This is a genomic window from Pseudomonas sp. Irchel s3f19 (assembly GCF_900187555.1).
Classification (GTDB): domain Bacteria; phylum Pseudomonadota; class Gammaproteobacteria; order Pseudomonadales; family Pseudomonadaceae; genus Aquipseudomonas; species Aquipseudomonas capeferrum.
Genome location: NZ_FYDW01000006.1, coordinates 112,240 through 167,503, shown reverse-complemented (window position 1 = coordinate 167,503; position 55,264 = coordinate 112,240). Strand labels below are relative to the sequence as shown.

57 protein-coding genes (2 of these 57 running past the window's edge) are annotated in these 55,264 nt (G+C 63.9%); 29 read left to right on the top strand and 28 right to left on the bottom strand.

The genetic code is table 11. The annotated features are described in order from the left end of the window. Positions 1-450: the 5' portion of a CoA transferase subunit B gene (locus CKW22_RS16475; protein ID WP_033698033.1), read on the bottom strand. Its footprint begins 207 nt before the window's first position; only the first 450 of its 657 coding nucleotides appear in the window; its start codon is at positions 448-450; its stop codon lies beyond the left edge, outside the window. Between the two features lie 35 nt (positions 451-485). Next, positions 486-1,184: a CoA transferase subunit A gene (locus CKW22_RS16470; protein WP_033698034.1), complete on the bottom strand. Its 699-nt coding sequence runs from the start codon at positions 1,182-1,184 to the stop codon at positions 486-488. A 140-nt stretch (positions 1,185-1,324) separates the two neighbouring features. Here CKW22_RS16470 and CKW22_RS16465 point away from each other — a divergent pair, with 140 nt between their 5' ends. Next, positions 1,325-2,230 carry a LysR family transcriptional regulator gene (locus tag CKW22_RS16465; RefSeq protein WP_095064428.1) on the top strand — a complete coding sequence of 302 codons (906 nt, stop codon included), beginning with the start codon at positions 1,325-1,327 and terminating at the stop codon, positions 2,228-2,230. Further along, entirely contained in the window at positions 2,218-3,039 is an 822-nt protein-coding gene (locus CKW22_RS16460; protein ID WP_047583225.1) for an aldo/keto reductase, read from the top strand. Before CKW22_RS16465 ends, CKW22_RS16460 begins: the two co-directional genes overlap by 13 nt. 133 nt (positions 3,040-3,172) lie before the next feature. Here CKW22_RS16460 and CKW22_RS16455 read toward each other — a convergent pair whose 3' ends face one another. From CKW22_RS16455 to lexA, 4 genes are read right to left on the bottom strand one after another with little or no spacing between them, the layout of a single operon-like run. Then, the gene (locus CKW22_RS16455) at positions 3,173-6,253 is read right to left on the bottom strand and encodes an error-prone DNA polymerase (RefSeq protein WP_095064427.1); all 3,081 of its coding nucleotides are present in this window, start codon (positions 6,251-6,253) and stop codon (positions 3,173-3,175) included. After that, positions 6,250-7,668, bottom strand: coding sequence for a DNA polymerase Y family protein (locus tag CKW22_RS16450; RefSeq protein ID WP_047583091.1), 1,419 nt, complete (start codon positions 7,666-7,668; stop codon positions 6,250-6,252). Before CKW22_RS16450 ends, CKW22_RS16455 begins: the two co-directional genes overlap by 4 nt. Before the next feature lie 6 nt (positions 7,669-7,674). After that, positions 7,675-8,295, bottom strand: coding sequence for a translesion DNA synthesis-associated protein ImuA (gene imuA, locus CKW22_RS16445; RefSeq protein WP_033698043.1), 621 nt, complete (start codon positions 8,293-8,295; stop codon positions 7,675-7,677). Continuing rightward, positions 8,295-8,912 carry a transcriptional repressor LexA gene (gene lexA, locus CKW22_RS16440; protein ID WP_177447949.1) on the bottom strand — a complete coding sequence of 206 codons (618 nt, stop codon included), beginning with the start codon at positions 8,910-8,912 and terminating at the stop codon, positions 8,295-8,297. Before lexA ends, imuA begins: the two co-directional genes overlap by 1 nt. Before the next feature lie 93 nt (positions 8,913-9,005). Here lexA and CKW22_RS16435 point away from each other — a divergent pair, with 93 nt between their 5' ends. Further along, the gene (locus CKW22_RS16435; protein WP_095064426.1) at positions 9,006-9,662 is read left to right on the top strand and encodes an HAD family phosphatase; all 657 of its coding nucleotides are present in this window, start codon (positions 9,006-9,008) and stop codon (positions 9,660-9,662) included. 121 nt (positions 9,663-9,783) lie between these two features. Further along, positions 9,784-10,695, top strand: a complete 912-nt coding sequence (locus CKW22_RS16430; protein WP_033698047.1) for a LysR substrate-binding domain-containing protein — start codon at positions 9,784-9,786, stop codon at positions 10,693-10,695. A gap of 35 nt (positions 10,696-10,730) precedes the next feature. Here CKW22_RS16430 and CKW22_RS16425 read toward each other — a convergent pair whose 3' ends face one another. Genes CKW22_RS16425 through CKW22_RS16410 form a run of 4 tightly spaced genes read right to left on the bottom strand, consistent with a single transcriptional unit; the run spans position 10,731 to position 14,997 of the window. Continuing rightward, positions 10,731-12,074: an MFS transporter gene (locus CKW22_RS16425; RefSeq protein WP_047583088.1), complete on the bottom strand. Its 1,344-nt coding sequence runs from the start codon at positions 12,072-12,074 to the stop codon at positions 10,731-10,733. Positions 12,075-12,122: 48 nt separating this feature from the next. Then, the gene (locus CKW22_RS16420; RefSeq protein WP_033698050.1) at positions 12,123-12,452 is read right to left on the bottom strand and encodes an NIPSNAP family protein; all 330 of its coding nucleotides are present in this window, start codon (positions 12,450-12,452) and stop codon (positions 12,123-12,125) included. Further along, positions 12,452-14,170: an FAD-dependent oxidoreductase gene (locus CKW22_RS16415; RefSeq protein WP_033698051.1), complete on the bottom strand. Its 1,719-nt coding sequence runs from the start codon at positions 14,168-14,170 to the stop codon at positions 12,452-12,454. The genes CKW22_RS16420 and CKW22_RS16415 overlap by 1 nt, the downstream gene beginning before the upstream one ends. Continuing rightward, complete coding sequence (locus CKW22_RS16410) at positions 14,167-14,997, bottom strand: SDR family NAD(P)-dependent oxidoreductase (RefSeq protein ID WP_033698053.1); 831 nt, start codon at positions 14,995-14,997, stop codon at positions 14,167-14,169. Before CKW22_RS16410 ends, CKW22_RS16415 begins: the two co-directional genes overlap by 4 nt. Before the next feature lie 180 nt (positions 14,998-15,177). On the opposite strand from CKW22_RS16410, the gene CKW22_RS16405 reads away from it, so the two are divergent. Beyond that, a complete protein-coding gene (locus CKW22_RS16405) occupies positions 15,178-16,065 on the top strand; it encodes a helix-turn-helix domain-containing protein (protein WP_033698055.1) in 888 nt (295 codons plus the stop codon). Between the two features lie 15 nt (positions 16,066-16,080). Here the strand turns inward: CKW22_RS16405 and CKW22_RS16400 are convergent, their stop codons facing one another. From CKW22_RS16400 to CKW22_RS16385, 4 genes are all read right to left on the bottom strand, one after another. Continuing rightward, the gene (locus CKW22_RS16400) at positions 16,081-16,854 is read right to left on the bottom strand and encodes an IclR family transcriptional regulator (protein ID WP_033698056.1); all 774 of its coding nucleotides are present in this window, start codon (positions 16,852-16,854) and stop codon (positions 16,081-16,083) included. 69 nt (positions 16,855-16,923) lie between these two features. After that, complete coding sequence (locus CKW22_RS16395; RefSeq protein WP_033698057.1) at positions 16,924-18,381, bottom strand: amidase; 1,458 nt, start codon at positions 18,379-18,381, stop codon at positions 16,924-16,926. After that, a complete protein-coding gene (locus CKW22_RS16390) occupies positions 18,378-19,688 on the bottom strand; it encodes a citrate-proton symporter (RefSeq protein WP_033698060.1) in 1,311 nt (436 codons plus the stop codon). The genes CKW22_RS16395 and CKW22_RS16390 overlap by 4 nt, the downstream gene beginning before the upstream one ends. A 96-nt stretch (positions 19,689-19,784) precedes the next feature. Continuing rightward, positions 19,785-20,960, bottom strand: coding sequence for a M20 aminoacylase family protein (locus CKW22_RS16385; protein WP_033698062.1), 1,176 nt, complete (start codon positions 20,958-20,960; stop codon positions 19,785-19,787). Positions 20,961-21,496: 536 nt separating this feature from the next. Between CKW22_RS16385 and uvrA the strand changes: the two genes are divergently transcribed. The 3 genes from uvrA to CKW22_RS16370 are packed head-to-tail and all read left to right on the top strand — an operon-like array spanning position 21,497 to position 26,853. Beyond that, positions 21,497-24,013, top strand: a complete 2,517-nt coding sequence (gene uvrA, locus CKW22_RS16380) for an excinuclease ABC subunit UvrA (protein WP_095064425.1) — start codon at positions 21,497-21,499, stop codon at positions 24,011-24,013. A 60-nt stretch (positions 24,014-24,073) separates the two neighbouring features. Then, positions 24,074-25,723 (top strand): MFS transporter, encoded by a 1,650-nt coding sequence (locus CKW22_RS16375; RefSeq protein WP_095064424.1) that lies wholly within the window; start codon positions 24,074-24,076, stop codon positions 25,721-25,723. Beyond that, positions 25,720-26,853 (top strand): HlyD family secretion protein, encoded by a 1,134-nt coding sequence (locus CKW22_RS16370; RefSeq protein WP_095064423.1) that lies wholly within the window; start codon positions 25,720-25,722, stop codon positions 26,851-26,853. Before CKW22_RS16375 ends, CKW22_RS16370 begins: the two co-directional genes overlap by 4 nt. A gap of 411 nt (positions 26,854-27,264) precedes the next feature. Here CKW22_RS16370 and CKW22_RS16365 read toward each other — a convergent pair whose 3' ends face one another. Genes CKW22_RS16365 through fdnG form a run of 5 tightly spaced genes read right to left on the bottom strand, consistent with a single transcriptional unit; the run spans position 27,265 to position 33,685 of the window. Beyond that, a complete protein-coding gene (locus tag CKW22_RS16365) occupies positions 27,265-28,140 on the bottom strand; it encodes an AEC family transporter (RefSeq protein WP_033698069.1) in 876 nt (291 codons plus the stop codon). A 56-nt stretch (positions 28,141-28,196) separates the two neighbouring features. Next, on the bottom strand, positions 28,197-29,108 hold the full coding sequence (gene fdhE, locus CKW22_RS16360; RefSeq protein WP_033698070.1) for a formate dehydrogenase accessory protein FdhE: 912 nt from the start codon (positions 29,106-29,108) through the stop codon (positions 28,197-28,199). Continuing rightward, the gene (locus CKW22_RS16355; protein ID WP_033698072.1) at positions 29,105-29,740 is read right to left on the bottom strand and encodes a formate dehydrogenase subunit gamma; all 636 of its coding nucleotides are present in this window, start codon (positions 29,738-29,740) and stop codon (positions 29,105-29,107) included. Before CKW22_RS16355 ends, fdhE begins: the two co-directional genes overlap by 4 nt. Next, positions 29,737-30,621, bottom strand: coding sequence for a formate dehydrogenase subunit beta (gene fdxH / locus CKW22_RS16350; RefSeq protein WP_033698073.1), 885 nt, complete (start codon positions 30,619-30,621; stop codon positions 29,737-29,739). The genes CKW22_RS16355 and fdxH overlap by 4 nt, the downstream gene beginning before the upstream one ends. Positions 30,622-30,634: 13 nt before the next feature. After that, positions 30,635-33,685 carry a formate dehydrogenase-N subunit alpha gene (gene fdnG, locus CKW22_RS16345; protein ID WP_077068421.1) on the bottom strand — a complete coding sequence of 1,017 codons (3,051 nt, stop codon included), beginning with the start codon at positions 33,683-33,685 and terminating at the stop codon, positions 30,635-30,637. Positions 33,686-34,442: 757 nt separating this feature from the next. Here fdnG and CKW22_RS16340 point away from each other — a divergent pair. From CKW22_RS16340 to CKW22_RS16290, 11 genes are all read left to right on the top strand, one after another. Beyond that, entirely contained in the window at positions 34,443-35,732 is a 1,290-nt protein-coding gene (locus CKW22_RS16340) for an MFS transporter (RefSeq protein ID WP_033698075.1), read from the top strand. A gap of 229 nt (positions 35,733-35,961) precedes the next feature. After that, positions 35,962-36,273: a hypothetical protein gene (locus CKW22_RS16335; protein WP_033698082.1), complete on the top strand. Its 312-nt coding sequence runs from the start codon at positions 35,962-35,964 to the stop codon at positions 36,271-36,273. Between the two features lie 48 nt (positions 36,274-36,321). Then, positions 36,322-36,873: a YbhB/YbcL family Raf kinase inhibitor-like protein gene (locus CKW22_RS16330; RefSeq protein ID WP_095064422.1), complete on the top strand. Its 552-nt coding sequence runs from the start codon at positions 36,322-36,324 to the stop codon at positions 36,871-36,873. A gap of 548 nt (positions 36,874-37,421) precedes the next feature. Further along, on the top strand, positions 37,422-38,483 hold the full coding sequence (locus tag CKW22_RS16325; protein WP_095064421.1) for a 3-deoxy-7-phosphoheptulonate synthase: 1,062 nt from the start codon (positions 37,422-37,424) through the stop codon (positions 38,481-38,483). 79 nt (positions 38,484-38,562) lie between these two features. Further along, complete coding sequence (locus CKW22_RS16320) at positions 38,563-38,844, top strand: peptidylprolyl isomerase (protein ID WP_033698087.1); 282 nt, start codon at positions 38,563-38,565, stop codon at positions 38,842-38,844. Between the two features lie 64 nt (positions 38,845-38,908). Beyond that, positions 38,909-40,744, top strand: coding sequence for an extracellular solute-binding protein (locus CKW22_RS16315; protein ID WP_256577306.1), 1,836 nt, complete (start codon positions 38,909-38,911; stop codon positions 40,742-40,744). Next, positions 40,741-41,799: a microcin C ABC transporter permease YejB gene (locus CKW22_RS16310; RefSeq protein WP_033698089.1), complete on the top strand. Its 1,059-nt coding sequence runs from the start codon at positions 40,741-40,743 to the stop codon at positions 41,797-41,799. Before CKW22_RS16315 ends, CKW22_RS16310 begins: the two co-directional genes overlap by 4 nt. Continuing rightward, complete coding sequence (locus tag CKW22_RS16305) at positions 41,799-42,815, top strand: ABC transporter permease (RefSeq protein WP_033698092.1); 1,017 nt, start codon at positions 41,799-41,801, stop codon at positions 42,813-42,815. Before CKW22_RS16310 ends, CKW22_RS16305 begins: the two co-directional genes overlap by 1 nt. A 44-nt stretch (positions 42,816-42,859) precedes the next feature. Continuing rightward, complete coding sequence (gene hbdH / locus CKW22_RS16300) at positions 42,860-43,630, top strand: 3-hydroxybutyrate dehydrogenase (RefSeq protein WP_095064420.1); 771 nt, start codon at positions 42,860-42,862, stop codon at positions 43,628-43,630. 55 nt (positions 43,631-43,685) lie between these two features. After that, complete coding sequence (eco, locus tag CKW22_RS16295) at positions 43,686-44,165, top strand: serine protease inhibitor ecotin (protein WP_095064419.1); 480 nt, start codon at positions 43,686-43,688, stop codon at positions 44,163-44,165. A gap of 59 nt (positions 44,166-44,224) precedes the next feature. Further along, complete coding sequence (locus CKW22_RS16290) at positions 44,225-44,500, top strand: peptidylprolyl isomerase (protein ID WP_016499499.1); 276 nt, start codon at positions 44,225-44,227, stop codon at positions 44,498-44,500. 20 nt (positions 44,501-44,520) lie between these two features. Here the strand turns inward: CKW22_RS16290 and CKW22_RS16285 are convergent, their stop codons facing one another. Beyond that, the gene (locus CKW22_RS16285; protein WP_033698098.1) at positions 44,521-45,144 is read right to left on the bottom strand and encodes a LysE family translocator; all 624 of its coding nucleotides are present in this window, start codon (positions 45,142-45,144) and stop codon (positions 44,521-44,523) included. A gap of 130 nt (positions 45,145-45,274) precedes the next feature. On the opposite strand from CKW22_RS16285, the gene CKW22_RS16280 reads away from it, so the two are divergent. Together CKW22_RS16280 and CKW22_RS16275 are read left to right on the top strand one after the other, a co-directional pair. Further along, positions 45,275-46,087, top strand: a complete 813-nt coding sequence (locus CKW22_RS16280) for an AraC family transcriptional regulator (protein ID WP_033698100.1) — start codon at positions 45,275-45,277, stop codon at positions 46,085-46,087. 65 nt (positions 46,088-46,152) lie between these two features. Next, the gene (locus CKW22_RS16275; RefSeq protein WP_033698102.1) at positions 46,153-46,767 is read left to right on the top strand and encodes a LysE family translocator; all 615 of its coding nucleotides are present in this window, start codon (positions 46,153-46,155) and stop codon (positions 46,765-46,767) included. On the opposite strand, the gene CKW22_RS16270 is transcribed toward CKW22_RS16275, so the two are convergent. Continuing rightward, a complete protein-coding gene (locus CKW22_RS16270) occupies positions 46,715-47,440 on the bottom strand; it encodes a metallophosphoesterase (protein WP_033698105.1) in 726 nt (241 codons plus the stop codon). The genes CKW22_RS16275 and CKW22_RS16270 overlap by 53 nt on opposite strands. Positions 47,441-47,515: 75 nt before the next feature. Between CKW22_RS16270 and CKW22_RS16265 the strand changes: the two genes are divergently transcribed. The 3 genes from CKW22_RS16265 (at position 47,516) to CKW22_RS16255 (ending at position 49,091) form a co-directional block, all read left to right on the top strand. Continuing rightward, positions 47,516-48,031, top strand: a complete 516-nt coding sequence (locus CKW22_RS16265) for a DUF3016 domain-containing protein (protein ID WP_033698107.1) — start codon at positions 47,516-47,518, stop codon at positions 48,029-48,031. A gap of 77 nt (positions 48,032-48,108) precedes the next feature. Continuing rightward, positions 48,109-48,852, top strand: coding sequence for a carbon-nitrogen hydrolase family protein (locus CKW22_RS16260; protein WP_033698108.1), 744 nt, complete (start codon positions 48,109-48,111; stop codon positions 48,850-48,852). A gap of 14 nt (positions 48,853-48,866) precedes the next feature. Then, complete coding sequence (locus CKW22_RS16255) at positions 48,867-49,091, top strand: hypothetical protein (RefSeq protein ID WP_156310068.1); 225 nt, start codon at positions 48,867-48,869, stop codon at positions 49,089-49,091. A 23-nt stretch (positions 49,092-49,114) separates the two neighbouring features. Here CKW22_RS16255 and CKW22_RS16250 read toward each other — a convergent pair whose 3' ends face one another. Next, a complete protein-coding gene (locus CKW22_RS16250; protein ID WP_033698112.1) occupies positions 49,115-49,615 on the bottom strand; it encodes a methylated-DNA--[protein]-cysteine S-methyltransferase in 501 nt (166 codons plus the stop codon). Between the two features lie 77 nt (positions 49,616-49,692). After that, complete coding sequence (locus tag CKW22_RS16245; RefSeq protein ID WP_033698114.1) at positions 49,693-50,493, bottom strand: LPS biosynthesis protein; 801 nt, start codon at positions 50,491-50,493, stop codon at positions 49,693-49,695. Positions 50,494-50,798: 305 nt separating this feature from the next. Here CKW22_RS16245 and CKW22_RS16240 point away from each other — a divergent pair, with 305 nt between their 5' ends. Further along, positions 50,799-51,005, top strand: coding sequence for a hypothetical protein (locus CKW22_RS16240; protein ID WP_033698116.1), 207 nt, complete (start codon positions 50,799-50,801; stop codon positions 51,003-51,005). Positions 51,006-51,066: 61 nt separating this feature from the next. On the opposite strand, the gene CKW22_RS16235 is transcribed toward CKW22_RS16240, so the two are convergent. Next, positions 51,067-51,426, bottom strand: coding sequence for a hypothetical protein (locus CKW22_RS16235; RefSeq protein WP_033700067.1), 360 nt, complete (start codon positions 51,424-51,426; stop codon positions 51,067-51,069). A gap of 193 nt (positions 51,427-51,619) precedes the next feature. On the opposite strand from CKW22_RS16235, the gene CKW22_RS27895 reads away from it, so the two are divergent. From CKW22_RS27895 to CKW22_RS16220, 3 genes are all read left to right on the top strand, one after another. Beyond that, positions 51,620-51,841, top strand: a complete 222-nt coding sequence (locus tag CKW22_RS27895; protein WP_050506062.1) for a hypothetical protein — start codon at positions 51,620-51,622, stop codon at positions 51,839-51,841. A gap of 102 nt (positions 51,842-51,943) precedes the next feature. Further along, entirely contained in the window at positions 51,944-52,405 is a 462-nt protein-coding gene (locus CKW22_RS16225; RefSeq protein WP_047583065.1) for a GNAT family N-acetyltransferase, read from the top strand. Between the two features lie 75 nt (positions 52,406-52,480). Beyond that, complete coding sequence (locus CKW22_RS16220; protein ID WP_050506063.1) at positions 52,481-52,723, top strand: hypothetical protein; 243 nt, start codon at positions 52,481-52,483, stop codon at positions 52,721-52,723. On the opposite strand, the gene CKW22_RS27890 is transcribed toward CKW22_RS16220, so the two are convergent. The 4 genes from CKW22_RS27890 to CKW22_RS16195 all read right to left on the bottom strand — a co-directional run bounded on the left by CKW22_RS27890 (position 52,695) and on the right by CKW22_RS16195 (position 54,742). After that, a complete protein-coding gene (locus CKW22_RS27890) occupies positions 52,695-52,994 on the bottom strand; it encodes a hypothetical protein (protein ID WP_077068425.1) in 300 nt (99 codons plus the stop codon). The two genes, CKW22_RS16220 and CKW22_RS27890, sit on opposite strands and share 29 nt — an antisense overlap. Before the next feature lie 153 nt (positions 52,995-53,147). After that, entirely contained in the window at positions 53,148-53,345 is a 198-nt protein-coding gene (locus tag CKW22_RS16210; protein WP_033698120.1) for a hypothetical protein, read from the bottom strand. 60 nt (positions 53,346-53,405) lie between these two features. Then, positions 53,406-53,702 (bottom strand): hypothetical protein, encoded by a 297-nt coding sequence (locus tag CKW22_RS16205; RefSeq protein ID WP_095064418.1) that lies wholly within the window; start codon positions 53,700-53,702, stop codon positions 53,406-53,408. Positions 53,703-54,271: 569 nt separating this feature from the next. Next, complete coding sequence (locus CKW22_RS16195) at positions 54,272-54,742, bottom strand: DapH/DapD/GlmU-related protein (RefSeq protein WP_095064417.1); 471 nt, start codon at positions 54,740-54,742, stop codon at positions 54,272-54,274. A gap of 372 nt (positions 54,743-55,114) precedes the next feature. Here CKW22_RS16195 and CKW22_RS16190 point away from each other — a divergent pair, with 372 nt between their 5' ends. Continuing rightward, positions 55,115-55,264 carry the 5' portion of a hypothetical protein gene (locus tag CKW22_RS16190; RefSeq protein WP_033698126.1) on the top strand. The gene runs 108 nt beyond the window's last position, so only the first 150 of its 258 coding nucleotides appear in the window; its start codon is at positions 55,115-55,117; its stop codon lies beyond the right edge, outside the window.

Here is a 55,264-nt window from a genome sequence, read left to right as displayed (position 1 = left end):
ACCGTCCTTGGAGGCGTGGGTCATGGTGACGATGATGTTGTCGGCACCGGCCACCAGGTCCATGGCGCCGCCCATGCCCTTGACCAGCTTGCCGGGGATCATCCACGAGGCGATGTTGCCTTGCACATCCACTTCGAAGGCGCCCAGCACGGTGAGGTCGACGTGGCCACCACGGATCATGGCGAACGATTGCGCCGAATCGAAGATCGATGCGCCACGGCGGGCGGTAACGGTCTGCTTGCCGGCGTTGATCATGTCGGCATCGATCGTGCTTTCGGTAGGGAACTCGCCCATGCCGAGCAAGCCGTTTTCCGACTGCAGCATGACATCCATATCGTCGGGTACGTAGTTGGCCACCAGGGTCGGAATGCCAATGCCAAGGTTGACGTAGTAGCCGTCCTTCAGTTCACGGGCGACGCGTTGCGCCATCTGTTCGCGGGTCAGTGCCATGGTCAGGATCTCTTTGTTGTTCTGAAGGATGGCGCTCAGGCCTTGACGGTGCGCTTTTCGATACGCTTTTCGAAGGTACCGACAATCACACGGTCCACGAAAATACCGGGGGTGTGGATCTCGCTGGGCAGCAGCACGCCCGGTTCGACGATCTCTTCCACTTCAACCACGGTGATCTTGCCGGCGGTGGCCGCCAGCGGGTTGAAGTTCTGCGCGGTGTTGCGGTACACCACGTTGCCGTAATGGTCGGCCTTCCAGCCCTTGACGATGGCGAAGTCACCAGTGATGGATTCTTCGAGAATGTAATGGCGGCCTTTGAATTCACGCACTTCCTTGCCATCGGCGACCGGGGTGCCATAGCCGGTGGCAGTGAAGAAGGCCGGGATGCCAGCGCCGCCGGCGCGCATTTTTTCGGCCAGGGTACCTTGTGGGGTGAGTTCGACTTCCAGTTCACCACTGAGCAGTTGGCGTTCGAATTCGGCGTTCTCGCCCACGTAGGAAGCGATCATCTTGCGAATCTGGCGCTCTTCCAGCAGTACACCCAGGCCGAAACCATCGACACCGCAGTTGTTGGAGACCACGGTCAGGCCCTTGACGCCACGGCGCTTGATCTCGTTGATGAGGTTTTCCGGGATGCCGCACAGGCCAAAGCCACCGGCCAGTACCGTCATGTTGTCGGTCAGGCCGTCAAGGGCCTCTTCATAGGTTGCTACGCGCTTGTCCAGTCCGGCCATGTTAATCCGCCTTTTGTAGTTGTTGAACCGACGAGGCTGTCGGTGAGCGTGTGCTGACATCTTCACCGCAGACGACTGATTTGTTAATTTTGTTTTCATCATTGATTGATAACGTTTTCAAAACAAACAGTAGGCCCGTCATGAACGTCAAGCAACTCCGCGCCTTCGTCGCCGTGGCCAAGTACCAAAGCTTCGCCCAAGCCGGCGAGCATCTGCATGTTTCGCAACCGGCATTGAGCCTGACCATCAAGGCCCTTGAGGAAAACCTCGGCGGCGCCTTGCTCAGCCGCACCACCCGCAGTGTCAGCCTGACGGCCGAAGGTGAAGTGCTGCTGCCACTGGCGCGGCGCCTGCTGGCCGACTGGGACGACACCGAAGAACTGCTGCGCCAGCGCTTCACCCTGCAACTGGGTCGGGTTTCAGTGGCGGCGATGCCGGCTTTTGCAGGCAACTTGCTGCCCCGCTCGCTCAAGGTGTTTCGCCAGCGCTACCCGAAGGTCAACGTCACCGTGCACGATGTGATCAACGAACAGGTACTGGAACTGGTGCGCCATCGTCGCGTCGAACTGGGCATCGGCTTCGAACCGGACAACACCGATGGCCTGGCCTTCTACCCGTTGTACATGGACCGCTTCGTCGCCGTGGTACCCGCCGACTCACCGTTGGCGTTGTTGCCCGGGGTCAGTTGGGCACAACTGCTGGCCGAAGATTTCATTGCCTTGCAGCGCCCTTCGGCGGTGCGTCTGCTGATGGAACAGAACGTTGCGGCCAGGCACGGCAAACTGGCAGTGGCGTTCGAAAGCCATCAGCTGTCGACCATTGGGCGCTTGGTTGCCAGTGGCCTGGGCGTCAGCGCAGTACCGGCGCTGTGCATCAACCAGATGCAGGAGCTCGGCGCCCGCTGCCTGCCCTTGGTCGAGCCCTCGGTTGAACGGCGCATCGGTGTCATTGCCCTGAGCGAGCACAAATTGTCCACCGCAGCGCAAGCGCTGCTCGAGGTACTGCTTTCCCATACCCTGATCCCGGAGGTGACATGCGACACGTGAAACTGGCAGGTTCGAGCGTTCCGGCCATTGGCCAGGGCACCTGGTACATGGGTGAAGACCCCGGCCGCCGTGCAGCAGAGGTGTCTGCCCTGCAACAGGGTATCGAGCTTGGCCTGAGCCTGATCGACACTGCTGAAATGTATGCCGAGGGCGGCGCGGAGGAAGTGGTCGGCCAGGCCATCGCCGGGCGTCGGGACCAGGTGTTTCTGGTCAGCAAGGTCTACCCGCACAATGCCAGTACGCGGGGCGTGCCGGCTGCCTGCGAGCGCAGCCTCAAACGCCTGGGTACCGACTGCATCGACCTGTACCTGCTGCATTGGCGTGGCCAGCATCCACTTGAGCAGACCGTCGAGGCGTTCGAGCGCCTGCGCGAACAGGGCAAGATCAAGCGCTGGGGGGTGTCCAACTTCGACGTCGATGACCTGCGCGAGTTGAACAACCCCGATTGCGCCACCAACCAGGTGCTGTACAACCCGACGCAGCGCGGCATCGAGTTCGACCTGCTGCCGTGGAGCCAGAAGCGTGCATTGCCAACCATGGCGTACTGCCCACTGGCTCAGGCCGGGCAGTTGCTGCAGCATCCTGTGCTGCTGGAGATCGCCGAGCGCCATGGCGCGTCAACGGCCCAGGTCAGTCTGGCCTGGGTGACACGTGAAGATGGGGTGATCGCCATTCCCAAGGCGGTAGCGCCAGAACATGTGCGGCTGAATGCGGCGGCGGGTGTGCTGACCTTGAGCAGCGAAGACCTACGGGCAATCGACCGGGCGTTTCCACCGCCGGCCCGCAAACAACGGTTGGCGATGGTCTGACCGACACCGCCCTTGTAGGAGCGGCCTTGCGTCGCGAAAGGGCTGCGCAGCGGCCCCAGGATTTCAGCGTCACCGCATATAATGCCGGGGCCGCTGCGCAGCCCTTTCGCGACGCAAGGCCGCTCCTACACACTCAGTGAAAATCGCGGCTACGAACATTCAGCCCCTGCAGCAAGGGGCTGACATCCTCCAGCCGTCGGGCGATCAGGTGGCGAACGCCATTCTCCTGCTCCAGCCGCCCGCTCACCTTGAGCAATTGCGAGCCCACCAATGCTCGCCGCTGCCGCTCGGCCAAGTCACGCCACACCACCACATTGACCATGCCGTACTCATCCTCCAACGTCACGAACGTCACCCCGCTGGCGGTTTGCGGGCGTTGCCTGCCCACCACCAGCCCGGCCACGGCAATGCTGTCGCCATGCTCGACAGCAGCCAGCTCGCACGAACTGCGACAGCCCAACGCGCGCAAGCGTGGGCGCAGCAGTGTCAACGGGTGTGACCCAAGCGTGGTACCCAAGGTCTGATAATCACTGACAAGGTCTTCACCCACGGTCGGCGCCGGTAGCGCCACCGCGCCCTCTGGCACTGCGTCCACTTCAGCGAACAAGGGCAGTTGCGGTTGCACGGCCGCCACCTGCCAGCGCGCCTGGTGGCGGTCACGCGCCAGGGCCCTCAGTGCCCCGGCGTCCGCCAGGCGGGCGCGGGCACGCTGGTCGAGCCCTGCACGCAGGCACAGATCCTCGACATCGCGCCAGGGCCGTTGCGCCCTCGCCTGCTCCAGGCGCCGAGCATCGGCCTCGGCAAAGCCCCGAATCTGCCGCAACCCCAGGCGAATGGCCAGGGCACTTTCAGCCACGCGCTCGAGCGTGCAATCCCACTCGCTGTGAAACACATCCACCGGCCGCACCTCGATACCTTGGCGCCTGGCCTCCTGCAGCAGTTGGTCGGGGCTGTAGAAACCCATGGGCCAACTGTTGACCAACGCACAGGTAAAAATGGCCGGCTCATGGCACTTGAGCCAACTGCTCGCATAACACAGCAAGGCAAAGCTGGCCGCGTGAGACTCAGGAAAACCATAGCTGCCGAAGCCCTTGATCTGTTCGAAGATGCGCTCGGCAAACGACAGGTCGTAACCATTGCGCAACATGCCCTGTATCAGCCGCTCACGGTGCGGCTCCAGCCCACCGTGGCGCTTCCAGGCAGCCATGCTGCGCCGTAACTGGTCGGCCTCGCCCGGGCTGTAGTCGGCAGCCACCATGGCCAGTTCCATGACCTGTTCCTGAAACAGCGGCACCCCCAGGGTACGCTCGAACACTTCCTGCAACTTCGGCGAGGGGTAGGTGACCGGTTTCTGCTTCAGGCGCCTGCGCAAGTAAGGGTGGACCATGTCGCCCTGGATCGGCCCGGGTCGCACGATGGCCACCTCGATCACCAGGTCGTAGAAGGTGGTGGGTTTGAGCCGAGGCAACATGGCCATTTGCGCCCGTGATTCGATCTGGAACACGCCCATGGTCTCGGCCCGACTGATCATCGCGTAGGTAGCCGGGTCCTCAGCTGGAATGCTCGCCAAGGTCAGCTGCCGGCCACGGTGGCGTTGCAGCAGGTCGAAACAACGGCGCAAGGCGCTGAGCATGCCCAGGGCCAGCACATCGACCTTGAGCAGCCCGACCATGTCCAGGTCGTCCTTGTCCCACTGGATCACCGTGCGGTCTTGCATCGCGGCGTTTTCCACCGGCACCAGTTGGTCCAGCGGTTGCTGCGAGATGACAAAGCCGCCAGGGTGTTGCGACAGGTGCCGGGGAAAGCCGATCAGCTCAGCGGCCAGAATCAGCACCCGCCGCAACGATGGGCTGCTGGCCTCGAAACCCGCTTCGGCCAAGCGCTGTGCATCGGGGATGCGATCGCTCCAGCGGCCGCAGCACTTGGCCAGTGCATCCACCTGATCGGCCGGCAACCCCAGTACCCGCGCCACATCACGCACCGCGCCGGCAGCGTGATAGGTGTTGACCACGGCGGTGAGTGCGGCGCGATGCCGGCCATAGCGACGAAACACGTACTGGATCACTTCTTCGCGGCGGTCGTGCTCGAAGTCCACGTCGATGTCGGGCGGCTCGTTGCGCTCGCGTGACAGAAAACGCTCGAACAGCAGGCGGTGCTGCATGGGGTCGAGTTCGGTAATCCCCAGCACGAAACACACCACCGAGTTGGCTGCCGAACCCCGGCCCTGGCAGAGGATACGCTGGCTGCGGGCGAAGGCGACGATGTCGTGCACGGTCAGGAAGTAGCTTTCGTAAGCCAGCTCTTCGATCAATGCCAGCTCCCGTGCCAGCACTTCGCGCACCTTGTCGCTCGGCCCGGCCGGCCAGCGCAACGGCAAGCCTCGCTCGCACAGTTCGCGCAGCCAGCTTGCGGGGGTATGGCTTTCGGGCACCAGCTCACGCGGGTACTGGTACTTGAGTTCGCTGAGGTCGAAACGGCAGCGTTCGGCAATGGCCAGGGTCTCGGCCAGCAAATCGGCGGGGTACAGCTCCTGCAGCTGCTGCGCGTTGCGCAGGTGACGCTCGCCATTGGCGAACAGGTGGCGCCCGGCCTCGGCTACCTGGCAGTGCTGGCGGATGGCGGTCATGCAATCCTGCAGGGCACGGCGACCGCGTACGTGCATGTGCACGTCGCCGCAGGCCACGGCACGGACACCGACCTTGCCCGCCAGTTCGCGAAGCTTGCCGAGGCGCACCTCGTCGTCACTGCCTCGGTGCAAGTGCACCGCCAGCCAGAGCCGCTCGGCGAACAACGTGTGCAGCCAGTGGCCAGGCGCAGGGTCATCGGGGTCGTCGGCTATCCATAGCGCCAGCAACCCTTGATTGTGCGCGCGCAGGTCATCGCCGAACACCTGATACGCGCCCTTTTCCGCCCGCCGTCGCGCACGGGTAATCAGTGCGCACAGGCTCTGGTAGCCCGCCAGGTTTTCCGCCAGCAGCACCAGCCTGGGGCCATCCTGCAGGCGTATTTCACTGCCGACAATCAGTTGTAGCTGGTGCTCCTTGGCCGCCTGCCAGGCGCGCACGATACCGGCCAGGGTGCACTCATCGGTGATCGCCAAGGCTTGGTAGCCCTGCTCGCGGGCACGCCGGAACAACTCATCGGCACTCGACGCCCCCCGCTGGAAGCTGAAGTTCGACAGGCAATGCAATTCGGCATAGCCGAATGTATTCATGCGAACCAACCTTGCAGCCACAACGGGCCAGGCTGGCTGAGGTCGCGGTAGGCCCAGCCACGCAGGCCTTCGCGGGTTTCGATGCGGTAGTAGTCGCGACGCACGTCGCCACCGTCCCACCAGCCCGATTCGATGCGCTCGGCTTGGCCCAACAAGCGGTGCCCTGCGTCGTCAAGTGCCAAAGGCGTCGGGAGCAGCCAGCCGGGGCGGCTACCTGGCATCAGTTGCAGGCTCGCGCGTGCGCCCTGCTCCACCGCTTGCCAGGCGCATTCGGGGCGATGGTCGGCCTGGGCGCTCAGCCCTTTTACCGCCTCATCGCCCAAGCGCGCACGCAACCGCTCACGCAGCTGCTCCCAAGGCTGCGCCTGCTGCGCGCGGGGGTCGAACAGCGCCTGGTGCTGGGGCACGAAGGGTGGCAAGTCATCGGCGACCAGGCGCAGGTTGCGTACCGGGGCGCGCAGCTGCAGCGGCTCCAGCCGCCCTTTGGCCAACTCGAAGAGCATGCCGGCATCACGCTCGGCTGCCAGCAGGCCCACCTGCAGTTGCGTGTCAGGCCCTTCGGCATGCTCAAGGTGCAGGCAGAAGCGTTGCACGCCGCAATCGCGCCCGGCCAGGAACGCGCCAAGGTCATTGAGCATTCTGCGCAATGGGAACAGCAGCGCCTGGTGCGATTCAACGTCAAAGTTCAGCTCCAGACGCGCTTCGAAGCGGTCAGGCGGCTGGTAGAAAGCCAACCCCAGGTTACGCAGGCCCAGCAACTGGTCCAAGTGCAGCTGTACCTGGGCAGAAAAGCGTTTTGCCAGGGCATCGCGAGGCAAGGCCATGACCTGGCCGAGCTGGCGCAGCCCCATGCGGGCAAAGGCCTCGGCGGCCTCCTGAGGCAGCCCGACACGCTCGATTGGCATGCGTGCCAGCACTGCGCGCGCCTCTTCGGCGCAGGTCACCGCCAAGCCATCGTGGCCATTGGCGAGCATGCGCGCCGCCACCGGGTTGCTGGCCAGCACGATGCGCTGACGCAAGCCCAACTCGCCAAGCTCTTGGCGCAGCCGTGCCTCGAACAAGGGCCAGGGGCCGAACAATTGCAGGCTGGAGCCTACTTCAAGCAGCAGCGCCCTTGGGTAATGCAGGCTCACCTGGGCGCTGAAGCGATAGGCCCAGGCTGCCAGCAGTTGTTGCAACTGTTCGATGCGTTTGCCGTCGGCCTCCACGCAGGTGAAGCCATCGGCCAGGGCACGGGCTGCTGTCAGGGTCTGCCCGGCACGCAGGCCCAATGCCGCAGCAGCGGGGTTGACCGCCTGCAAGACGCGCCGCTGAGTGGGGCCGCCAATCAGCACCAGTGGCGTATCGGGGTCGTTGCGTTCGCGCAGCACCGTGTCCAGCGCCAGCTGTGGCAGCAGAATGCAGGCCCAGAGCATGATGCATCAGCCCTGCCCGGGGCAGGCGATGGGCAGCGCCGGGGGCATGCCACCTCGGCTCTTGAGCACGCGCCATTGTGCTGGCCGGGTGTCGATGGCAATGCGCAAAGCGGCTGGCGACGGGTTGTTTGCCGCCTGCTGCGGGCGGCAGGCGAAGGCCAGCGCCTGGCCGGTTTCGGCGGCCACCTGCAGGCGCCGCAGAGCACGGTCATCGGCGCGTTCTGGCCAGCACAGCACGGCGGCGCAACTGCCCGAGCGCAGGCATTGCTCAGCCGCCCAGAGCGCGTCGACCGGCGCGGCGGCGACCTGGACCAGCCAGCGTAAATCCACCCCCGCTGCCTGCCAGGCCGGGGCAAAGGGAATAAACGGCGGCGCGACCAGCACTACCCGACCGCCTTCAGCGGTCAGGCGTGCCAGCGAAGGCCACAGCAACTTCAGCTCACCGCAACCGGGGCTGGCCAGCAACAGTTCGCTGAGCGCTGCGGCCGGCCAGCCGCCCTCTGCAAGGCGTTGGTCCAGCGCGGCATGGCCGGTGGGCTGCAACCCCAGAGGCCGAGCCTGAACCTGCCGACCGCGCCAGACCTGACGCTGGTCGAGCAGCCTGTCGAGATCGACCACCGCGCCCATCAGTCGCGCCTCAGCAGGCCGCAGAACACGCCTTCGATGAAGAACGCCTGTTCAGGCCCCACATCAATCGGCGCATAGGCCGGGTTGCGTGGCAGCAGCCGGTAACCACCGGCCTGGCGCTGCAAGCGCTTGATGGTCACCTCGCCGTCCAGGCGGGCAACCACGACCTGCCCGTCACGGGCCTCGCCCTGCTGGCGAATGCCGACCAGGTCACCGTCGAAGATGCCGTCGTCGATCATGGAGTCACCGCGCACCTTCAACAGGTAATCGGGTGTGCGCCGGAACAGGCTGGGGTCGATCAGCAATTGCTCGTGGATACCGAGGTCCGGGCCGATCGGCGCACCTGCGGCGACCTGGCCCAACACGGGCACTTCGAGAATTTCCGGGCGGCGCAGGGGCTGGGCCATGCGAATGCCACGCGCCTGGTTTGGCGTGACGTCGATGTAACCGGCCTGGCACAGGGCGGTGATGTGCTTGCGCGCGACGCTGCGCGAGGCAAAGCCGAAGCGCGTGGCGATGTCGGCGAGGCTCGGGGGCTGGCCGTGATCGGTGATGCGCTCACGAATGAATTCGAGAATGGCGCGGCGTTTGGGGGTCATATTGTCCATGGAGCACATTTGTACTCTTTTCCCAGCGCACTGAACAGCCCCCTTCGTCGTCAGCTTTGGTTATGATCGTTGGGCTTGTGTTTTTTCATACCTGGATACCTGATGCTGACTGCCCTGCTGTTCGACCTCGACGGAACCCTTACCGATACCGATACCCTGCACTTGCAGGCTTTCCGCCAGTTGCTGCGTGAGCATGATGGCCGCGAACTTTCCCAGGCCCAGTTCGATGCGCAGGTTAGTGGCCGGGCCAACGGCGAACTGTTCGCCGAGCTGTTTGCCGATGCCAGCCCACAGGAGTGTCTGGCACTGGCAGACCGCAAAGAGGCGTTGTTCCGCTCGCTGGCGCCATCGCTCGAGCCGATGCCAGGGCTGTTGCGCCTGCTGGAGCACGCCCAGGCCTATGGCCTGGGCATGTGCGTGGTCACCAACGCGCCGCGGCTCAATGCCGAGCACATGTTGCAGGCCATGGGGCTGGGGGCACGTTTCGAGCATGTGCTGGTGGCCGAAGAGCTTGAACGTGCCAAGCCGGACCCGCTGCCCTACCTGGCCGGGCTGCAGCGCCTTGGCGCGGTGGCCGGTCAGGCGCTGGCCTTCGAGGACTCGCTGCCTGGGGTCCGGGCTGCCAGCGGGGCGGGTATCTTTACGGTGGGGGTTGCCACGACGCAGACAGCCGAACGGCTGATGGAGGCGGGTGCTGGGTTGGTGATTCGGGACTTTGATGATCCGCGGTTGTGGGCGTTGATTGAATCGATGGGGTGATGGCTTTGGAGCATGCCTTGAGCGCTCTAGCGCCTATGAGATCGAGCGCCGCCCGCGCGGCGCATCGCGAGCTAAGCTCGCTCCTACATTTGTCCCACGCGCCCCTCCTCCAGGCCCCCACATGCTCATCGACGAAGAACTGACCCTGAAAAAGCTGGAAACCTTCCTCGCCTTCATGCGCAGTGGCAACCTCGGCCGGGCCGCCGCCGAACTCGCCACCAGTGCCGTCAGCGTGCACCGCGCCATCCACTCGCTGGAAAACGCCCTGCGTTGCCCCCTGTTCAAGCACGAAGGCCGCCAGCTGATCCCGCTGGAGAGTGCCTACGTGCTGGAAAAAAAAGCCCGTCAGCTGATCCAGGACGCCGAGCAGATGGTCCGCCAGACCCGCGAGGCCGCAGGCTTCTATGCCGAACGCTTCCGCCTTGGCGCCCTGTATTCGCTGACCGTGAAGACCGTGCCAAAACTGGTCATGGGCCTGAAGCTACGCCGCAGCGAGCTCAACATCGACCTGACCCTGGGCTCGAACGTCGACCTGCTGCAACGCCTGAAAAACCACGAACTGGAGGCCATCCTGGTATCGCTCGACGAAAGTGTCAGCGACCCCGCCTGCGAGCAACTGCCGCTTTTCTCCGACGATATCTTCCTCGCCGTCCCCACCGACTCGCCCTTTGCCGAACAAGCCGAGGTGGACCTGGCAGACCTCGCCGACTCCACGTTCATCACCCTGACCCAAGGCTTCGCCACCCACCGTGACGGTGCGCGGGTATTCCAGCAGGCAGGGTTCGAGCCCAAGGTGGCCATGCAGGTGAACGATATCTTCACCCTGCTGAGCATGGTCAGCTCGGGCGTGGGCTTTGCCCTGCTGCCAGGGCGGATCGCAGCGGTGTACGAGAACCGGGTGCGGCTGATTGCCCTGCAGCCGCGCTATCGCCTGCAACAACATATCGGCGTGGTGTTTCTGAAAGCACGGGAGCGGGAACCGAACCTGTTGGCGTTGCTGGCGCAATGCAGGATGTACAGCCGGGAAAACTGAACAAGGCCTGCAGGGCTTTTGCACGCCAGCACAGATTACACCACCTGCCGTGCAGCGCGTCGGCCTGAACCGGCATGGCGCCCTTGCAGCAGCACGGCCAGCGCAGCCAGCACCGCCGGTACAAGCAACGACGCGAACACCTGCGCGAAGCTCCACCCCATTGCCAGCATCTGGGCGCCGGCAAACGCACTGAGAATCGCCCCGAAACGGCCGATGCCACTCATCCAGCTGGCACCGGTCGCGCGCGCTTCGGTCGGGTAGAACGCTGCCGCCAGCGCATTCATGCCCACACTGGCACCATTGAGGCCAAAGCCCACGGCCCAGGCAATCGTGCACAGCCAGGTGAAGTCCCCGGCCACTTGGCCAATGGCGAAGATCACTGCGCCGCTGAACAGGAAGGTCAGCATCAGCACGCGTTGCGGGTTGCAGCGGTCCATGGCCCAGCCCACCGAAATCGCCCCCAGCGGCCCGCCGATCTGGAAGCAGGCGGTGACGATGGCCGCTTCGGCTACCGAGAAGCCACCGCCCTCCTTCACCAGAGTGGGCAACCAGCCGCTGAACAGGTAGACCAGAAACAACGCCAGCACGTAGCCGGTCCAGAGCATGAAGGTGCCGAAGCGATAGCGCGGCGAAAGGATGGTGCCAATTGCCCCACCGCTGCTCGGCGTGCTGGGCGGCAGCACAAAAGTGCTGTCGGCGCTGATGCGCCCCGGCGCCAGGCGGCTGACAATGGCGCGTATGCGTCGCACATCGGCACCTTTGCTGACCAGGAAGGTGACCGATTCGGGCAGCCGCCAGCACAGCAACGGCAAGGTCAGCAGCGGCAGCACGCCCCCCAGCACCAGCACACTGCGCCAGCCCAGGTTCGGGATCATCCAGGCACTGACAAAGCCGCCTGCCGCCGCGCCCAGGGAAAAGCCGCAGAACGCCAGGGTGATCAGCAACGAGCGGCTGCGCGCCGGCGCGTATTCGCTGACCAGGGTGCTGGCATTGGGCATGGCGGCGCCCAAGCCCAGCCCGGTGAGAAAACGCAGGGCCACCAGGGTTTCAAGGTTGGGCGAAAACGCCGAAGCCAGGGTCCAGACGCCAAACAGCAGGACGCTGCCCAGCAAGACCGCCTTGCGCCCGTAGCGATCTGCCAGGGGGCCGGCGATCAAGGCCCCGAGCGCCAGGCCGATGAGGGCGGCGCTCAGCACCGGGCCCAGGCTTTGCGCGTTCAGGCCCCAGTCGCTTTTCAGCTGCGGGGCGATGAAACCGATGATGGCGACGTCCAGCCCGTCCAGGGCGATGATCAGAAACCCCAGAAAGACCACCCACTTCTGGTAACGGCCGATGGGTTGCTGGTCGATCAGTTGGCGCACATCGATAGCGTTGTTCATGGGTATCACCTGTTGTTGTTTTTATGCGGGTGCAGGGCCCCGGTGGCATTAGCGGTGAGCGAGGCTGTGCAGCCGCACCGGCCTGATGATCCGCGTCTCCTGGGCCACCACCAGGTCACGGGTGGCGTGCAGGTAGGCGGCGAAGTCCGGGTCGGCATCGCGGGCGGCGCTGCGCGTTTCGAAGTCATCCAGGCTGTCGTAGCCCCACAGGTGCACCACCTGGTTCAGCGGGCCGATGCTGCTGGTGTAGAAGGCCAGTGGCGCCCCCAGATGGCGCAGCAGAATCGGCATCGCCAACTGGTCGAAGGCCTCGAGAAACGCCGCCATGCCACGTGGGCGGATGGTGTAGATCCGATGGTCGACGATGGCCTTGTCCATCACGCCACCTCCCGTGCATTGGCCGCAGTCGCCAGGCCTTGTTCGACGCCTGCCAGATGGCGCCCGGTGATGTAGCCAAAGGTCATGATCGGCCCCAGGGTGATGCCTGCGCCGGGGTAGTTGCCGCCCATGATGCTGGCGCGGTCGTTGCCAACGGCATACAGCCCCTCGATGGCCCGCTCATCGGTGCCGAGCACTTCGCCGACCACACTGGTGCGGATCCCGTCGAAGGTACCCAAGTCGCCCATGATCACCTTCACGGCAAAGTAAGGCCCCTCGCCCAGCGGCGCCACGCAAGGGTTGGGCGCGTGTTGCGGGTCGGCCAGATAACGATTGAAGCGGGTAGTGCCACGCCCGAACTGGCGGTCCTCACCCTGAACGGCGCCCAGGTTGTACTCACGCACGGTCTGCTCCAGCCCGGCGGCATCGATCCCGGCCTTGCCGGCCAGCTCTGCGAGGCTGCGCCCCTTGAGCAGGTAGCCATTGCGCAACAGCGGCCCCAGCGGCATCGGCGCGGGCTTGGCGAAACCCAGGCCATACTTGGCCAGGGTGCGGCGGTCACAGACCAGCCACATGGCGGTTTCCGGCTGCTCGGCACAGGCTTCGATCAACGCTGCCCCCACATCGTGGTAGGAATTCGATTCGTTGGTGAATCGCTTGCCCGAGCGCAGCACCCCGATCACACCGGGCTTGTAACGATCGAGCAAATGCGGAAAGGCAACGTAGCGCCCTGCCCCCATGGGCACTTTCGATACCGGCATCCAGGCCGCTGCGGCTTGCAGGCGGATATCGACCTTGGCGCCCAATGCTTCGGCCATGCGGGCACCATCACCCGTGTTGCCTTCAGGCACCGGCGAAAAATGCTCACCGCCGCGACGCACATGCGGGTAGGCCTGCTTCAACCGTTGCAGGTCGTGGGAGAACCCGCCACAGGCCAGCACCACACCCCGCCGCGCTTCGATACGCAGCTCGCTGTCGCCTTGCTTGGCCAACACCCCCGTGACCCGGTTGCCTTCAAGCAACAGTTGCCTGGCCGGGGTGCCGGTCAGAATCGGAATATCCAGGTCCAGCGCCGACCTCACCAGTCGCGCCGCCAAGGCATTGCCGCTGGTGACCTGAGTACCGCGCCGGTACAGCGCCAGCTCTTTGAAATGGGTTAGCAAGCGCTTGGCCACATAAGCGAACGACGACAGTGAACGCGTGACATTGAAGAAATGCTTGAGGTCGGCATTCGACGAGTTGAACATCATGCCGATGAAAGTGATGGTCTTGAGCGGTGGCCGCAGGCGTGCCATGTCTGGCCCCAGGCCCCGGATATCGTAGGGCGCCGCCAGTATCGAGCGGCCGACCTCGACGCCACCCTCCACCTGCGGGTGGTAGTCGGGGTACAGGGTGGGGACGAATTTGACGGCTGTCTCGCGCTCGAAGAAGTCCACCATGCGTGGCCCGTGGCGCAGAAACGCCTTGACCGCCGCTTCGTCGAAGCAGTCGCCGGTTTCGTTGCGCAAGTAGGTAAGTGCCGCCGCCTCGCTGTCGTTTACCCCATGTCGGCTGCACGGCACCCACAGCACCCCGCCGGAAAACGCCGTGGTGCCGCCGAAGCAGTCCGCCTTCTCGATCACGATTACATCCAGGCCGTGCTTTTTCGCGGTGATCGCTGTCGCCAGGCCACCGGCCCCCGCCCCCACCACCAGTACATCGCAGTTGCGCGTGTTCATGGGCGAACGCCCTCGAAGCCTGGGCGTGGGATCAATGCCATGGGCATGCTCTCCAGCCCGCCATCGACGGTCAGCTCGGCGCCGTTGATGTAGTCGGCGCGCGGGCTGGCGAGAAACAGGACTGCTTCAGCGATGTCCTGCGGCTCGCCGATCCGCTGGTTGGCGGTCATGGCGCTGCGCTGGCGCTCGATGTGCGGGTCGGCGTAGAACGCGGCCGACAACGGCGTGCGGATCAACCCGGGGCACACCGCATTGCTACGCACCCCGCGCGGGCCCCACTCCACGGCTATTTGCCGCGACAACAGGCTGACACCGGCCTTGGCCGCGCTGTAGGCACCGCTGTTGGGTTGTGGGTAATGAGCGGCGATGGACGCAATATGCACGATCCGCCCCTGGCCACGGGCAAGCATCGAACGGCCGAAGGCCTGGGAACACAGCAGGTAGCCGCTGAGGTTGACCGCCAGTACCTGGTTCCATTGCTCCAGGCTCAGCGTTTCAAGGGCACCGGGGCGCAACACACTGGCGTTGTTGACCAGTACATCGCAGCGACCGTGCAGCGCCTGCACCTGTGCCGCCGCCTGGCTGACGCTGTCGGGGTCGGCGATGTCGCAGCCCAGCGCGCTGACCTCGCCGACGCTGTGCTCGCCCAAGGTCGCCGCGAGCTCGCGGCATTTATCCAGGTCGCGATCCAGCAACACCACATGGGCATGCTGCCCCACCAATGCGGCAGCCAGGGCCGCGCCAATGCCGCCGGCCGCGCCGGTTACCACGCAAACGGCAGAGTCCAGGCCCAGCCAGTGATCAGTCGTCATCTTGTTGTTATGCATGCTGCTCTCCAGAGTGTCGCTTCATCTGGCAAACAGCCTAGGGCCGGCACGTGCCCGGGCAGAATGGACAAAACCTGCAACCCACCCCACATTCCCGACAATTTCGTCCACTGGCCCTTAACCCGGCAAGCCGCTGTGGCACAGTAGCCGGGTATCGATCACAACAATAACTACAAGACCATGAACAAGATCCCCAACTACGCCCTGTACGGCGAAACCGCGCAGCCGGTGTGGCACGAGTCCCTGCATGTGGAGTCGATCTCGCAACGCTCCGGCGCCTACAACTGGGAGATTGCCGCGCACCGTCATGAAGGCCTGCTGCAGTTGCTGTACCTGCAAAGCGGTGCCGGCGAAGTGCTGTTCGACAGCGACCGCGTGCAGGCCCGGGCGCCCTGCGTGGTGTACGTGCCGGCGCAGGTGGTGCATGGTTTTCATTGGGCCGGCGCGGTCGAGGGCCAGGTGATCACGGCGGCGCAGCATCCGCTGGAAAGTATCGCCCAGGTACTGGCACCGAACCTGCTGGCACAGGTGCGCAAACCCCAGGTGATCGCCCTGCCGCAGTGGGACGCCGACGAAGACCCGCTGCTACCGCTGTGCCGCGCACTGCGTGAGGAATACCACAACCGCGCCCGCGAGCATGTGGCGTGCAGTATGTCGCTGTTGCTGACGCTGATGATCCAGGTGTTGCGCCACGAGCCGCAGGCCCGCGCCGGCGAGCAGCGTCTACCGTCGAGGCGCAGCCAGCAACTGACCAGGTTCCGTGAGCTGGTGGACATGCACTACCGCGCGCATTGGTCGCTCGGTGATTACGCCGGTGAGCTCGGGCTGACCTTGACCACGCTGGGGCGGCTGTGCCAGGAGCATCTGGGCATGACGCCGATGAACGTCATCAATGCCCGCCTGGTGTTGGAGGCCAAACGGGCGCTGGGGCATTCGAGCCTCAGTGTGAAAGAGATTGCCCATGAGCTGGGGTTTGTCGATGTCGGCTACTTCAGCCGGTTTTTCCGCAAGCATTCAGGGGTGAGCCCGAGTGGGTTTCGTGAGGCCGCAGGGCGAAAGGGCCCGTAATTTCGCACAGCACCCTCAAGCCTCCAGTGCCTGCTGCACCTGGCCCACTGTCGCCGCCAAGCGCTGCAGATGCAGGCTCAACACCCGCTCTACCGGCGCCTGGTCCTCCGGCCAGTGCAAGGCAATGCTACCCGCCAGCCGCCCTTCAACCCGCACCGGCAACGCGATCGCCCGGATCAGGAACGGCAACCGCACCGGGTACTCCCAGTGCCCCTCGGTGCGCTGACCAAAGCCCTTGTGCGCATCGTCCTCGATATCGCGCAACAGCGTTTCATCACCCAACTGCTGGTGGCTGGCCAGGCGCTGCACTTCGTCGCTGTGCATTTCCCCCAGGCATGCCCGCCCCATTGCCGAGTGAAACAGGCTGGCATGGTGCCCGACGATCTGGCAGTTGTTCGGGTAGCGCTTGCGCAGCACCAGGGGGATGGCGCTTTCCATCACTTCAAGGCGCTCGCCATCGAAGCACGACAGGTCCGCCACCAGCCCGGTGCGCTCGCTCAGTTCCAGCAACCAGGGCGCTGCGTGTTCGACCAGGCGCCGCTTCAAACGCAACTGGCGGTCACCGAACAGGCGCCGGGCGCACAGGCGATAACGCCGATCACTCAAGCCCCGGTAGACCCAGCCCTGCTCCTGCAAGGTGGCCAGCATTCGCGACACCGTGGCCTTGGGTAGGGCCGTCAGGTAATGCAGCTCCTCCAGCCCTAACGCCTGGTGTTCGCCGAGCAAATCGACGATGGCCAGCGCCCGCTCCACCGAGCGCACGCCGCCGCTGTCTGTCGTGGTGCCCATGTGTCTGACCTCCCTGTCTCTGCGTGGATGGTCATGATGCCCAGCAAAAAACGCGCCTGCCCAGGGTGCTCAACGTGATTGCAGGCAATTAGGCGGCTGCCGCTCGACCCAACGGGTCAGTTGTTCATGGGCATACGCCAGCTGCAGCACGGCTTGGTCGGCCTGGGCGGGGCCTATGATCTGCAGGCCCATCGGCAGCCCCGCGGCATTGAAGCCAACCGGTACGCTCATGCTCGGCAAGCCGGCCAACGTCGGGCCGATGACTACCTCCATCCAGCGGTGGTAGGTGTCCATCGCCTGCCCGCCGACCACCTTCGGCCACGCTTGGGCTGCGTCGAAAGGGAACACCTGGGCAGCAGGCAACAGCAGAAAATCGTAACGTTCGAACAGGGTGTTCAACGCCTGGTACCAGGCGCTGCGGTCCAGCGAGGCCTGGTAAACGTCCGCCGCCGTCAGGCGCTGGCCCCCTTCAACCTCCCAGCGCGCCTCGGGTTTGAGCAGTGCGCGCTTCGCGGGGTGGGCATAGGCTGCGCTCAGGCTTCCGTGCACCAGGAAGTGGCGGTGAGTCAGCCAGCATTGCCACAGGCGCGCCATATCGAAGCCTGGCTGGCACGCTTCGACTTCGCAACCCAGCGCGGCGAAGTCCGCCAAGGCCGCTTCGCACAGGCCCATTACCCCGTCATCCATCGGCAGGTAACCGTCATGGCTGCCCAGCCAGCCGACCCGCACGCCCTTGAAATCACGCGGCAGCCCATGGGCGAAGTCGCGCGGGCCGTCGCGCAGTGACAATGGCACCCGCGCGTCATGGCCGGCCTGGACCGACAGTAGCCGCGCCACATCTGTCACCGTGCGCCCCATCGGGCCCTCGGTGGCCAGCTGCTGCATGAACAGCTCCGGTGTCGGCCCATATGGCACCCGCCCTTGCGAAGGGCGCAGGCCAAACACATTGTTGAACGCCGCCGGGTTGCGTAGCGAGCCCATCATGTCGCTGCCATCGGCCACCGGCAGCAAGCGCAGGGCCAGGGCCGCAGCTGCCCCGCCACTGCTGCCACCGGCCACGCGGCTCGGGTCGTAGGCGTTGAGGGTGGTGCCGAACAGCGTGTTGTAGCTTTGCGAGCCGAGGCCGAACTCCGGCACATTGCTCTTGCCGATGATGATCGCCCCGCTGGCGCGCACCCGCGCCACGCTGAGCGCATCCTGCTCGGGCACATGCTCGGCGAACAGCGGCGAGCCCAGCGTGGTACGCAGCCCCGCCGTGGCCGCCAGGTCCTTGACCGCCTGCGGCATGCCATGCATCCAGCCCCGCGACTGCCCGCCCGCCAGCTCGCGGTCGCGCGCGTCGGCCTCGGCCAACAGCACCGCGCCCTCGCGCAGCGACACCAACGCATTGACCTGCGGGTTAAAGCGTTCGATATGGCCCAGGTAGGCCTGCATCACTTCACGGCACGACACTTGGCGGGCATGAATCGCCTGGGACAGCGCCTCGGCATCCAGGGCAACGATCGGGTCGATGGCTAACAGGTTCACGGTTTCACTCCAAGGTTGAAGGCAACAGCCTTGCCAGCACGCGGGGCCTCTTTCAGGCAATAGGTGCCCAGCAGCGTCAGCAGGCACGCGAATAGCACATAGAACGACGGCGCCACCGGCGTGCCGAGCACCTTGCTCAGCCAAGTGACGATCAGCGGGGCGAAGCCGCCGAACACCATCACCGCAACGTTGTAGGCCACCGACACCCCGGTGGAGCGCACCTCGATCGGGAACTGCTCGGCCAGGGCGGTCGGCGCCGGGCCGAAGAAGCCGCCGATGGCAGTGCACAGCAGCAGTTGCATCACCAGCAGGCGCTCGATCGATGGCGCCGCCGCTACCCAGACATACAACGGGTAGACCATCACGAAGAACGCCAAGGTAAAGGCCATCAGCACCGGCCGCCGGCCCAGGCGGTCCGATAACGCACCCGCCAGGGGGATCACCACGGTCATCAGGCCCACGGCCAGCATCTGCACCAGCAACACCTGGTCCAGCGGCAGGCCCAGGTTCTTGTGGGCGAAGGTTGGCATGTTCACCAGCACGACATAGAACGACACCGTCGCCCCACAGGCCAAGCCCATCGACACCAACAGGCTGCGGCGGTGCTCACGCAGTACCTGCCACAAACTCGGCGCCTGGCCCTTGGCCTGCTTGCGGGCTTCGAGGAACTCCTCGGGCTCTTCCATGTGCTTACGAATCCACAGTCCCACCGGGCCGATCAGCAAGCCGATCACGAACGGGATCCGCCAGCCCCAGCTGTCCAATGCCTCGGGCGTGCACAGGTGGGTGACCAGCGCCACCATCGCCGCCCCACTGAACACCGCCAGGCATTGCCCCACCAGTTGCCACGAACCATACAGCCCCTTGCGGTGGGCCGGTGCGCTTTCCACCAGAAACGCCGTGGCACTGGCGTATTCACCGCCCGTGGCAAAGCCCTGCAGCATGCGCGCCACCACGATCAGCAGCGGCGCGCCCATGCCGATGGCCACGTAGCTGGGGGCAAAGGCGATCATCGCGATGGACACCGTCATCAGGCGGATGATCAGTTGCATCGCCGCCTTGCGCCCCTTGCGGTCGGAATACATACCCAGCAGCACCCCGCCCACCGGGCGCATGAAAAAGCCCACGCCGAAGGTGGCCAGGGCCATCAGCAGCGAGGCGTACTCGTCGTCGGAGGGGAAGAACTGACGGGCGATGATGCTGGCCAGAAAGCCGTACACGATAAAGTCATACCATTCCAGGGCATTGCCGATGACCGCCGCGACCACTTGCCGGGTACGCGACGCGCCTGTATTGGAAGTCTGCATGCGGAGCACTCCATCAATCTGTTGGCCAGAAACGCTTCAAGTGATCGCCCAGGCACGCTCGCGCCCGGGTTCCAGCGGCAGTCGTCAATGCAGGGTTCAGGCGGGCTCGAGCCAGCGCTCGGTCAGCGCGCCCCAGTAAGCGGCGCCGGTCAGCAGGATGTCGTCGTTGAAGTCATAGGCCGGGTTGTGCACCATCGGCCGCTTCACGCCATTGCCAATGAACAGGTAGGCGCCAGGGCAGCGCTGCAGCATCCAGGCAAAGTCCTCGCTGCCCATCAGCTTGCGGGTATTGCCATCCACCGCGTCGGCGCCGAGCAGTTCGACACCGACCTGGTGGGCAAAGGCGTTTTCGGCGGCGTGGTTGACCAGCACCGGGTAAGCGGGACGATGCTCGATGCTGGCGGTGCAGCCATAGCTCTGCGCCTGGCTGACGATGATCGCCTGCACCCGCTCCAGGGTCTGTGCGCGCACCTCGGCATTCAGGGCGCGCAAGCTCAGACGCAGCAGGGCCTGCTGCGGGATCACGTTGGCTGCCTCGCCAGCCTGCAGCGCACCGACGGTCACTACTGCCGCTTCCTGCGCATCGATGTTGCGCGCCACCACGGTCTGCAACGCCATCACCACACTGGCCGCTGCCACCAGCGGGTCGACCGTCAGGTGCGGCATGGAACCATGCCCACCGACCCCCTCGATGGTCACCGTGAGCAAGTCCTGCGAGGCCATCATCGGCCCCTCACGCAAGCCCAGGTGCCCCGCTGGCAGCCCGGGCATGTTGTGCATGCCGAACAAGGCATCGCAGGGGAAGCGCTCCAGCAGGCCGTCGGCGAGCATCGCCTCGGCGCCACCTTGGCCCTCTTCAGCCGGCTGGAAGATCAGCGTCAGCGTGCCATCGAACTGGCGGGTAGCAGCCAGGTAACGGGCGGCACCCAGCAACATGGTGGTATGCCCGTCATGGCCGCAAGCGTGCATGCAGCCCTGGTGGCGGCTGCTGTAGGCAGCGCCGGTGGCCTCGTGAATGGGCAGCGCGTCCATGTCGGCACGCAGGCCTAGCTTGCGTGGGCTGCTGCCGTTGCGCAGCACGCCGACCACGCCGGTCTTGCCGATGCCTGTGTGCACCTCGTAGCCCCAGTCTTTGAGCAATTGCGCGACCAGGGCCGAGGTGCGGCTTTCTTCGAAACCGAGTTCGGGGTGAGCGTGGATATCGTGGCGGATGGCGTGCAGGTCGCTGGCCACGTCGTTGAGCCAGGCCAGGATGTGCTGATGGTGCGGCATGTGGAATCTCCTCGCGCGGGTGGGTCCCGTTCTTGTTGTTCGCTTTGAGATCACGACGGGGAAGGCAGGTCGTGGTTACGGACAGATAAGCGCGACGGGGGTCGGAGCACAATTGAATGTGGTTCCACGGGGTGGAACATGGCAGCGAAGGGGGATTGCGGGCGGGCGGCTATGGGTATGTCTTGGGAGTTTTTGCGCCTATGAGATCGAGCGCCGCCCGCGCGGCGCTTCGCGGCGCAAGGCCGCTCCCACATTTGTTTCGGGCCAATGAGGTCTGTGGCATTTGCGCGCGACCGCCCTGTTTGTACGACGCGATATTGAGGCAGGCGCCAAAGGGCCGCGCGCCAATACTTCAGGCATAACTGGCCCGAAACAAATGTGGGAGCGGCCTTGCGCCGCGAAGCGCCGCGCGGGCGGCGCTCGATCTCGCAGGCGCTAAACCTCCCAACCCCTACACCTGCCAGCCCCCCCCAATCCCCGCACAGCCCCTCAAATTACTGCTACCGTGCCCCATTTCCCCAGCCAAGGAGCGCCCAATGCCACCACGCAACCCAACCCCTACCGGTTTCGTCCGTGTCCGTGGCGCTCGCGAGCACAACCTCAAGAACATCGACGTGGACATCCCCCGCGACGCGCTGGTGGTGTTCACCGGTGTATCCGGCTCGGGCAAATCTTCATTGGCCTTCTCCACCCTGTATGCCGAAGCCCAGCGCCGCTACTTCGAATCGGTCGCGCCCTATGCCCGGCGCCTGATCGACCAGGTTGGCGTACCCGACGTGGACGCCATCGAAGGCCTGCCCCCTGCGGTGGCCCTGCAGCAGCAACGCGGCACGCCAAGCGCGCGCTCCTCGGTCGGCAGCGTCACCACATTGTCCAGCTCGATCCGCATGCTCTACTCGCGTGCCGGCCACTACCCGGCCGGGCAGGCCATGCTGTACGCCGAAGACTTCTCGCCCAATACCCCACAAGGGGCCTGCCCCGAATGCCACGGCCTGGGCCGTGTCTACGAGGTGAACGAGGCAACCATGGTCCCCGACCCGTCGTTGACCATACGTGAGCGGGCGGTGGCCGCCTGGCCGATGGCCTGGCAGGGCCAGAACCTGCGCGATATCCTGGTGACCATGGGCTATGACGTTGACACCCCCTGGCGCGACCTGCCCCAGGAGCAACGCGACTGGATCCTCTACACCGAAGAAACCCCCACCGTGCCGGTCTACGCCGGGCTCAGCCCGGCGCAGACCCGCGCCGCACTCAAGCGCAAGCTCGAACCCAGCTACCAAGGCACCTTCAGCGGCGCCCGGCGCTACGTGATGCACACGTTCATGCATTCGCAGAGCGCGCAGATGCGCAAGCGCGTCTCCCAATTCATGCGCCCAAGCCCCTGCCCGCTGTGCCAGGGCAAACGGCTCAAGCGCGCAGCGCTGGCCGTGACCTTCGCCGGCCGCGACATCGGCGAGCTGTCGCGCCTGCCTTTGCAGACGCTGGCCGAGGTATTCCGCTCGGTGGCAGCCCCCGGTTATCTGCAACAGCACGAAGACACCCTGACCCTGGAAAAGCGCCTGGCCGCCCAGCGCATCGCCCACGAACTGCTGGAACGAATCGCGCCGCTGATTGACCTGGGCCTCGGCTACCTGGCCCTGGAACGCAGCACGCCGACACTGTCCTCGGGCGAACTGCAACGCCTGCGCCTGGCCACCCAGCTCAACTCGCAACTGTTCGGCGTCATCTACGTGCTCGACGAACCGTCGGCCGGCCTGCACCCGGCCGACAGCGAAGCGCTGTTCGACGCCCTGCAACGGCTCAAGCAGGCGGGCAATTCGGTGTACGTGGTGGAGCACGACCTGGACACCATGCGCCGCGCCGACTGGCTGGTGGATGTCGGCCCGGCAGCCGGCGAGCATGGCGGGCAGGTGCTGTACAGCGGCCCGCCCGCAGGCCTGGCCGAGGTCGAGGTATCGCGCACCCGAGCCTATCTCTTCGCCCCGCAGCAGCCGGCCGCTCGAGCGCCACGACAGCCGCAGGCCTGGCTGCAGCTGGAGGGCATCACGCGCAACAACCTCAACAACCTCAGTACCCGGTTCCCTTTGGGGTGCTTCACCTCGGTGACCGGTATTTCCGGCTCGGGCAAGTCGAGCCTGGTCAGCCAGGCGCTGCTGGAGCTGGTCGGTGCCCACCTGGGCCATGCCGAACAGCGTGCCGAGCCCGAGGAGCAGAGCCTGGAAGACGAGCCCGAGCAAACCAGCGCAGGCCGTGTCAGCGCGGGCCTGGACAACATCAAGCGGCTGGTGCAGGTCGACCAGAAGCCCATCGGCCGCACGCCGCGCTCCAACCTTGCCACCTACACCGGCCTGTTCGACTACGTGCGCAAGCTGTTCGCCAGCACCGAGCAGGCCAAGGCGAACGGCTTCGATGCCGGGCGGTTTTCGTTCAACGTTGCCAAGGGCCGTTGCGAGAACTGCGAGGGTGAAGGGTTCGTCAGCGTCGAGCTGCTGTTCATGCCCAGCGTGTATGCACCCTGCCCCACCTGCCATGGCGCCCGCTACAACCCCGATACCCTGGCAGTGACCTGGCAGGGCATGAACATCGCCCAGGTGCTGCAACTGACCGTCGACCAGGCCCTTGCGGTGTTCGCCGAACAACCGCCGGTACGACGCTGCCTGCAAGTCCTGCAGGATATCGGCCTGGGTTACCTGCGCCTGGGGCAGCCGGCCACCGAGCTGTCCGGCGGCGAGGCGCAACGCATCAAGCTGGCCACCGAGCTGCAGCGCACCGCGCGCGGGGCGACGCTGTACGTGCTGGACGAGCCCACCAACGGGCTGCATCCGCAGGACATCGACCGGCTGCTGGTGCAACTCAATCGCCTGGTCGATGCCGGGCATAGCGTAGTGGTGGTCGAGCATGACATGCGTGTGGTGGCGCAAAGCGACTGGGTGATCGACATCGGGCCGGGGGCCGGGGATGCCGGCGGCAAGGTCGTGGTCAGTGGGACGCCACAAACGGTTGCCCAGTGCAAAGCCAGCCGCACCGCCAGCTTCCTGGCCAAGGCGTTGTAGGCGCGGCAAACTTGAGCGCAGACAGTTTTAATGCCCCAGCCCCTCACGTACAGTCTGCCCATGAACAAATACGCCCCACGCCAGTGGCTCCCACACGAAAAACCCAGCCTGCCTGGGTCGCCCTCCACTCCCCTGCACACGCCCGGAAAACGCCTGGCCTATGGGGTAGTGGGGCTGCTGGTGGCGATCACCGGTGGCCTGGGCAGCGCGCTGGTAACGGCCAACCTGGTGTTCCTGCAGGGTGCCCTTGGCGCGACCACCGCCGAAATGGCCTGGCTGCCGGCCGCCTATGTGATGACCAACGTGTCGATGAACCTGCTGCTGGTCAAGTTTCGCCAGCAGTTCGGCTTGCGCGCCTTCACCGAAGTGTTCCTGGTGCTCTATGTACTGGTCACCTTTGCCCACCTGTTCGTCAATGACCTGAACTCGGCAATCGCCGTGCGCGCCGCCCACGGCATGGTCGGCGCTGCGCTCAGTTCGCTGGGCCTGTACTACATGATCCAGGCGTTCCCTGCGCAGTGGCGGCTCAAGGCTATGGTCCTGGGCCTTGGCGCCTCGCAGCTGGCCTTGCCGCTGGCGCGGATCTTCTCCGAAGACTTGTTGCAGATCGCTGAATGGCGCGGGTTGTACCTGTTCGAGTTGGGCCTGGCACTGGCCGCACTGGGTTGCGTGCTGATGCTCAAGTTGCCGCCTGGCGACCGCTTCAAGACCTTCGAGCCGCTCGACTTTCTGACCTTCACCCTGATGGCCAGCGGCACCGCCCTGCTTTGCGCCGCACTGTCGCTGGGGCGCATCGACTGGTGGCTGGAGGCGCCCTGGATCGGTGTGGCGCTGGCGTCGTCGATCGGCCTGATATTCAGCGGCCTGGCCATCGAACACAATCGCCAGAACCCCTTGCTGATGACACGCTGGCTGGGCAGCGGCACGATCATCCGCCTGGCCCTGTGTGTGATCCTGATTCGCATGGTGACCTCGGAGCAGTCCACCGGTGCGGTGGGTTTTCTGCAGGCGCTGAACATGAGCAGCGAGCAGATGCGCACGCTGTACGCGATCATGCTGTTCGGCGCGGTGGCCGGCCTTGCCACCAGCGCCCTGACCATCGACCCCAAGCACCTGGTCATCCCGCTGCTGGTTTCGCTGCTGGCAATGGCCGTCGGAGCCTTCATGGACAGCAGCTCAAGCAACCTCACGCGCCCGGCGCAGATGTACCTTAGCCAGTTCCTGCTGGCCTTCGGCAGCACCTTCTTCCTGGGCCCGTCGATGGCCCTGGGCATCAGCCATGTGCGGGCCAACCCCCGCAACCTGGTGAGTTTTTCGGTGCTGTTCGGCATCTGCAACAACCTCGGCGGCCTTATTGGCGCAGCGCTGCTCGGCACCTTCCAGACCTGGCGGGAAAAATTTCACTCCAGCCACCTGATGGACCGGCTCAGTTACCTTGAGCCGCTGGTCAACGCCCGCGTGCAAAGCGGTGGCGGCGGTTATGCCGGGATCCTCGCCGACCCGGCGCTGCGCAGCGAAGCCGGCCTGCGCGTGCTAGCCAGTGCGGCCACCCGGGAGGCCAACGTGATGGCCTACAACGATGTCTTCATGCTGATCGGCAGCATCGCTATCCTGACCATGGTCTGGATCTGCATCCGCAGCACCTGGCTCTGGTACACGGCCGCCAAGGCCACCTCCTCCGACTCTAGCCGTAGCGCGCCTACCCGATGACCGACGAAACCCGCACGACCACCACCACCGCTCTCGCCGAGACCCCGGAAGGCACGCCGCCCCCCAGCGAACCAACCAGCCCGGTACGCTCGCGCCGGGTGCGCATCCTGTCGACGGTCAGTTTTGCCTGCGTGGCCCTGGCCGGCATCCTGCTGGTGCTCTATGCCTGGCGCCTGCCGCCGTTCGGCAGCGCCATCGAGAGTACCGAAAATGCCCTGGTGCGCGGCCAGGTGACCATCATCGGCCCGCAACTCAGTGGCTACATCGTCGATGTACCGGTGCATGACTTCCAGTTCGTCAAGGCGGGCGACCTGCTGGTGCAACTGGACGACCGCATCTACACGCAACGCCTGGCCCAGGCCATCGCCCAATTGCAACAGCAACAGGCGGCACTGGCCAATAACCTGCAGCAACGCAACAGTGCCGAGGCCACCATCGCCCAGCGTCAGGCTGCCATCGGTGATGCGGCAGCCCAGGCGGCCAAGGCCAAGGCCGACCTCGGCCGTAACCAGGCTCTGGTCAGCGACGGCTCGGTGTCGCGCCGCGAGCTGGACCTGGCCCGGGCCAGCCAGGCGGCTGCCGTCGCCAGCCTGGCCCAGGCCAAGGCTGCACTGGAAATCGCCCGCCAGGACCGGGAAACCGTGGTGGTCAACCGGGCTGCGCTGCAAGCTGCGGTGGAAAATGCCAAGGCCGCCGTGGAGCTGGCCCGCATCGACCTCGACAACACCCGTGTGACCGCCCCGCGCGATGGCCAGCTGGGGCAGATTGGCACGCGCCTGGGGGCCTATGTGAACTCAGGTGCGCAATTGATGGCGCTGGTGCCCGACACCCTGTGGGTGATCGCCAACATGAAGGAAACCCAGATGGCCGCAGTGCGTATCGGCCAGCCGGTGAGTTTCACCGTGGATGCCTTGAACCACCTGAAGCTGTACGGCCATGTGCAGCAGATTTCGCCGGCCACCGGCTCCGAGTTCGCGCTGCTGCAGGCGGACAACGCTACCGGCAACTTCGTCAAGATTGCCCAGCGGATCCCGGTGCGCATCACCGTGGATGCCGACCAGCCCCAGGCAAAACGGTTACGGCCAGGTATGTCGGTGGTGGTGAGCATCGACACCCGTGACGGGCGGTAGGTACCTGCCGAGGTGCCGTCTTGCCGCTCTAGGCCGTGGGGTTTGCCTGGCTTTGGCTTGGCGGTGGTGCTGATATCGAGCGCCGCCCGCGCGGCGCATCGCGACGCAAGGCCGCTCCTACATTTGTTTCGGGCCAATTATTCCTGAGGCATTGGCGCGCGGCCCCTTGGTGCCCCCCTCAATATATCGCGTCGTACAAACAAGGCGGTCGCGCGCAAATGCCACTGGCCTCACTGGCCCGAAACAAATGTAGGAGCGGCCTTGCGTCGCGATGCGCCGCGCGGGCGGCGCTCGATATCCGCCCCCCTGAAGAAACCAAGCCAGGCACCTGATGCCCCTCCCTACAATCTCCAGCCCCACCCAAAAAAACTCGAGCAACACAACTGCCTCCCCACAACGTAAACCTACGCGCTACATCCATGCAGCCAGCACAACCGGCAACCAGGCAAACGACAGCACGGTCGAACACATCACCAGGTTCGCCACCTGCTCGGGCGAGCGATTGGCCCGTACCGCCATCAGGTAGTTGAACACCGCCACCGGCATCGCGGACTGCAGCATCAGCACCGCCCGCTCCAGCGGTTCCATACCCAGCCCCGCGCCCACGGCCCAACCCACTGCCGCGCCCAGCACGATACGCAGCCCACCCAACAGGATGCCGCTGCCGACATGCTGCAAGCGGATGCTGGCCAACGATACCCCCAGGGTCAGCAGCATCAGCGGTATGGTCATGCCGCCAAGCAGGTCTGCCGTGTTGGCCAGCCAACGCGGCAGTTCGAAATCGAGAAAGATGATCGGCATCGCCCCCGCCAGGCTGATCACGATGGGGTTGCGGACCAGCGCCTTGAGCGACGCCGCCGTGCCCGAGATGGCCATGCCGATGGTGAACTGCACGATCGACAGGGTCAGGAAAAACGCCACCGCCAGGGCCAACCCATGCTCGCCGAAGGCGTACAGGCTGATCGGCAGGCCCATGTTGCCGGTATTGGGGAACATGAACGCCGGCAACAGCACCCGCCAGTGTTGCCCCGAGACGCGGCACACCAGCAGCCCTGCCAAGGCCATGCCCAGCGTGCACAACAGGCAGGCCACGGCCATGCTGGTGAACGCCGTCGGGTCCAGTTCGGTGCGGCTCAAGGTCGACAGCACCAGCGAGGGCGTGCCGACCGTCATCACGATCCTGGCGATGAACTCGGTGGGGTAGTCCAAGCCTTTGCGAGCCCAGGCGAAACCAATGCCGGCAACGATGAACACGGGTGCCAAAACGGCGAACAACGATGCCAGCATGAGCCTTACCTTCCTGGGTTTGGGAAGGCGTCAGTATGCCGCAGTGTTACCCCGCATCAACCCGGAAACAGAAATGGGTTGATGCTGCTACGGGCAAAGCCTTGCCCTTCAAGCTCGGCATCCAGCCGCAGCGTGGCCAGGTCATCGGCGACAGGTTCCAGCGCAGGGTCGTGCTCGTAATAGAACGCCTTGAGGTAGCTTTCGCAGTCGCCGCAGCTTTCTGCCTTGACCGCACTGTCCTGACGCTCCAGCGACCAATAGTCCAGTTTGCCGGTGTGTTCGCAATTGCTGCACTTGACCCGCACCATGTGCCAGCGGCTCTCGCACAGCCCGCAATGCAAATAGCGCAGCCCGGCACGCTTGCCCGTGAGGATGACGCTGGCCACCGGCGCGCCGGCGCATACCGGGCAGAACTGGCGGTGCTCCCCCACTGCCGCGTGGGCATGGGCAGGCAGTGCCGCCGCAAGTTGCACGAAGTACAGCCCCAGTGCGGCCCACAGGAACAGCGCCTGGCCGCTGTCCACTTCGCCATAGCGGCCCTGCAGCAGGTGCTCGGCGCAGGCTTCGCGCTGTTCGTGGCTCAATGCGGCAAGCGCATCCAGCGCGGCGCGTACCGGGCCGCTGGCCTCAGCGCGCAGGTCTTCGATCAACGCTTCGAGCGCTTGCTGCCAGTAACGCGAACGCGGCAACTGCTGCACCGCTAACGGCGCAGCATCGCCCACCCGCTGGGCAAGGGCCTCAAGCTCGGGCGCAGGCACCGGAAAACGCTCCAGCAGCCGCTGCTGGGCCTGTGCAACGGTGGCGGCGAAGCCCAGGTAATCAGCCTGCTCATGCCCCTCGGCCAGCTGGCGCAAACGCGCTGCGCGCTTGGCAAAGTGCTGACCCAATTGCGGCAGCAACAAGGCGCTGATAGCGCCCACGCCACCGCTGGGTTGCTCGACCGCCGTCAGTTTGATGCTGCTGCTCATTTCTTCTCACTCTTGTTGCTGATCTGCTGGTACCAGCGGTCATGGTGCGACTTGGCCCAGGTACGCGAGACGTAGCCTGTGATCATGCCGCGAATCGAGCCCTTGACCCAGAACGCCAGGTAAGCGTGGCCGATGATCAGCAAGATCAGCGAGATGCCGGCCAGGGCATGGGTAAACAGGGCAATGCGGATCAGCGGGATGCTGAAGTAGTCGGCAAACCACGGCCGCCAGATGATCACGCCACTGCCCATCAGCAAGGTGATCAGGCCCATGATCCCCCAGAACAGGATCTTCTGGCCGGCGTTGTACTTGCCAATGCGCAGCGGCTGACTGTGATCGCCCGCCAGCACCTTGTTGACGTTGCGAAACCAGATGGCGTCTTCACGCTCGGGCAGGTTGTACCTGACAAAGCGCACGAACAGGAACATCAGCACCACGTACACCACCACCCCGAAAAACGGGTGGAGGATACGCGCCAACTGTGGCGTGCCGAACACCCCGTTGAGCCAGTTCAGCGACGGGAAGAACCACGACAGCCCCGACATCGCCACCAGGAAGAAACAGATGACCATGAACCAGTGGCTGGCCCGGTCGATGAAGCGCGTGCGCAGAATCAGTCGGTCCTTGTTCATACCTGGGTCTCCTTTTCGTCTTCCTCGACTTCGTTGGGGCCTACACCGATGTAGTGGAACACCGTGCCCGCCAGGGTGGCGAAGAACGCTGCGGCGGCCACCGGCTTCAGCCAGCCTTTCCAGCCCTCGATGGCGCTGCTGATGCGCGGGTCCGGGTTGAGCTTGTGGTACAGCTGCGGCTTGTCGGCGTGTTGCAGCACGTAGAACACATGGGTGCCACCCACGGCCTGCGGGTCGTAGATACCGGCACCGGCAAAGCCGCGGCCTTGCAGTTCGCTCACGCGCTCTTCTGCCTGCACCAGCATGTCGGCCTTGCTGCCGAAGTTGATCGCGCCGGTCGGGCAGGTTTTAACGCAGGCCGGTTCCTGGCCGACCGTGACCCGGTCGACGCACAGCGTGCACTTGTAGGCCTTGTTGTCCTTCTTGCTGATGCGCGGCACATCGAACGGGCAGCCGGCCACGCAGTAGCCACAGCCAATGCAGTGTTCGGACTGGAAGTCGACGATACCGTTGGCGTACTGAATGATCGCACCCGGTTGCGGGCAAGCCTTCAGGCAGCCAGGGTCGGCGCAGTGCATGCAGCCATCCTTGCGGATCAGCCACTCCAGCTTGCCGTTTTCGTCCTGGTGCTCGTCGAAACGCATCAGCGTCCAGGTGTCTGGCGTGAGATCGGCCGGGTTGTCGTACACGCCGACGTTATGCCCGACCTCGTCACGCAGGTCGTTCCACTCGTTGCACGCTACCTGGCAGGCCTTGCAGCCGATGCAGATGCTGACGTCGATCAGCTTGGCCACCTCGGCCTGGTGGTCGCGGGCACGGGGCGCGGGGGTGAAGGCGTTGGTCGCCGAACGGCGAATGATGTCTTGGGATTGCAGGGACATGTGCGTCGCTCCGTCAGGCCTTTTCCACGTTCACCAGGAACGCTTTGTATTCCGGGGTGTTGGTGTTGGAATCACCCACGCCTGGGGTCAGCGTGTTGGCCAGAAAACCCTTGCGGGTAGCGCCTTCGAAGCCCCAGTGGCAAGGGATGCCGATGGTGTCGACCATCTGCCCGGCAACCTCCAGGCGCTGGACCCGCTTGGTGACCACCGCCTTGGCCTTGATGTAGCCGCGCTTGGTGGTCACCCGCACCAGGTCGCCCTGGACGATGCCCTTCTCCTTGGCCAGCACTTCGCCGATCTCGATAAACTGCTCGGGCTGGATGATCGCGTTGAGCCGCGAGTGTTTGGTCCAGTGGCGGAACAGCTCGGTGATCGAATAGGTGGTGGCCACGTAAGGGAACTCCTCACGGCTACCCATGCGCGCCCGGTCGCTTTCGTACAGCCGTGCGGTCGGGCTCTTGCTGACATTGGGGTGCAGCGGATTGGACACCAACGGGCTTTCGATCGGTTCGTAATGCTCAGGGAACGGCCCATCGTTCATGGCGCCGACCGAGAACAGCCGCCCTACCCCTTCGGGCAGCATGATGAACGGGTTGACGTCGCTGCCGGGCGCGGCGGTAACCGGGTAGTCCGGCACATCGCTGCCAGCCCAGCGGCTGCCATCCCAGGCAATGATCTGGCGCTTCGGGTCCCAGGCCTTGCCCTGAGGGTCGGCCGAGGCACGGTTGTAGAGGATGCGGCGATTCTGCGGCCAGGCCCACGCCCAGCCCGGCGTGCAGCCCAGGCCGCTGTCGGCGTTGTCGCGGCGGGCCATCTGGTTGCCGGCTTCGGTCCAGGAACCGGCGAACACCCAGTTGAAGCAGGCGGTACTGCCGTCGTCACGCAATTGGGCGAAGTTGTCCAGCAACTGGCCCTTGCGCAGCACCAGGTTGCCCTTGTCGTCATGCAGGTCGGCCAGGGCGTAGCCGTTGGACTCCTTGGCGACTTCCTCGGGTTCTGGGTCGTAGGGGTTCTTGTAGTCCCAGGCCATGTTCAACACGGGCTCCGGGCACACGCCACCCTCGCGGCGATACAGCTCGCGCAGCTTCATGAACAGATGGCCGAGGATCTTGCCATCGTGCCAGGCTTCACCCGGTGGCGCCGCGCCGGCCCAGTGCCATTGCAGCCAACGGCTGGAGTTGACGATCGAGCCGTTCTCTTCGGCGAAGCAGCTGGAGGGCAGGCGGAAGACCTCGGTCTGGATGGCTGCCGGGTCGACGTCGTTGGACTCGCCATGGTTCTGCCAGAAGCTCGATGTCTCGGTCGCCAGCGGGTCGATGATCACCAGGAACTTGAGCTTGGCCAAGGCCTCGGCAGCCTTGTTCTTGTCCGGGAAGGCCGCGATCGGGTTGAAGCCCTGGGCAATGTAGCCGTTGACCTTGCCTTCGTACATGCGGTTGGAATAGTTGAGCACATCGTAGCTGTCGTCCCACTTGGGCAACCAGTCGAAGCCCCAGTTGTTCTCGCGGGTGGCCTGGTCGCCCCACAGGCTCTTCATCAGGCTGATGAAGAACTTGGGTGTGTGCTGGTAGTAGTTGACCTGCCCCGGCAGCTGGGCGCTGGGGGTGGTTTCCTTGAGGTAGGTTTCAACGCTGGTCTGGTTGTCGGACGGCAGGTTCATGTAACCCGGCAGGCGTTGCGACAACAGCCCCAGGTCGGTATAGCCCTGGATGTTGGAGTGCCCGCGCAGGGCGTTGACGCCGCCACCGGCCATGCCGATATTGCCCAGCAGCAGCTGGATCATGCCCGAACCGCGGATCATCTGGGCGCCCGTGGTGTGGTGGGTCCAGCCCAGGGCATAGAGGAAGGTCGCAGTCTTGTCCGGTGCGCTGGTGCTGGCAAGGATCTCGCAAATCTGCAGGAAATCGTCCTTGGGCGTTCCGCACAACTCGTTGACCCGCTCCGGCGTGTAGCGGCTGACATGCTGCTTGAGCAGGTTGTACACGCACCGCGGGTGGCTGAGCGACATGTCGCGCTTGGCAAAGCCCTGCTCGTCGAGCTCGTAGGCCCAGGAGCTGCGATCGTAGCGCCGGGTGCCTGCGTCGTAACCGCTGAACAGGCCGTCGTCGAAACTGTAGTCGCTGCGCACGATCAGGCTGGCATTGGTGTAGGCACGCACGTACTCATGCTGGATACGGTCGTGGCTGATCAGGTAATTCACCACCCCCATGAGGAAGGTGATGTCGGAGCCGGCGCGGATCGGCGAGTACAGGTCGGCCACCGAGGCGCTGCGGTTGAAGCGCGGGTCGACCACGATCACCTTGGCGCCGTTGCGGATCTTCGCCTCGATCACCCACTTGAAGCCCACCGGGTGCGCTTCGGCGGGGTTGCCGCCCATGATCAGCACCACGTTGGCGTTCTTGATGTCCACCCAGTTGTTGGTCATGGCGCCACGGCCAAAGGTCGGTGCCAGCGCCGATACGGTCGGGGCGTGACACACCCGGGCCTGGCTGTCGGTGCCGAGGATGCCCAGGGCGCGAGTGAAGCGCTGATCGAGCGAGCCGGTTTCGCTGCTGGCCGCCGAGGAACAGAGCATGCCGGTGGACAGCCAACGGTTGACGGTTACGCCCTTGGCGTTCTTTTCGATGAAGTTGGCATCGCGGTCGTCCTTCATCAACCGGGCGATGCGCTCGATGGCATGGTCCCAGCTGATGCGCTGCCACGTGTCCGAGCCTGGCGCGCGGTACTCCGGGTACAACAGGCGCTGTTCGCTGTGGATGTAGTCCACCAGCCCCGCCCCTTTCGGGCACAGCGAGCCCCGGCTGACCGGGTGGTCCGGGTCGCCTTCGATATGGAAGATGCGCGCCTTGGCGTTCTTCGCACCGTCGCCCAGGCTGTACATGAGGATGCCGCAGCCTACCGAGCAGTAGGTGCAGTTGTTGCGTGTCTCTTTGGCGCGCAACAGCTTGTATTGGCGTGACTGGCTGGCATTGGCCACCGCCGGTGCAAAGCCCAGCGACACGCTGGTCGCTGCCGCCGCCCCGGCCGTGCAAAGTTTGAAAAATTGTCGTCTGCCAAGTGCCATGGGCATCTCCTCATCTAAGCCCGGCTCGGTACCGGGCGAACAGGCGTTACTTATCAACGGGTGTTATCGGCAAGTCGTTCTAGTTGGGTGACGGGCACTAATCGGCGGCAATAGGTATTTGCAGTGCGTTGATATAAACGCAACTTGTTGGCAAACACTAAATGGGCCGTGGCATCACTCGTTTATCAAGGCGCCCCTTGTAGGCCGCGGCCGCCATTGTAGTGGCAGGATGCCGCAGGGACCAATTGACCGGCTTGATCGCTTGATAAGTTTTATCGATCAATACACTGCGATGGCAAATAACTGCATAACTGTATTGATCCAGATCAATAAACGGACTCGGCAACTCGATAAACCCATGAATCAATACGACTAAAGTTATTTTCCCTTACAAATTATTATTAGCAGGCTGTATTCTGGGTGCAGCTGCACTCCCCCCTGCGGCGTCTCGTCGCAGGCCAATGCCCCTTGGGCAAATCGATGCAAGCACGTAGAATCGCGCTTCCTTTTCGCCCGTCGCCTTGAACGGTGGCAACCGGCAGCAACGACAGAGTCCGTGCCTGAACACATGAACGCACATGTGAAATAGGCTCAACCCACCCCGCCCGGCCCAGTTCTTCCAAGGCCCAGCGGTTGAGTCTTGCCCAGGTCGCATCCCTCCCAGGCACATCCGTGCAGCCTCTTGGCCCCTTATCGGGCCATGTCGGCGTGCGCGTCCGAAGAGGCGCTCATTCCGCTCATCCACCTTGAGGTACATATGTCTCCGCGTTTGCTGGCCATGGCGCTGGCGCCCCTGCTCGGGCTGTTTATCATTGCCCTGGGCAACGGCTTCATGTCTTCCCTGACCACCCTGCGCCTGGGCGCTGCCGGTGAATCGGCAACCACCATCGGTATCGTGTCGTCGAGTTACTTCATTGGCCTGACCCTTGGCGCGATCTTCAATGACCGGCTGATCCTGCGCATCGGCCATATCCGCGCCTACACCAGCTTCGCCTCGCTGATCGCTGCAACCATCCTGCTGCAAGGGATGTTCTACGACACGACCTGGTGGTCGATCCTGCGTTTGATCAACGGCTGGGCCGCGGTGGGCGTATTCCTGGTGATCGAGAGCTGGCTGCTGCTGGCCGGCGACGCGAAGATCCGGGGCCGCCTGCTGGCGCTGTACATGATTGCCTTCTATGGCGCTGGCGTGATTGCCCAGGCAGGCCTTGGCGAGATCACTCGCCTGGGCGATACCGCACCGTTCATGCTCGCTGGCATGCTTGCGGCGCTGTCGGTGCTGCCGATCGTGATCCTGCCGCGGGTATCGCCGCTGCTGGACCAGGTCGAGCCACTGAAACCGCGGCAACTGCTGGGGGTCGCACCGTCGGGCCTGGTCGGCTGCTTCGGTTCGGGCGTGGCGATTGCCGGCATCTATGCCCTGCTGCCGCTGTACCTGCAGCGCATCGGCCTGGACGTGGGGGAAGTCGGCAACATGATGGCCTGGGTCATCCTCGGTGCCATGCTGCTGCAATACCCGGTTGGCCGCTGGTCTGACCGCAAAGACCGCCAGGACGTGCTGATTGCCCTGGCCGGGCTGTGCGTGGTGCTGTCGTTGATCACGGTGTTCCTGCCGTCTGAATCGTCATTGCTGCCCGCGATGCTGTTCCTGCTGGGTGGCGGGGTGTTCGCCCTGTACCCGGTGGCGGTCAGCCACGCGGCCGACCGTGCACCGTCCGACGCCCTGGTGCCGATGATCCAGGGCTTGCTGCTGATCAACTCGCTGGGCTCGGCGCTGGCGCCATTGGCGATTTCGCCGATGATGACGTCGTTCGGCGAAGCGGGGCTGTTCTGGGCCTTTGCGGTGGTCAACTTGGGGATGGTGAGCTTCTTCCTGTGGCGCCGTGGCAAGCGCCCGGCGGCGGAGCACCCGGCACCGTTCACCGCCTCGACTACCTTCTCGCCCACCGGCGCGGAGCTGCGGGTGACCGAAGACCTGATGCATGCGGCGCAGGAGCATCCGCCGCTGGAACCCGTGGAAAGCACCCGCCCCGACCCCATCCGCTAATCGCTTTTTGTAGGAGCGGCCTTGCGTCGCGAACGGGCTGCGCAGCAGCCCCGGGATTTCAGCTTGGCCGCAGAGATTGCCGGGGCTGCTGCGCAACCCGTTCGCGACGCAAGGCCGCTCCTACACAAGGCGCAATCCCGGGAGTGCATGACCACCCGTCGCCCGAAGGGCACCGCGCCGGCGCTGCCCGGCCAAACGAATGACAGATCATCCGCAAGGGAGATACACCATGATCCGCATTCGTCCCCTCTCGCTGTGCCTGGCTCTGGCCTTGGGCGTCATCAGCGGCACCAGCTTTGCCGCCACCGAGCCCACCAATACCGACAGCCACCCGCAGACCGATCAATCCGGCGGCAAGACCGCCGGTGATGACAGCAGCGTCAACAGCCCCGGCAGCGGCCAGGACAACGACAGCAGCAACACCGGCACCAGCACCGATGCCGCAGACGGCGCCAGTGGCGGCTCCAACAGCACGGGCGAGGCCACAGGCTCGGGGGCTGGCAGCAGCGGCGGCACCGCCGAGGACCAGGACAGCCGTTAAGGCTAGCCTGGACTACACTGCGCCCCATTGCCCTGCCAAGGAATTGCCATGAACATCAAACCGTGGCTGCTCGCAGCCCTGCTGCCGTGCAGCGCACTGGCCGCAGGGCCGGGTTCTGGTGCGCTGTCGATCAGCTCATCCTCGTTCACTGACGGCGGGGTGATCGCCTTGCAACAGATCGGGCCAGACCCGGCCTGTGGTGCCGGTGAGGAACGCACGCCGCAGTTGAGCTGGGACAACCTGCCCGCAGGCACCCGCTCGCTGGCGTTGGTGATGTTCGACCCCGATGGCGGCAAGGGCCTCGGGGTGGTGCACTGGATCGCCTACAACATCGACCCGGCCCTGGATGGCTTGAAAGAAGGTGTGGCCGGGCAAACCACCCATGCCGTGACGGTGGGGCGCAATTCCCGCGGCACGGCCAGCTATCGAGGCCCCTGCCCGCCCGCCGGGGACAACCCGCACCACTACGCACTGACCTTGATCGCCACCGACCTGGCACCCGGCATCCTGCCAGCTGAACTGGACCGCAATGGGCTGCTTGAATTGCTGCAAGGCCATGCACTAGGTGCGCAAACCTTGGTAGGGCGTTACGGCCACTGATATTGGCAGTAATAATCTGCCCCATAGCATTTACCCATTGAACGGCGCGCCCGATCTGCAGTAAGCTCGGGCTCATTCACTGGAGAGCAACATGCCGAAACACACCTGCAATCACGCCAACCACACCGGTCGCCCCCTGCGCCCTGTGCTGGCCGTTGCCGGTAGCATGGCCCCTGCCAGCTTTTATTTTGGGTATTGGTTTAGCCACTAGGCGCCGCTGATACCTACACGGCGCCCACTTTCGAGGGGCCGCCGAACATGAGAATACTCAAACCCCCGGTCGGCTCCCCGACCGGGGGTTTTGCTTTTCAGGCCTTTGAACAACACCGATTCATATTGAGGACAGATCCATGAACTACGCCACTTATTACTCCGCAAGCACCTATGCCTGGCGATTTAGCCAATCCCGTTCGGGCCAGCCTGCCGCCTCCGTTCGGTCCCTCAAGGGTGGCAACGCTGCAGACAACACACACTCAACGATCTGTCGAACACCTCGATAGGGCCGACCGCGCGGGCCACAACCCGCCGTCCGCCCAGGGAAAAACGCCATGCAAGCCTCGAACCTCGCCCTGCCCCTGACCCAACCGCAAGCTGCCAATACCACCGTCAGCCAGCGCCTGCCCAGCCCGCACCTGCTCAAGCAGCAAATGCCGCTGACCGCTGAACTCACCCAGCAAGTTCATGCCCATCGCCAGGCCATCCGCGCCATTCTCGAAGGCCGCGACGAGCGCCTGCTGGTGGTAGTCGGCCCATGCTCGATCCATGACCCACGCTCGGCCCTGGAATACGCCGACCGCCTGGCCGCGCTGAGCCGCGAGGTGGACGGCAAGCTGCTGTTGGTGATGCGCGCCTACGTCGAAAAACCCCGCACCACGGTGGGCTGGAAAGGCCTGGCCTACGACCCGCGCCTTGATGGCAGCGATGACATGCATGCGGGTATCGCCCTGTCGCGCGGCCTGATGTTGAACATGATCGAGCGCGGCCTGCCGATTGCCACCGAACTCTTGCAACCGATGGCTGCGGGCTACTTCGACGACCTGCTAGGCTGGGCCGCCATCGGCGCGCGTACCACCGAGTCGCAGATCCACCGCGAAATGGCCAGCGGCCTGGATTTGCCCGTAGGTTTCAAGAACGGCACTGACGGCGGCATCGGCGTTGCCAGCGACGCCATGCGCAGCGCCGCCCACCCGCATCGCCACTTCGGCATGGATGCGCAGGGCTACCCGGCGATCATCGAGACCCTCGGCAACCCCGACACCCACCTGGTGCTGCGTGGCGGCCACAAGGGCCCGAACTACGATGCGGCAAGCATCGCCCAGGCCCGCCAGGGGCTGGCCAAGGTCGGTTTACAGGCGCGGATCATGGTCGATTGCAGCCATGCCAACAGCGGCAAGGACCCGGCGCGTCAGCCAGCGGTGTTCGAGGACGTGCTGGCGCAGCGCCTGGCCGGTGACCGCTCGATTGTCGGTGTGATGATCGAAGGGCACCTGTTCGATGGCTGCCAGGCCTTGGGCAAAGGTACTTTGAAATACGGCGTGTCGATCACCGACGGTTGCCTGGGCTGGGCCGCCACTGAAACGCTGTTGCGCGAGGCTGCACAAAAACTGTAGGAAGCCACCAGCAAGCCTTGCGAGACATTTCCCGAACAAGTGCGCTAGGCTTGCATTTTTACCCTAAGGAGCAGTACCCATGGCCCGTGCCACAGCCCGCCACATCCTGGTCAGCAGCGAAGAGAAGTGCAACGAACTCAAGACCCAGATCGAAGCGGGTGCCGACTTCGCTGAAGTCGCCAAAACCAACTCCACCTGCCCTTCCAGCCGCCAAGGCGGCGACCTGGGCTCGTTCGGCCCAGGCCAGATGGTGAAGGAGTTCGACACCGTGGTCTTCAGCGCGCCGCTGAACGTTGTCCAGGGCCCGGTGAAGACCCAATTCGGTTATCACCTGCTGGAAGTGACCAGCCGTCAGGACTGATGCCACGTTGTTCCTCTGGAACGACGTATCACCTGTAGCAGCACCGGCGTGCTGCTACCGGGGCTTGTATCGCCTGGGCTGGCTGGCATTGGCACTGTGCCTGGGTCAGCCCGCCCACGCCGGGCCCAGCCACGCCTTGACCGTCTATGGCGAAGCCCCCCGCTATAGCGACACCTTCCGCCATTTCGACTACACCAACCCCGACGCCCCCAAGGGCGGCATGCTGCGCCGCTCGGCCCTCGAGATTGGCCAGTTCGACCACATTCTTCCGTACATCGACAAAGGCACCGGCGTCAGCGAAGTCGATGGCTGGCTGTACGCGCCGCTGGCCGTGCGCGCGTTCGATGAACCCTACACCGTTTATGGCCTGATCGCCCGGCGCATGGAACGCGGCCCCGAAGATGCCTGGCTGCGCTTCGAGATCGACCCGCGCGCCACCTTCGCCGACGGCAAGCCGGTGCGCGCCGAAGACGTGCGCTTTACCTTCGAGCTGCTGATGCGCAAGGGCAGCCTCAAGTACCGCACGCAGTTCGCCGATGTCGTCGGGGTGACGGTCGAAAGCCCCCATCGCGTGCGCTTCGACTTCAGGCAAGGCCATGGCCGCACCCTGCCGCTAGACTTGGCGAGCCTGCCGGTGCTGCCCGAGCATGACTGGCAGCAGCGCAACTTCGCCAACGGCGGCGGCTTCGAGCGGCCGGTGGGCAGCGGCCCATACCGCATCGGGGCTATCGATAATGGTCGCAGCATCACCTTTGAACGGGACCGCAACTGGTGGGCCAAAGACCTGCCTGTCAGCCGTGGCCGCTTCAACTTCGACAAGCTGCGTATCGAGTACTTCGGCGACACCGAAGTGGCGCGCCAAGTACTCAAGGGCGGCGGCTACGACTACAACCGCGAATTCTCCGCCACCGGCTACACCCTAGGCTACAAAGGCGCACAGCTGGACGACGGCCGCCTGCAGCGGGCACACCTGGGGCCGGCCAAACCGCAAGTCGCCCAAGGTTACGTGTTCAACCTGGACAAGCCGCAGTTCCACGACCGCCGCGTGCGCCAGGCGCTGGGCATGCTCTGGGACTACGAGTGGAGCAACCGGCAGATGATGCGCAACCTCTACATCCGCCAGCAGAGCGTGTTTTCCAACACCCCGCTGGCAGCCCGCGAACTGCCGGACGCCAGCGAGCTGGAACTGCTGGAACCGTTGCGCGGCAAGGTGCCTGATGAAGTCTTCACTCACGTATTCACAGCCCCGGTCACCGATGGCTCTGGCATTGTCCGCACTCAGCAGCTGCAAGCGCTGGCCTTGCTTGAGCAAGCCGGCTGGCGCCCCGAGGGCGATCGCCTGGTGAACACCCACGGCGAGCCGCTGGAATTCACCTTCCTCAATGGCCAGGCTGGCCTGGAGCGCCTGCTGCTGCCCTGGAAGCGTAACCTGGCGCAGATCGGTGTCGCCCTCAACATCCGCAATGTCGACTCGGCCCAGTACGTCAACCGCCTGATGGCGCGTGACTACGACATGATCGTCACCGGCTACCCGGTGACGCTGTCGCCCGGCGCCGAGCTGTACAACTACTTTGGCTCGCAAGCGGCCCACGACCCCGGCTCGAACAACCTGATGGTGCTCCAGGATCCGGCCGTCGACAGCTTGGTCGATGGCCTGGTGCGCGCCAGTACGCAAACCGACATGCTGCGCCATGCCCATGCCCTGGACCGCGTGCTGCAGTGGAACTACTACTGGATCCCCAACTACTACCCACCCGGCAGTTCCACGCTCTGGTGGAACCGCTTCGGCCTGCCCAAGGTGCAGGCCACCTATGACGAAGGCCTGGACACCTGGTGGGAAGTCAGCCCTACCGCGCTGACCAACGCGCAGATGGCCGAGCGCAGGAAGGCCACCCCATGACCGCCTATGTGCTGCGTCGCCTGTTGCTGATCATCCCGACCCTGCTGGCGATTTTGTTGGTCAACTTCGCCATCGTCCAGGCCGCGCCGGGCGGCCCGGTAGAGCAAGCGGTGGCGCGGCTGCAGGGCATCGGCGGCGGCGCGCCAGGCGTGCGTGCCGAAGGGGTGCACAGCGAATCGCGGGCCACCCGTGGCCTGGACCCGAAACTGATCGAAGAGATCAAGCGCCAGTACGGCTTCGACAAGTCAGCCCCCGAGCGCCTGTGGCTGATGCTCGGCCAGTACACCCGGCTCGACTTCGGCCAGAGCTTCTTTCGCGGGGCCAAGGTCACCGACCTGATCCTCGACAAGCTGCCGGTCACCTTGTCACTGGGCTTCTGGGCCACGCTCATCACCTACTGGGTGTCTATCCCGTTGGGCATCCGCAAGGCCGTGCACCACGGCAGCCGGTTCGATGCCTGGAGCAGCGGGTTGATCGTGATCGGCTATGCCCTGCCCTCGTTTCTGTTCGCCTTGTTGCTGATCGTGCTGTTTGCCGGAGGCACGTCACTGAACTGGTTCCCGGTGCGCGGCCTGGTATCGGAGAACTTCGACCAGCTGAGCCTGCTGGGCAAGGTCGCCGACTATTTCTGGCACCTGGTGCTGCCGGTCGGTGCGCTGGTGATCGGCGGTTTCGCCACCCTGACGCTGCTGACCAAAAATGCCTTTCTCGACGAGATTTCCCGCCAGTACGTGGTCACCGCCCGGGCCAAGGGCCTGAGCGAGCGCCGCGTGCTCTACGGCCATGTGTTGCGCAATGCCATGCTGCTGGTGGTGGCCGGGCTGCCCCAGGCGTTGATCACGGTGTTTTTCGCAGGGTCGCTGTTGATCGAAGTGATCTTTTCCCTCGATGGGCTTGGACGGATGAGCTATGAGGCAGCCGTGTCGCGCGACTACCCGGTGGTGTTCGGCACGCTGTTCATCTTTACCCTGGCAGGGCTGTTGATCCGCCTGATCGGCGACTTGTGCTACACACTGCTCGACCCGCGCATCGACTTCGACACGAGGGCCAACTGATGCTCTCGCCCGTCTCGCGCCGCCGCCTGCAACGCTTTCGCCGCAACCGCCTTGGCTGGGTCTCGCTGTGGCTGTTTGCCGGCCTTTTGCTGCTGAGCCTGGGCGCGGAGCTGGTGGCCAATGACAAACCCTTGCTGCTTGGCTACAAAGGCGAGCTGTACACCCCGGCGCTCAAGCGTTACACCGAGCAGCAATTCGGCGGCCAGTTGCCGTTTCAGCCGGACTACCGCAGTGCCTACGTGCGCCAGTTGATCGACAGCCAGGGTGGCTGGATGCTGTTCGCACCGATCCCGTTCAGTGCCGACACGCCGAACTACGATTTGCAAGTACCGACCCCCAGCCCGCCCAGCGCAGCCAACTGGCTGGGCACCGATGACCAGGGACGTGACGTGCTGGCGCGGGTGCTGTACGGCACACGGGTGTCGCTGCTGTTCGCCTTTGCCTTGACTGTGGTCAGCGTGCTGATTGGCGTGACCGCAGGGGCGCTGCAGGGCTATCACGGCGGTTGGGTCGACCTGCTCGGGCAGCGCCTGCTGGAAGTATGGTCGGGCTTGCCGGTGCTGTACCTGCTGATCATTCTCAGCGGCTTCGTCGAGCCGGACTTCTGGTGGTTGCTGGGGATCATGGCGCTGTTCTCCTGGCTGGCCCTGGTCGATGTGGTGCGTGCCGAGTTCCTTCGGGGGCGCAACCTTGAGTACGTCAAAGCCGCGCGCGCGTTGGGGCTGCCCGACAGCCAGGTGATGCTGCGGCACATCCTGCCCAATGCCATGAATGCCACGCTGACGTATGTACCGTTCATGTTGACCGGGGCGATCACCACCTTGACCGCGCTGGACTTTCTGGGCTTCGGCATGCCGGCCGGGAGTGCTTCGCTGGGCGAGTTGGTGACCCAGGGCAAGCAGCACCTGGAGGCCCCTTGGCTTGGGTTTACCGCGTTTTTCGCGCTGGCACTGGTGCTGTCGTTGCTGGTGTTCATCGGCGATGCACTGCGCGAGGCGTTCGACCCACGCAGGTAACAGCCGCCCCAGACAGTTTGATCACGTAGACAGGGAGCATCCGCATGACCCTCAAAGGCAAGATTGCACTCGTCACCGGTTCCACCAGCGGCATCGGCCTGGGTATTGCCCAGGTGCTGGCCGGCGCTGGGGCCGACATTCTGCTCAATGGTTTTGGCGACCCGGCGCCGGCACTGGCCGAAATCGCCCGCCACGGCGTGAAGGTCGCCCACCACCCCGCCGACCTGTCGGACGTGGCGCAGATCGAAACCCTGTTCGCCCTCGCCGAACGGCAATTCGGTGGCGTGGACATCCTCGTCAACAACGCCGGTATCCAGCACGTGGCCCCGGTGGAGCAGTTTCCGGTCGAAAGCTGGGACAAGATCATCGCCCTGAACCTGTCGGCGGTATTCCACGGCACCCGCCTGGCCCTGCCCGGCATGCGCGCGCGCAACTGGGGGCGCATCGTCAATATCGCCTCGGTGCATGGCCTGGTCGGCTCCACCGGCAAGGCCGCCTACGTGGCCGCCAAGCATGGCGTGGTCGGCCTGACCAAGGTCGTGGGGTTGGAAACCGCCACCAGCAATGTCACCTGCAATGCCATCTGCCCAGGCTGGGTGCTGACCCCGCTGGTGCAAAAGCAGATCGACGATCGCGCCGCCAACGGTGTGGACGCGCAGCAGGCACAACAGGACCTGCTGGCCGAGAAGCAACCTTCATTGGCCTTCGTCACCCCCGAGCAGTTGGGCGAGCTGGTACTATTTCTGTGCAGCGAGGCCGCAAGCCAGGTCCGCGGTGCCGCCTGGAATGTCGATGGCGGCTGGTTGGCCCAGTGAGGGCCGGCCTTGATCTGGCAAAGGTCTCGCACCTTTCAACTGCAAGGAGGCCTTAATGCGCCCAATCACACTCTCCGCGATCCTGACCTTGACCCTGGCTGCTGCCGCTCCGGCGATGGCCGCCAGCTTGAAGGACGTCGCGCCCTATCCCGAGGCGGAAAAAGGCTACACCCGGCAGGTCATCCACCTGCCCGACCAGGCCGATGAGTCGGCCTACAAACTGGAAATACTCGCCGGCAAGACGCTCAAAGTCGACTGCAACCGCCAGCACCTGGGGGGCAACCTCGAAGAACGTACCCTTGAAGGCTGGGGCTACAACTACTACCGTCTGGACAAGGTCGCCGGCCCCGCCAGCACGCTGATGGCCTGCCCGGATAGCAAGAAGACCGACGCGTTTGTGCCCGTAGTCGGTGAAGGCTTCATGCTGCGCTACAACAGTAAGTTGCCGGTAGTGGTGTATGTGCCCAAAGGGGTCGAGGTGCGCTACCGCGTATGGTCGGCTTCGCAAGACGTGCAAAAGGCAAAAGTGGAGTAAGCACGTTGCACGATCAGGCATAATGGCGCCCTTTTTTTACCCCGAAGCACAGGTGCCCCATGAAAGCTCAAGCCCGCCACATCCTGGTCAAGACCGCTGACGAAGCCGAAAAGCTCAAGCAGCGCATCGCCAATGGCGAGGCTTTCGACGTGCTGGCGAAGAAGTTTTCCATTTGCCCGTCAGGCAAGCGCGGCGGTGACCTGGGTGAGGTGCGCCCCGGCCAGATGGTCGGGGCGATCGACCAGGTGATCTTCAAAAAGCCGCTGCGCGTGGTGCACGGGCCAATCAAGAGCAAGTTCGGCTACCACCTGGTGCAGACCTTCTATCGCGATTGACCCTGCCCTCACGCGCCGTCTTAGCGGCGCGCCGCCAGCAGACCAAGGCCAGCGCAGCCCAGCAAGGCGGCGCTGACCCGGTTGAACAGCCGACGCGGCCCTGGCTGGCTGAACCACCGCTGCATGTAGGTGCCAAGGCCTGCATAAATGGCGATGGCCGCCCACTCCAGCAGCAGGAACATCACACCCAGCCACAAAAACTGCTCACTGACCGGCGTGGCGCTGCCGACCGATACGAACTGGGGCAGGAAGGCCGTGAAGATCAGAATGGCCTTGGGGTTGCCCGCTGCCACCCAGAACTCTTGCCGCGCCAGGCGCCAGGTGCCGCGTGGATGGTCGGCCGCGACTACGGCCTCAGCCACCGGTGCCCGCCACAGCTGCCAGGCGATGTAGAACAGGTAGGCAGCGCCGACCACCTTGATGGCGAGAAACAGGTATTCGCTGGTATGCAGCACCACCGCCAAGCCCATGGCGGCCAGCGCGATCATGCCGCTGAAGGCGACAATGCGGCCACCGCCGGCCACGCAGGCCGTGCGCAGGCCATAGCGGCTGGCGTTGTGCAAAGACAGCAGGTTGTTGGGCCCGGGCGCCATGTTCAGGGCGAAGCAGGCAGGGATGAACAGCAGCAAGCTGGAAAGGTCCATTTTTATTTTCCTATGACATCAAGCGTTTATTTCGACGGCTGACGCGCGCGGGGTCAAGCTACAGCCAGGCGAAAAAACTGTATGGGTCACCTGCAGCTGTTAAGCTTTTGCCCTTGCCGAGGACCCCATCATGCCCCGCTCACAAGCCTCTGTCTGGCGCGATGCTGCCCTGCCCTTCGTCGAAAGCCGCCGCGCCTGCCACAGCCGGGCCTGCTACAAGGCGCATAGCCATCCAACCTTCTCCATGGGCGCAGTCGATGCCGGCTTCAGCCTTTTTACCGGCGCGGGCCGTGCTACGGAGCGCCTGACACCCGGCACCTTGGTGATGGTACCGGCAAGGCGTGTGCACGCCTGCAACCCTGAGCCGGGGCAGGCCTGGAGCTACCAGATGCTGCATGTGGATGCCGGCTGGTTGACGCACCTACGTCAGGAGTCTGGGCTGCGCGGTGCACGACCTGGCGAGCCGGCCCGCATCAGCCGCGCGCCCGCCCTGTACCGTCAATTCTGCGCACTGAATGCACTGCTGTTCTCCACGGCCAGCCATGGCGAGAAAGAGGCGGCGCTGATTGCCTTCATGGGCGATCAGGATTTCTGCGTACACCCCACACTGGAGGCGGAACCCGCGCTGGGGGCGTCCATGCTCAGTGGGCTGGTCGAGCGTATAGAAGCAGCCGACCCCGCACGCTTGAGCCTCGATCTACTGGCCCGGGAGTCGGAGCTGGGGCGCTATCAGTTGATCCGTGCGTTCCGCGCCGCAACCGGGCTGACCCCGCATGCCTACCTGCTCAATGCCAGGGTCAACCGGGGCCGGCAGTTGCTCAACCAGGGCCAGGCGTTGGCGGAGGTCGCCTACCAGCTCGGGTTTGCCGACCAAAGCCATTTTCAGCGGGTGTTCAAGGCGCATGTGGGGGTGACGCCGGGGCAATACCGGGGCACGCAATAATCTTCAATACGCTCACCCGGCACGGCGCCAGACTGCGGCTTTCCCCAGCCGGAGTCGTCCCGTCCATGGAGCAGTTGCTGATCATCGCCCTCGCCCACTTCCTTGCCCTGCTTTCACCCGGCCCGGACTTTTTCCTGGTCGCCCGCACTTCGGTCAGCGGCGGTTGGCGAATCGCCAGCGGCGCCTGCCTGGGCATCGCACTGGCCAATGGCGCCTTCATCGCCATGGCGTTCACCGGCCTGTCGATACTGCGTGAAGGTAGCCCGCTGTTCATTGGCTTGCAGCTGGCCGGCGCGGCCTACCTCCTGTACATCGGCACGCAGTTCTTGCGCTACGCGGGGCGCTCCAGCCTGGCCGCTGTAGCCGACAGCGGGGCCGTGCCGGGCTTGTGGCGCAGCTTCGTGCTGGGGTTTCTGTCGGGCATTCTCAACCCCAAGAACGCCCTGTTCTATGCCAGCCTCGCCAGCATGGTGGCCAACAGCAGCGTCGGCTGGAAAGTGGTCTATGCGAGTTGGATGTTCAGCATGGTACTGCTCTGGGACCTGCTGGTAGCCGTGGCCATCGGCAATCAACGCGTGTTGCAGCGTTTCGCGCGCTCCTTGCCATGGCTGGAACGGGCCTCAGGGGTCATGCTGATCGTGTTGGCAGTGGGGCTGGCCCTGCACCTTGCCCGGGGCTGACCAGTTCAAGGGTTGCCAGGTCGATCAGGCTGAAATGGCCATTGGCCCAACCGCCGGTATCCAGATGCCAGACATTGCCCAGCAGCTTGGCTTGCAGCACGGGCGTGTGCCCGACCAGCAAGGCGCGGACACCGTGCACGGGTTGGGTGTCGCCCTCCTTGAGCCGGCGCCGCGACCATTGGCAAACTTCACGCACTTCGGGGTCGTCATCCAGCTCCAGCCAGGTGCGCAGAACGGCCCAGTCGGCGAACGGGCTGTCGGCATGCAACAGGCCGATCAGCCCCCGCTCGTTTTCGACCTCCATGGCGATCGGCAATTGCTCGAAGCGTTCGACGAAACGCACCTGCTCGCTTCTGGGCAGGTCGAGAAACCAGCCACCACCGGCGGCGCGATACATCTGCAGGTCGAGCCGGCCACCGCGCAGGTAGGTAATCGCCAGCGCCTCATGGTTACCTTGCACCGCGTGGAACCAAGGCCGGTCCAGCCATTGCAGCGCCGCTTCACTGTAAGGGCCACGGTCGACCAGGTCGCCGACGCTGAACAAGCGGTCTACCGCTGGGTCGAACCCGGCCTGCTCCAGGCACATCACAAGGCGCCCGAAGTGCCCGTGGATGTCGCCTACCGCCAGGTCGCGCCCCTGGGTATTGGCGGCTAGCCGTAGAAACCGACTCATGACAATCTTCCTCTGCTGGCGCCAGCCTGGCAGGCGTAGAATGGCGCTACACGCAAACCGCCCCGGAGGTGCATCATGCGTACCGCCCTTGTGTGTGCCGTGCTCATGGCGCTGTCACTGGACAGCATGGCACAAGGCGCCCCGGCCGCGCAGGTCGAGGTGCATTTTGACCGCCCCGGGAAATTTCGCGATGCCAGCCTCGACAGCCCCGGATACGAGCGCGGGGCCGATGCCTATGTCATGAAGAGCCTGACCGAGTACCTGCAGAAGCTCGGCCAGCGCTATTTGCAGGCGGACCAGCAACTGGTCATCAACATCCGTGACATCGACCTGGCTGGCCGCTTCGAGCCTTGGCACAGCCGTGCCTACGATGTGCGCTTCATGCGCGAAATCACCTGGCCGACCATCGACCTCAGCTACACCCTCAGCCAGCCCGGCAAACCTGCCCAGCAAGCCCAGGAGCGGGTCAGCGACAAGATGTACCTCAGCCGCCCCGGGCGCGTAACCAGCAGCAGCGACCGCCTGTACGCCGAAAAGGCCATGCTGAACGACTGGTTCCGCCAGCGCTTCGCGCCGCATCCGGCTTCCTGAAAAACCCTTCACTGGTACAGGTGTTGCTGCCGAGAGTATGCTCGGCCTTTCGGCCTGTACCAGGGAAGGAGCTATTGATGAAACTTTGCGCCGTGCAATTGGCATCGCTCAAGGGCGACCTACAGGGCAACCTCGAACGCCACCTTGTCTGCATCGAGCAGGCGGTGGCGCTGGGTGCCGAGCTGGTGGTGTTTCCTGAACTGTCGCTGACCGGCTACGAGCCGACCTTGGCCCGCCAGGTCGCCCTGCCGCTGTCTTCGTCGCGGCTGGACCCGCTACAGGCGCTGTGCGATCGACATGGCATCACGGTCGCCGTGGGCCTGCCCTTGCCGACACCTGACGGCGTCCAGATCGGCATGCCGATCTTCAGCCCGGGTGCGCCTCGCCAGGCCTATGCCAAACAACGCCTGCACAGCGACGAACTGCCCTACTTCACCACAGGTGATCAGCCCTTGCTCCTGGACGTGGCTGGGCATCGGGTGGCGCCCGCCATTTGTTACGAGTCGATGTTCATCGAACATGCGGCAGAGGCTCACGCACAGGGTGCGCAGGTGTACCTCGTGAGTGTGGCGAAAACGGCCAAGGGTATTCGCGAAGGTCATGAGCACTACCCCGAGGTCGCGCGCCAGCTGGGCCTTGGCGTATTGATGGCCAACTGCGTGGGGCCGGCCGATACCTTCATTGGCGCAGGCGGGTCGGCGGCCTGGGACAGCCAAGGCCGACTGCTGGCCAGCCTGGATGACCGCTGCGAAGGGCTGATCGTGCTGGATACCGCCAACGCCAGCGCGTCTGCCGTACCTTTGAGGGCACTCCCTGCGTGAAGTATCTGTTAGTAATGCTGGCGAGCTACGCGTCGACTCATTACCTGGTCGGGTTGTTGATCCAGGGCCAACTGGCCAATATCGCCGAAGGCCTGCGCCACCGGCCCGATGCCCCGACACCTGGCGAGTACCTGCGCGAGGTCAGGCCGCAGGCACGACGGGCCCACAGGCAGTACACCGTGATGGCTGGCTCAGCGCTTGCGCTGGTGGCTTGCCTGATCGCGAGTTGGTTTGGCTGATCGATGCCTTGCTGTGGCCCGGCTCAAAGCGCCAAGGCCAGGCTCTGTCGCCCTTCCAGCGCCAGCAGGTATTGCTTTGCCGCAAGCCCGCCGGCAAAGCCGGTAAGGCTGCCCGAAGCGCCGATCACCCGATGGCATGGCGCAATGATCGAGATCGGGTTGCGCCCATTGGCTGCGCCCACCGCACGGACCGCGCTGGGGTTACCGATCTGTCGGGCGATGTCGCCGTAACTGCGGGTTTCGCCGAAGGGAATGGCCAGCAATGCAGCCCACACTTCACGCTGAAACGGCGTGCCGGCGAAGTCCAACGCGAGGTCGAAGCAGCGTCGCTTACCGGCGAAGTACTCGCCCAACTGGCGGGCGGTGTCCAGCAGAACCGGGCAGTGATCATCGCGATGAAGGGCGCCGAGCCGCACGCGGTTCTCCCGCTCCTCCTCCCACAGCACCGCTGCCAGCCGCTCGCCGCGGGCCACCAGCGTCAGCGTGCCGACGGGGGATTGCATCAAGGTGAAGGCACTGGACATAGGGGAGGTTCCTGCTGGCTGCGTTGCGGTCAGCGCACTCTACCCATGCCCAAGGCCGCACGCACCCGCTTTCTTGCTCAACCAATCGCGCAACCGGCAATGCGCCTGGCTTCGGACAGGTTGACCTTGGGGATCAGCTCGGTCGGAATACGCGAAGCCGCCGACAGGTTGTAGACGTGAAAGTGCTCATTGACCACTTGCCGCGCCATCAGCGTCAGTGACGGCAGGATACGGCTGTCCCAGTGCTGGTCCAGGCCGCAGGGCGAGTGTTCACCTTCGGCGGTTTCGTAAAAGCGCCCTACCGTCTGATCAAGATCTACGCCCACCAGCAACACCTCTTCAAAACCCAGGTGATACGCCAGTTGCAGGGCCACATAAGCGACCGTGCGGGCATCGAAAAAGCCCTGCGACAGGTCTTTGCTGAAGGCAATCGAGCGGGCTCGTTTGCTCCACAACGCTCGGTTGCAGACACAACTGTCACCGTGCCCGCGCATACCGTCGAGCAAGCCTGGCGTGTGCGCCTTGTGCAAGGCATAGCATTCGCTGGCGGCGGGAATATCGGCACCTTCGAACTGCTCTGGCCATAACGCCAGGCGCTGGCTGTCACGCAAGGCGGTGGCGAACAGTGCTGGTTGCTGTTGGCCAAAGCTCTTGTCGGTGCACACGTAAAAGAACGGCTTCACGCCATGCTCGGCAGTCATGGCAACTGAACCATTCATGGCGATGATCGGTAGATGGGCAAATTCGCCCAGGGGGAAATGCTTGGCTGAGGCGCCCGAAGCCAGAATTACCACGGGGCCTTGCTGGGTATTGCGACACGCCTCGAAACTGGAGAACGCCCCGCGTTCAGCGCTTGGCTGCGACGGAAGTGTGTTCATCATTGGCTACTTTGGACTGGACAGTACAAAACACGATACCGGTCCTTGTACGCGCAACGGACGCTTTTACATAAGCCTTACACAAAGCGACTGAAGGGTCTAAATCTGTCCAAAAACTAAGTGCACACCGTTTTCCACACAGGTGCTGTGTCATTCAGACCTACGCATTCTCTACGCGTTCCCCGCCCTTCGGCCTGCCTGTGCATTTTTGCCACTTGAACTATTCGTCGTTTCTTCATGAGTCTCCTTGATGGTTACCCATTGCGAGACTAATACTTAAGTCTCTGCCTGGGGAGGCACGAAACATGCAACCAAGATTCGTTATCGTTCCGGCGGTACCCATCGAAAAGGAGTCCTTCCGCATCGCTAGCCGCTACTACGCGGCTACCGTAAGCGGCGGCTTCGACATCTATGACAACTTGGCGAAGGAGCGGCTGAAACCCAGCTACCCGAGCAGAACCGATGCGCAGATGCAGTGTGAGCGGATGAACAACAAGCTCGAAATGAGATGATTGGCATACAGTGCAAGGCCAGTCAGCCAGAGACCAACATGGGCAGCGCGGATTACTGACCTCAGTCCAGACACTCCCTGGCCGCCAGGCGCAGCTTGTCGCCTGACAGGAAGCTGCCCTTGTAGAACGTTGCCCGGCTGCCGTCACGTACGTCGACTACCTCCAGCACATCGTCAGAGGCCACCGCGCTGGGCGCCGTCAACCGATAGCCGTGGGCGATGGACTTCTGGTTGGCAAGTGGCGCCAGTGCTCGCCACTTCGGCATCACGCACGCGGCAAACTGCGCGGGGGTTTTATGGGTCAGCTTGCTGGCTGTGGGTTTACCTGGCGTTGCGCAACCGGCAAGGCTGGCAGCCATGAGAGCGCTGAAGAAGATACGAAATGTAGGCATTTGCAATTGGCCATTAGGGGTACGCGGCATTCTACCGAGGGTTGCGCACGGGTACCAATCAACCAAGGTCGTGGCCATTCAGCCTTTGTCCATGCCTGAGCATGTTGCTTGAGTACAAGCGCGCTGGCACCTGTCAATTCTGCCAGTAGCGAAAACCGTAAAGGGGGAAGATAGTTTGCCTTGCGGATGTTCATCCAGCCGGTACAAAGCGAGGACCTACCCTATGCCAACCGACCGCACGCGTTTCTTCTACCAGAACGGCAGCCTCCACACATTGAAGACGGGCGACGAAAGCCGCGTCATCTTTCGTAGTGCAGACATGCCACTTGCAGAGTTGCAGCCTGACACTGTGCAAGGCACTGGGTTGTTGGCTACGGATGATAAAGGCTCAGTGCTCCAGGTGCAGGGTGGCGATATCGAAACGTCAGACACGGACCCCGCTTAGCGTTGAAACAAACCGTGGAAAACACGAGACAGCTGGACTTGCCACACCCTCTTCAATGGTGTGTGATGATGCGTTTTACAGCTTGATCAGCGCAGGACGCCCATGCCTCAAATTGACTGGCTAGAAAACCATATGAACCATTGCGACACTTTCGCTCAATGGATTCATCAGCAATTCCAGTATGAGTTCGAGGACATTGACCTCGCCCAATGGCAGTTGGACTTCGCGCAAGGCCAGGGCAATGGCCAATGGCAATGCCTGGTCGCACTGGATCAAGGCCACTTGCTGGGTGGCGCTGCCCTCGCCAAGGAAGACCTGCCGTCCCGCCCGGAGCTAGGCCCCTGGCTAGCCTGCGTATTCGTGGACCCGGCAGCCAGAGGTGCCGGTATCGCCGAGCAGTTGATCGAGGGCATATGTACCCACGCACGTGACACCGGCGTAGAAACCTTATACCTGCACACCAGTGACAAACAGGCTTACTATGCCAAGCGTGGCTGGGCGGTGATCGAGCAGTTCGAGGCCTGGGGCAAGGCGCAGTGGCTGATGTCGCGATCGCTTCGCTGAGCCTGCGCCCAAACGATGCCGCAGCGAGGCCCAACTGGGCCGTAGACGCACACTTCAAGGAACGCAGCCAAGATCATGGAACCGCTTCAAACCATCAAATCAGACCTCGTCAAAACGGCCGACCACCTCAATGCACTCAGCAAGGCCATGACCGGGCATGCCAAGTTCATGGAGGCCAGAGCGACTCCGGAAACCAAGATCGATGTACGCGCTCATATCAAGTCCATCGACGGCGTCGCCGATGAGTTGAGGTCAGTTGCCGCAAAAATCACAGACACCGCTCTACCCGCTACTTCGAACAGGCAAATTGCTCGTTGACAGGCATCGCATCGCTCGCGATACGCCGTGCTCGGCCTACGCCCCAGGCCAAAGCGCGAGTCATCGACTCGCCTGGGCGCGAATCGAATGCCTCTTCATGAATCGCCATGCCGCTAGTGGCATAAACACCGATGAACATCTGCGTGCTGCCTGTTCGCGACAGTCGCACCTGGACATCGATGTAGGTTCCATCGTTTAACGTTTCGTCGTGTGACCGATGGTGAAGCGTTGGGTCTGCCCAGCCCCAGAAAACGTCGCCGCGAATCCGCATGTCGCCCCTCCTACGACTTTAGTTGTATGCGTAAATGCCACCATAGCCAAAGCCAAACGGCACGCAACTGTACTTAGTCGGAATGAGAGCTGAATCGGACAACTGGCTGTCAGGCGAAAGCGAAGTCATTTTCGCCTCTGCAATATCAACGCCTCAGGGTTTACCGTCCAGCTCTGGCGGCCATGCGCTCATGAAGATGATGACCCCAGGTATGGAGAGCGCGAGCAAGTACTGCCCAGGGTGAACCACCACACCAATGGCCCAGACCGCCATCACAGCCCCGCCGACAATACGCCGCTGTCGGGGCGTGAAGCGCTTTTGAAAGGTTTCCAGTTTTTTACGCCAAGCCATTACCCATTCCTTTGCACGCTCAGGTCCATTGCGTCGGCGCGTGGCTACGTTACAGATTCTTCAATCTTGCTCCGTCAGCTCACAGACACCATTAGCGCGACCCTTGCCGGTGTACGAAACGCCCGGCGATCCGTCAGGGTTAACCATGATCGATACGGTTACCCCACTGCCCTTGGCTTCGAAGTACGTGTCACTGAATTTCTTCAATTTTGCTTCCTTGCCATTGATGTACACAGGGCCGCCCTCATCGGCATGCACCTCGATATTCCCCGGGCATGTGGCATTGACCAGCGGGATCTGCGCATTGGCGATACCCGCAATGGAACACAACGCCGCACCTAGCAGTAACTGCTTCATTAAAACCTCCTGAGTTGCCGGGCTATGAAAATTCTAGAATTAGCCCAGCGCGAATGATCGCGCAACCCCTTCGTTCGGCCACTTCAGGTCGCCATCCGTCAGTCCCGTGGCACCCTGTCCCCAGCCCATGGCCCAAGAGATGTACTCACTCGAACGGGAGATACATCATGAAACGGACACCTCCGCATACCCTGCTGCTCGCCCTTTGCCTGGGCGTCATTACCCCTATGGCCTTCGCGACCAGCGATATGAACGACAACGGCGCAGGCTCGCCTGGTACGCCAGGCGCAAATAGCGGCCAAGGTAGCCCTAGCGGCGGCGGAGCAAGTGGCTCTGGTACGCCGGCAGATGCCATGGGCACCGGAGCAGGCACAGAAAGAAACGGAACCGACAAAACAGGCGGCGATGGGACTGATCACACGGGTTCGGGTAATAGCGGTACCGCCGGCCCGGGGAGTAGCACCGGCGGCAGTGGTACGGGTAGCAGCGGTGCCGGTGGGGGCGCAGGTGGCAGCGGTGGGGCAAGCGGTGGGTCGGGTGGCGGCGGAAGTTAAGCTCGCGGCTGCAACTTACACCGCGTCCGGCTCTACCAGCCACTTCTTGAATTTCGCCGGAGAGCCGGCATAAAGCGCATTGGCGACAACATCCTCAGTCACCACACTGTTGGCCGCAACCACACTGTTCTGGCCAATGTTGACGCCCGGCAATATCACGGCGCCCGCGCCTATCCATGCATTGTCGCCCACGGTGATCGGCGCAATGTAGTCGTTGCTCTTGCGCCGATCCGGGTGGACATCGTGGCTGGTCGTGCACAGTCGTACCTGTGGTCCCAGCATCGCCTTGCGCCCAATGCGGATAGTTGCCTCGTCGAGTAACACGCAACCGCTATTGATAAACGCGCCCTCGCCCAGTTCCAGGTTGCCGCGCTCGAAGTAGATCGGTGGGCGAATGACAACGCTGCCTTCAGTGCGAATACCCGCCTTGGCCATAAGGCGATTAGTCTGCTTCTTGCCCAGATCATGGGTATCCAGCAATCGCATGAACTGGCGTGGGGTCAAGCTACGTTTGAGTTTTGCGATGAATAAAAACAAGCGGTAAACCCAATGAGGTGATGTTGCTTAAGGTCGGATTGTCGACCCATGCGGCAAGCATGGCCGAGCTGAAGCGCTAACGAGCCCGTGCCAAAGGTACACTTTATATAGCGCTGTTTTATCGGCGACCTTGCACACTTCTTTAGCCTATCGTGTCGGGCTTATGGTAATCGCCCATGCAGCCCCTGGCCACCCATCCACCCTGGACGCAAACCCAGTAACCCACCTGCCCTGCTCCGTAGTAGCGTCTCGGCCTCTACGAACTTCCAGGTCCGTCACTTTGAAACCCATGGACCTGGGCGATTCAGACCAGGAGGTCAAATGCAGCGTGTTCAGGTGATTGATCAAGCAGCTTTGGATTCGGCACTGATAGCGTTTGCCCGCTACAAAACCGGAGAAACAAAACTCTTCGATCTAGAGCGTGCAATGAGCTTTGAAGTAGGTGAAGCCCTGTCGAGGAGCGAGTTGGTC

Coding starts and splice junctions, on each gene's coding strand:
- CKW22_RS16470 (WP_033698034.1), bottom strand. CDS start 1,184: ATGGCCGGACTGGACAAGCGCGTAGCAACCTATGAAGAGGCCCTTGAC.
- CKW22_RS16465 (WP_095064428.1), top strand. CDS start 1,325: ATGAACGTCAAGCAACTCCGCGCCTTCGTCGCCGTGGCCAAGTACCAA.
- CKW22_RS16460 (WP_047583225.1), top strand. CDS start 2,218: ATGCGACACGTGAAACTGGCAGGTTCGAGCGTTCCGGCCATTGGCCAG.
- CKW22_RS16455 (WP_095064427.1), bottom strand. CDS start 6,253: ATGAATACATTCGGCTATGCCGAATTGCATTGCCTGTCGAACTTCAGC.
- CKW22_RS16450 (WP_047583091.1), bottom strand. CDS start 7,668: ATGCTCTGGGCCTGCATTCTGCTGCCACAGCTGGCGCTGGACACGGTG.
- imuA (WP_033698043.1), bottom strand. CDS start 8,295: ATGGGCGCGGTGGTCGATCTCGACAGGCTGCTCGACCAGCGTCAGGTC.
- lexA (WP_177447949.1), bottom strand. CDS start 8,912: ATGTGCTCCATGGACAATATGACCCCCAAACGCCGCGCCATTCTCGAA.
- CKW22_RS16435 (WP_095064426.1), top strand. CDS start 9,006: ATGCTGACTGCCCTGCTGTTCGACCTCGACGGAACCCTTACCGATACC.
- CKW22_RS16430 (WP_033698047.1), top strand. CDS start 9,784: ATGCTCATCGACGAAGAACTGACCCTGAAAAAGCTGGAAACCTTCCTC.
- CKW22_RS16425 (WP_047583088.1), bottom strand. CDS start 12,074: ATGAACAACGCTATCGATGTGCGCCAACTGATCGACCAGCAACCCATC.
- CKW22_RS16420 (WP_033698050.1), bottom strand. CDS start 12,452: ATGGACAAGGCCATCGTCGACCATCGGATCTACACCATCCGCCCACGT.
- CKW22_RS16415 (WP_033698051.1), bottom strand. CDS start 14,170: ATGAACACGCGCAACTGCGATGTACTGGTGGTGGGGGCGGGGGCCGGT.
- CKW22_RS16410 (WP_033698053.1), bottom strand. CDS start 14,997: ATGCATAACAACAAGATGACGACTGATCACTGGCTGGGCCTGGACTCT.
- CKW22_RS16405 (WP_033698055.1), top strand. CDS start 15,178: ATGAACAAGATCCCCAACTACGCCCTGTACGGCGAAACCGCGCAGCCG.
- CKW22_RS16400 (WP_033698056.1), bottom strand. CDS start 16,854: ATGGGCACCACGACAGACAGCGGCGGCGTGCGCTCGGTGGAGCGGGCG.
- CKW22_RS16390 (WP_033698060.1), bottom strand. CDS start 19,688: ATGCAGACTTCCAATACAGGCGCGTCGCGTACCCGGCAAGTGGTCGCG.
- CKW22_RS16385 (WP_033698062.1), bottom strand. CDS start 20,960: ATGCCGCACCATCAGCACATCCTGGCCTGGCTCAACGACGTGGCCAGC.
- uvrA (WP_095064425.1), top strand. CDS start 21,497: ATGCCACCACGCAACCCAACCCCTACCGGTTTCGTCCGTGTCCGTGGC.
- CKW22_RS16375 (WP_095064424.1), top strand. CDS start 24,074: ATGAACAAATACGCCCCACGCCAGTGGCTCCCACACGAAAAACCCAGC.
- CKW22_RS16370 (WP_095064423.1), top strand. CDS start 25,720: ATGACCGACGAAACCCGCACGACCACCACCACCGCTCTCGCCGAGACC.
- CKW22_RS16365 (WP_033698069.1), bottom strand. CDS start 28,140: ATGCTGGCATCGTTGTTCGCCGTTTTGGCACCCGTGTTCATCGTTGCC.
- fdhE (WP_033698070.1), bottom strand. CDS start 29,108: ATGAGCAGCAGCATCAAACTGACGGCGGTCGAGCAACCCAGCGGTGGC.
- CKW22_RS16355 (WP_033698072.1), bottom strand. CDS start 29,740: ATGAACAAGGACCGACTGATTCTGCGCACGCGCTTCATCGACCGGGCC.
- fdxH (WP_033698073.1), bottom strand. CDS start 30,621: ATGTCCCTGCAATCCCAAGACATCATTCGCCGTTCGGCGACCAACGCC.
- fdnG (WP_077068421.1), bottom strand. CDS start 33,685: ATGGCACTTGGCAGACGACAATTTTTCAAACTTTGCACGGCCGGGGCG.
- CKW22_RS16340 (WP_033698075.1), top strand. CDS start 34,443: ATGTCTCCGCGTTTGCTGGCCATGGCGCTGGCGCCCCTGCTCGGGCTG.
- CKW22_RS16335 (WP_033698082.1), top strand. CDS start 35,962: ATGATCCGCATTCGTCCCCTCTCGCTGTGCCTGGCTCTGGCCTTGGGC.
- CKW22_RS16330 (WP_095064422.1), top strand. CDS start 36,322: ATGAACATCAAACCGTGGCTGCTCGCAGCCCTGCTGCCGTGCAGCGCA.
- CKW22_RS16325 (WP_095064421.1), top strand. CDS start 37,422: ATGCAAGCCTCGAACCTCGCCCTGCCCCTGACCCAACCGCAAGCTGCC.
- CKW22_RS16320 (WP_033698087.1), top strand. CDS start 38,563: ATGGCCCGTGCCACAGCCCGCCACATCCTGGTCAGCAGCGAAGAGAAG.
- CKW22_RS16310 (WP_033698089.1), top strand. CDS start 40,741: ATGACCGCCTATGTGCTGCGTCGCCTGTTGCTGATCATCCCGACCCTG.
- CKW22_RS16305 (WP_033698092.1), top strand. CDS start 41,799: ATGCTCTCGCCCGTCTCGCGCCGCCGCCTGCAACGCTTTCGCCGCAAC.
- hbdH (WP_095064420.1), top strand. CDS start 42,860: ATGACCCTCAAAGGCAAGATTGCACTCGTCACCGGTTCCACCAGCGGC.
- eco (WP_095064419.1), top strand. CDS start 43,686: ATGCGCCCAATCACACTCTCCGCGATCCTGACCTTGACCCTGGCTGCT.
- CKW22_RS16290 (WP_016499499.1), top strand. CDS start 44,225: ATGAAAGCTCAAGCCCGCCACATCCTGGTCAAGACCGCTGACGAAGCC.
- CKW22_RS16285 (WP_033698098.1), bottom strand. CDS start 45,144: ATGGACCTTTCCAGCTTGCTGCTGTTCATCCCTGCCTGCTTCGCCCTG.
- CKW22_RS16280 (WP_033698100.1), top strand. CDS start 45,275: ATGCCCCGCTCACAAGCCTCTGTCTGGCGCGATGCTGCCCTGCCCTTC.
- CKW22_RS16275 (WP_033698102.1), top strand. CDS start 46,153: ATGGAGCAGTTGCTGATCATCGCCCTCGCCCACTTCCTTGCCCTGCTT.
- CKW22_RS16270 (WP_033698105.1), bottom strand. CDS start 47,440: ATGAGTCGGTTTCTACGGCTAGCCGCCAATACCCAGGGGCGCGACCTG.
- CKW22_RS16265 (WP_033698107.1), top strand. CDS start 47,516: ATGCGTACCGCCCTTGTGTGTGCCGTGCTCATGGCGCTGTCACTGGAC.
- CKW22_RS16260 (WP_033698108.1), top strand. CDS start 48,109: ATGAAACTTTGCGCCGTGCAATTGGCATCGCTCAAGGGCGACCTACAG.
- CKW22_RS16255 (WP_156310068.1), top strand. CDS start 48,867: ATGCTGGCGAGCTACGCGTCGACTCATTACCTGGTCGGGTTGTTGATC.
- CKW22_RS16250 (WP_033698112.1), bottom strand. CDS start 49,615: ATGTCCAGTGCCTTCACCTTGATGCAATCCCCCGTCGGCACGCTGACG.
- CKW22_RS16245 (WP_033698114.1), bottom strand. CDS start 50,493: ATGAACACACTTCCGTCGCAGCCAAGCGCTGAACGCGGGGCGTTCTCC.
- CKW22_RS16240 (WP_033698116.1), top strand. CDS start 50,799: ATGCAACCAAGATTCGTTATCGTTCCGGCGGTACCCATCGAAAAGGAG.
- CKW22_RS16235 (WP_033700067.1), bottom strand. CDS start 51,426: ATGCCGCGTACCCCTAATGGCCAATTGCAAATGCCTACATTTCGTATC.
- CKW22_RS27895 (WP_050506062.1), top strand. CDS start 51,620: ATGCCAACCGACCGCACGCGTTTCTTCTACCAGAACGGCAGCCTCCAC.
- CKW22_RS16225 (WP_047583065.1), top strand. CDS start 51,944: ATGCCTCAAATTGACTGGCTAGAAAACCATATGAACCATTGCGACACT.
- CKW22_RS16220 (WP_050506063.1), top strand. CDS start 52,481: ATGGAACCGCTTCAAACCATCAAATCAGACCTCGTCAAAACGGCCGAC.
- CKW22_RS27890 (WP_077068425.1), bottom strand. CDS start 52,994: ATGCGGATTCGCGGCGACGTTTTCTGGGGCTGGGCAGACCCAACGCTT.
- CKW22_RS16210 (WP_033698120.1), bottom strand. CDS start 53,345: ATGGCTTGGCGTAAAAAACTGGAAACCTTTCAAAAGCGCTTCACGCCC.
- CKW22_RS16205 (WP_095064418.1), bottom strand. CDS start 53,702: ATGAAGCAGTTACTGCTAGGTGCGGCGTTGTGTTCCATTGCGGGTATC.
- CKW22_RS16195 (WP_095064417.1), bottom strand. CDS start 54,742: ATGCGATTGCTGGATACCCATGATCTGGGCAAGAAGCAGACTAATCGC.